This is a genomic window from Sulfobacillus sp. hq2, assembly GCF_002903155.1.
GTDB classification, from domain to species: Bacteria; Bacillota; Sulfobacillia; order Sulfobacillales; family Sulfobacillaceae; genus Sulfobacillus; species Sulfobacillus thermotolerans.
The window spans coordinates 230,687-287,175 of record NZ_NWUL01000031.1; the positions used below are offsets into that span (position 1 = coordinate 230,687).

67 protein-coding genes (2 of these 67 running past the window's edge) are annotated in these 56,489 nt (G+C 51.3%); 51 read left to right on the plus strand and 16 right to left on the minus strand.

Annotated elements, in window-relative coordinates:
- The 14 genes from gcvPB to CO251_RS08070 all read left to right on the plus strand — a co-directional run.
- On the plus strand, positions 1-422 hold the end of the coding sequence (gene gcvPB / locus CO251_RS08005; RefSeq protein ID WP_103375264.1) for an aminomethyl-transferring glycine dehydrogenase subunit GcvPB. Its footprint begins 1,060 nt before the window's first position; only the last 422 of its 1,482 coding nucleotides appear in the window; the start codon falls outside the window, past its left edge; the stop codon is at positions 420-422.
- Positions 419-1,672 carry a serine hydroxymethyltransferase gene (glyA, locus tag CO251_RS08010; RefSeq protein ID WP_103375265.1) on the plus strand — a complete coding sequence of 418 codons (1,254 nt, stop codon included), beginning with the start codon at positions 419-421 and terminating at the stop codon, positions 1,670-1,672. Before gcvPB ends, glyA begins: the two co-directional genes overlap by 4 nt.
- Positions 1,672-2,100 (plus strand): type II 3-dehydroquinate dehydratase, encoded by a 429-nt coding sequence (gene aroQ, locus CO251_RS08015; protein ID WP_103375266.1) that lies wholly within the window; start codon positions 1,672-1,674, stop codon positions 2,098-2,100. Before glyA ends, aroQ begins: the two co-directional genes overlap by 1 nt.
- 24 nt (positions 2,101-2,124) lie before the next feature.
- Entirely contained in the window at positions 2,125-3,207 is a 1,083-nt protein-coding gene (locus CO251_RS08020; protein WP_103375509.1) for a Xaa-Pro peptidase family protein, read from the plus strand.
- 35 nt (positions 3,208-3,242) lie between these two features.
- Positions 3,243-3,806 (plus strand): elongation factor P, encoded by a 564-nt coding sequence (gene efp, locus CO251_RS08025; RefSeq protein WP_103375267.1) that lies wholly within the window; start codon positions 3,243-3,245, stop codon positions 3,804-3,806.
- 118 nt (positions 3,807-3,924) lie between these two features.
- Positions 3,925-4,419 carry a CD1247 N-terminal domain-containing protein gene (locus CO251_RS17190; RefSeq protein WP_146039022.1) on the plus strand — a complete coding sequence of 165 codons (495 nt, stop codon included), beginning with the start codon at positions 3,925-3,927 and terminating at the stop codon, positions 4,417-4,419.
- A gap of 188 nt (positions 4,420-4,607) precedes the next feature.
- Positions 4,608-5,519: an ATPase, T2SS/T4P/T4SS family gene (locus CO251_RS08035; protein WP_103375269.1), complete on the plus strand. Its 912-nt coding sequence runs from the start codon at positions 4,608-4,610 to the stop codon at positions 5,517-5,519.
- A complete protein-coding gene (locus tag CO251_RS08040) occupies positions 5,480-6,016 on the plus strand; it encodes a stage III sporulation protein AB (protein ID WP_146039023.1) in 537 nt (178 codons plus the stop codon). Before CO251_RS08035 ends, CO251_RS08040 begins: the two co-directional genes overlap by 40 nt.
- Positions 6,017-6,032: 16 nt before the next feature.
- Positions 6,033-6,233, plus strand: a complete 201-nt coding sequence (spoIIIAC, locus tag CO251_RS08045; protein WP_103375271.1) for a stage III sporulation protein AC — start codon at positions 6,033-6,035, stop codon at positions 6,231-6,233.
- A 16-nt stretch (positions 6,234-6,249) separates the two neighbouring features.
- Complete coding sequence (locus CO251_RS08050) at positions 6,250-6,642, plus strand: SpoIIIAC/SpoIIIAD family protein (protein ID WP_103375272.1); 393 nt, start codon at positions 6,250-6,252, stop codon at positions 6,640-6,642.
- Positions 6,643-6,654: 12 nt separating this feature from the next.
- Positions 6,655-7,815 carry a stage III sporulation protein AE gene (gene spoIIIAE, locus CO251_RS08055; RefSeq protein WP_103375273.1) on the plus strand — a complete coding sequence of 387 codons (1,161 nt, stop codon included), beginning with the start codon at positions 6,655-6,657 and terminating at the stop codon, positions 7,813-7,815.
- Entirely contained in the window at positions 7,815-8,309 is a 495-nt protein-coding gene (locus tag CO251_RS08060) for a stage III sporulation protein AF (protein ID WP_158246237.1), read from the plus strand. The genes spoIIIAE and CO251_RS08060 overlap by 1 nt, the downstream gene beginning before the upstream one ends.
- 38 nt (positions 8,310-8,347) lie before the next feature.
- On the plus strand, positions 8,348-8,866 hold the full coding sequence (locus CO251_RS08065) for a hypothetical protein (RefSeq protein ID WP_103375275.1): 519 nt from the start codon (positions 8,348-8,350) through the stop codon (positions 8,864-8,866).
- Positions 8,867-8,892: 26 nt separating this feature from the next.
- Positions 8,893-9,393 carry a SpoIIIAH-like family protein gene (locus tag CO251_RS08070; RefSeq protein ID WP_103375276.1) on the plus strand — a complete coding sequence of 167 codons (501 nt, stop codon included), beginning with the start codon at positions 8,893-8,895 and terminating at the stop codon, positions 9,391-9,393.
- A 149-nt stretch (positions 9,394-9,542) separates the two neighbouring features.
- Here the strand turns inward: CO251_RS08070 and CO251_RS08075 are convergent, their stop codons facing one another.
- The gene (locus tag CO251_RS08075; RefSeq protein WP_173677083.1) at positions 9,543-9,899 is read right to left on the minus strand and encodes a DsrE family protein; all 357 of its coding nucleotides are present in this window, start codon (positions 9,897-9,899) and stop codon (positions 9,543-9,545) included.
- A 220-nt stretch (positions 9,900-10,119) separates the two neighbouring features.
- Here CO251_RS08075 and accC point away from each other — a divergent pair, with 220 nt between their 5' ends.
- The 24 genes from accC to CO251_RS08195 all read left to right on the plus strand — a co-directional run bounded on the left by accC (position 10,120) and on the right by CO251_RS08195 (position 30,602).
- Positions 10,120-11,466, plus strand: a complete 1,347-nt coding sequence (accC, locus tag CO251_RS08080) for an acetyl-CoA carboxylase biotin carboxylase subunit (RefSeq protein ID WP_103375277.1) — start codon at positions 10,120-10,122, stop codon at positions 11,464-11,466.
- Positions 11,467-11,478: 12 nt separating this feature from the next.
- A complete protein-coding gene (locus tag CO251_RS08085; RefSeq protein ID WP_369825238.1) occupies positions 11,479-11,901 on the plus strand; it encodes an Asp23/Gls24 family envelope stress response protein in 423 nt (140 codons plus the stop codon).
- Between the two features lie 28 nt (positions 11,902-11,929).
- Positions 11,930-12,391, plus strand: a complete 462-nt coding sequence (gene nusB / locus CO251_RS08090) for a transcription antitermination factor NusB (RefSeq protein WP_103375279.1) — start codon at positions 11,930-11,932, stop codon at positions 12,389-12,391.
- Positions 12,392-12,556: 165 nt separating this feature from the next.
- Positions 12,557-13,414: a bifunctional methylenetetrahydrofolate dehydrogenase/methenyltetrahydrofolate cyclohydrolase FolD gene (folD, locus tag CO251_RS08095; protein WP_103375511.1), complete on the plus strand. Its 858-nt coding sequence runs from the start codon at positions 12,557-12,559 to the stop codon at positions 13,412-13,414.
- Positions 13,411-14,616 carry an exodeoxyribonuclease VII large subunit gene (xseA, locus tag CO251_RS08100; RefSeq protein WP_103375280.1) on the plus strand — a complete coding sequence of 402 codons (1,206 nt, stop codon included), beginning with the start codon at positions 13,411-13,413 and terminating at the stop codon, positions 14,614-14,616. Before folD ends, xseA begins: the two co-directional genes overlap by 4 nt.
- The gene (xseB, locus tag CO251_RS08105; RefSeq protein WP_103375281.1) at positions 14,613-14,810 is read left to right on the plus strand and encodes an exodeoxyribonuclease VII small subunit; all 198 of its coding nucleotides are present in this window, start codon (positions 14,613-14,615) and stop codon (positions 14,808-14,810) included. Before xseA ends, xseB begins: the two co-directional genes overlap by 4 nt.
- A 1-nt stretch (position 14,811) precedes the next feature.
- The gene (locus tag CO251_RS08110) at positions 14,812-15,687 is read left to right on the plus strand and encodes a polyprenyl synthetase family protein (protein WP_173677084.1); all 876 of its coding nucleotides are present in this window, start codon (positions 14,812-14,814) and stop codon (positions 15,685-15,687) included.
- 65 nt (positions 15,688-15,752) lie between these two features.
- Entirely contained in the window at positions 15,753-17,645 is a 1,893-nt protein-coding gene (dxs, locus tag CO251_RS08115) for a 1-deoxy-D-xylulose-5-phosphate synthase (RefSeq protein ID WP_103375282.1), read from the plus strand.
- Complete coding sequence (locus CO251_RS08120) at positions 17,612-18,463, plus strand: TlyA family RNA methyltransferase (protein ID WP_103375283.1); 852 nt, start codon at positions 17,612-17,614, stop codon at positions 18,461-18,463. Before dxs ends, CO251_RS08120 begins: the two co-directional genes overlap by 34 nt.
- Positions 18,460-19,314, plus strand: a complete 855-nt coding sequence (locus tag CO251_RS08125) for an NAD(+)/NADH kinase (protein ID WP_103375284.1) — start codon at positions 18,460-18,462, stop codon at positions 19,312-19,314. The genes CO251_RS08120 and CO251_RS08125 overlap by 4 nt, the downstream gene beginning before the upstream one ends.
- Positions 19,315-19,319: 5 nt before the next feature.
- Positions 19,320-19,775, plus strand: coding sequence for an arginine repressor (gene argR / locus CO251_RS08130; RefSeq protein ID WP_103375285.1), 456 nt, complete (start codon positions 19,320-19,322; stop codon positions 19,773-19,775).
- A gap of 13 nt (positions 19,776-19,788) precedes the next feature.
- Positions 19,789-21,450: a DNA repair protein RecN gene (locus tag CO251_RS08135; RefSeq protein ID WP_158246238.1), complete on the plus strand. Its 1,662-nt coding sequence runs from the start codon at positions 19,789-19,791 to the stop codon at positions 21,448-21,450.
- Complete coding sequence (locus CO251_RS08140; protein WP_242968454.1) at positions 21,443-21,877, plus strand: divergent PAP2 family protein; 435 nt, start codon at positions 21,443-21,445, stop codon at positions 21,875-21,877. Before CO251_RS08135 ends, CO251_RS08140 begins: the two co-directional genes overlap by 8 nt.
- Positions 21,878-21,896: 19 nt before the next feature.
- Positions 21,897-22,955, plus strand: coding sequence for a galactosyldiacylglycerol synthase (locus CO251_RS08145; protein WP_242968463.1), 1,059 nt, complete (start codon positions 21,897-21,899; stop codon positions 22,953-22,955).
- 244 nt (positions 22,956-23,199) lie between these two features.
- Complete coding sequence (spoIVB, locus tag CO251_RS08150; protein WP_242968471.1) at positions 23,200-24,453, plus strand: SpoIVB peptidase; 1,254 nt, start codon at positions 23,200-23,202, stop codon at positions 24,451-24,453.
- 87 nt (positions 24,454-24,540) lie between these two features.
- Complete coding sequence (locus CO251_RS08155) at positions 24,541-24,774, plus strand: hypothetical protein (RefSeq protein ID WP_103375289.1); 234 nt, start codon at positions 24,541-24,543, stop codon at positions 24,772-24,774.
- Between the two features lie 48 nt (positions 24,775-24,822).
- Positions 24,823-25,608 (plus strand): sporulation transcription factor Spo0A, encoded by a 786-nt coding sequence (gene spo0A, locus CO251_RS08160; RefSeq protein ID WP_103375290.1) that lies wholly within the window; start codon positions 24,823-24,825, stop codon positions 25,606-25,608.
- Positions 25,609-25,778: 170 nt separating this feature from the next.
- A complete protein-coding gene (locus CO251_RS08165) occupies positions 25,779-26,846 on the plus strand; it encodes a Glu/Leu/Phe/Val dehydrogenase dimerization domain-containing protein (protein ID WP_103375291.1) in 1,068 nt (355 codons plus the stop codon).
- Positions 26,847-26,944: 98 nt separating this feature from the next.
- Positions 26,945-27,667 carry a hypothetical protein gene (locus tag CO251_RS08170; RefSeq protein WP_103375292.1) on the plus strand — a complete coding sequence of 241 codons (723 nt, stop codon included), beginning with the start codon at positions 26,945-26,947 and terminating at the stop codon, positions 27,665-27,667.
- Positions 27,667-28,011 (plus strand): RNA chaperone Hfq, encoded by a 345-nt coding sequence (locus tag CO251_RS08175; protein WP_103375293.1) that lies wholly within the window; start codon positions 27,667-27,669, stop codon positions 28,009-28,011. Before CO251_RS08170 ends, CO251_RS08175 begins: the two co-directional genes overlap by 1 nt.
- 150 nt (positions 28,012-28,161) lie before the next feature.
- A complete protein-coding gene (locus CO251_RS08180; protein ID WP_242968472.1) occupies positions 28,162-28,689 on the plus strand; it encodes an NUDIX hydrolase in 528 nt (175 codons plus the stop codon).
- A gap of 52 nt (positions 28,690-28,741) precedes the next feature.
- On the plus strand, positions 28,742-29,488 hold the full coding sequence (locus CO251_RS08185; RefSeq protein ID WP_158246239.1) for a helix-turn-helix transcriptional regulator: 747 nt from the start codon (positions 28,742-28,744) through the stop codon (positions 29,486-29,488).
- 34 nt (positions 29,489-29,522) lie between these two features.
- Positions 29,523-30,155 (plus strand): stage II sporulation protein M, encoded by a 633-nt coding sequence (spoIIM, locus tag CO251_RS08190; RefSeq protein ID WP_103375295.1) that lies wholly within the window; start codon positions 29,523-29,525, stop codon positions 30,153-30,155.
- Between the two features lie 171 nt (positions 30,156-30,326).
- Positions 30,327-30,602: a YciI family protein gene (locus tag CO251_RS08195; protein WP_103375515.1), complete on the plus strand. Its 276-nt coding sequence runs from the start codon at positions 30,327-30,329 to the stop codon at positions 30,600-30,602.
- A gap of 68 nt (positions 30,603-30,670) precedes the next feature.
- Here CO251_RS08195 and CO251_RS08200 read toward each other — a convergent pair whose 3' ends face one another.
- Positions 30,671-31,549: a DMT family transporter gene (locus tag CO251_RS08200; protein ID WP_158246240.1), complete on the minus strand. Its 879-nt coding sequence runs from the start codon at positions 31,547-31,549 to the stop codon at positions 30,671-30,673.
- A 185-nt stretch (positions 31,550-31,734) separates the two neighbouring features.
- Here CO251_RS08200 and CO251_RS08205 point away from each other — a divergent pair, with 185 nt between their 5' ends.
- Positions 31,735-33,699, plus strand: a complete 1,965-nt coding sequence (locus tag CO251_RS08205; RefSeq protein ID WP_103375297.1) for an acetoacetate--CoA ligase — start codon at positions 31,735-31,737, stop codon at positions 33,697-33,699.
- Between the two features lie 178 nt (positions 33,700-33,877).
- Positions 33,878-34,894, plus strand: coding sequence for a heme A synthase (locus tag CO251_RS08210; RefSeq protein WP_103375298.1), 1,017 nt, complete (start codon positions 33,878-33,880; stop codon positions 34,892-34,894).
- Here the strand turns inward: CO251_RS08210 and CO251_RS08215 are convergent.
- Positions 34,891-35,559, minus strand: a complete 669-nt coding sequence (locus CO251_RS08215) for a sigma-70 family RNA polymerase sigma factor (RefSeq protein WP_146039024.1) — start codon at positions 35,557-35,559, stop codon at positions 34,891-34,893. The two genes, CO251_RS08210 and CO251_RS08215, sit on opposite strands and share 4 nt — an antisense overlap.
- 153 nt (positions 35,560-35,712) lie before the next feature.
- On the opposite strand from CO251_RS08215, the gene CO251_RS08220 reads away from it, so the two are divergent.
- Positions 35,713-37,128, plus strand: coding sequence for an NAD-dependent malic enzyme (locus CO251_RS08220; protein WP_242968474.1), 1,416 nt, complete (start codon positions 35,713-35,715; stop codon positions 37,126-37,128).
- Here CO251_RS08220 and CO251_RS08225 read toward each other — a convergent pair.
- The 5 genes from CO251_RS08225 to CO251_RS08245 form a co-directional block, all read right to left on the minus strand.
- A complete protein-coding gene (locus CO251_RS08225) occupies positions 37,111-37,659 on the minus strand; it encodes an HD domain-containing protein (RefSeq protein ID WP_103375300.1) in 549 nt (182 codons plus the stop codon). The two genes, CO251_RS08220 and CO251_RS08225, sit on opposite strands and share 18 nt — an antisense overlap.
- A gap of 17 nt (positions 37,660-37,676) precedes the next feature.
- Positions 37,677-38,360 (minus strand): hypothetical protein, encoded by a 684-nt coding sequence (locus CO251_RS08230; RefSeq protein ID WP_103375301.1) that lies wholly within the window; start codon positions 38,358-38,360, stop codon positions 37,677-37,679.
- Positions 38,361-38,362: 2 nt separating this feature from the next.
- Complete coding sequence (locus CO251_RS08235) at positions 38,363-39,094, minus strand: thymidylate kinase (RefSeq protein ID WP_103375302.1); 732 nt, start codon at positions 39,092-39,094, stop codon at positions 38,363-38,365.
- Positions 39,095-39,389: 295 nt separating this feature from the next.
- Positions 39,390-39,569 carry a hypothetical protein gene (locus CO251_RS08240; protein ID WP_103375303.1) on the minus strand — a complete coding sequence of 60 codons (180 nt, stop codon included), beginning with the start codon at positions 39,567-39,569 and terminating at the stop codon, positions 39,390-39,392.
- A 110-nt stretch (positions 39,570-39,679) separates the two neighbouring features.
- Positions 39,680-41,119, minus strand: coding sequence for a Ppx/GppA phosphatase family protein (locus CO251_RS08245; RefSeq protein ID WP_242968497.1), 1,440 nt, complete (start codon positions 41,117-41,119; stop codon positions 39,680-39,682).
- A 288-nt stretch (positions 41,120-41,407) separates the two neighbouring features.
- Here CO251_RS08245 and CO251_RS08250 point away from each other — a divergent pair, with 288 nt between their 5' ends.
- A complete protein-coding gene (locus CO251_RS08250) occupies positions 41,408-41,695 on the plus strand; it encodes a hypothetical protein (protein ID WP_103375305.1) in 288 nt (95 codons plus the stop codon).
- On the opposite strand, the gene CO251_RS08255 is transcribed toward CO251_RS08250, so the two are convergent.
- Entirely contained in the window at positions 41,672-42,286 is a 615-nt protein-coding gene (locus tag CO251_RS08255; protein WP_146039026.1) for a hypothetical protein, read from the minus strand. The genes CO251_RS08250 and CO251_RS08255 overlap by 24 nt on opposite strands.
- Positions 42,287-42,562: 276 nt before the next feature.
- On the opposite strand from CO251_RS08255, the gene CO251_RS08260 reads away from it, so the two are divergent.
- Positions 42,563-42,829 carry a GntR family transcriptional regulator gene (locus CO251_RS08260; RefSeq protein ID WP_103375307.1) on the plus strand — a complete coding sequence of 89 codons (267 nt, stop codon included), beginning with the start codon at positions 42,563-42,565 and terminating at the stop codon, positions 42,827-42,829.
- 84 nt (positions 42,830-42,913) lie between these two features.
- Here CO251_RS08260 and CO251_RS08265 read toward each other — a convergent pair whose 3' ends face one another.
- Positions 42,914-43,507, minus strand: coding sequence for an RNA polymerase sigma factor (locus CO251_RS08265; RefSeq protein WP_158246241.1), 594 nt, complete (start codon positions 43,505-43,507; stop codon positions 42,914-42,916).
- A 235-nt stretch (positions 43,508-43,742) separates the two neighbouring features.
- Between CO251_RS08265 and wrbA the strand changes: the two genes are divergently transcribed.
- Complete coding sequence (wrbA, locus tag CO251_RS08270; protein WP_103375309.1) at positions 43,743-44,339, plus strand: NAD(P)H:quinone oxidoreductase; 597 nt, start codon at positions 43,743-43,745, stop codon at positions 44,337-44,339.
- 83 nt (positions 44,340-44,422) lie between these two features.
- Here the strand turns inward: wrbA and CO251_RS08275 are convergent, their stop codons facing one another.
- Positions 44,423-45,619, minus strand: a complete 1,197-nt coding sequence (locus tag CO251_RS08275; RefSeq protein WP_103375310.1) for an NAD(P)/FAD-dependent oxidoreductase — start codon at positions 45,617-45,619, stop codon at positions 44,423-44,425.
- Positions 45,620-45,794: 175 nt separating this feature from the next.
- Here CO251_RS08275 and CO251_RS08280 point away from each other — a divergent pair, with 175 nt between their 5' ends.
- The 4 genes from CO251_RS08280 to CO251_RS08300 all read left to right on the plus strand — a co-directional run bounded on the left by CO251_RS08280 (position 45,795) and on the right by CO251_RS08300 (position 49,966).
- Complete coding sequence (locus tag CO251_RS08280; protein ID WP_158246243.1) at positions 45,795-46,424, plus strand: sigma-70 family RNA polymerase sigma factor; 630 nt, start codon at positions 45,795-45,797, stop codon at positions 46,422-46,424.
- Positions 46,425-46,647: 223 nt separating this feature from the next.
- Positions 46,648-47,397, plus strand: coding sequence for an SDR family oxidoreductase (locus tag CO251_RS08285; protein WP_103375312.1), 750 nt, complete (start codon positions 46,648-46,650; stop codon positions 47,395-47,397).
- 707 nt (positions 47,398-48,104) lie between these two features.
- A complete protein-coding gene (gene fba, locus CO251_RS08295) occupies positions 48,105-48,959 on the plus strand; it encodes a class II fructose-1,6-bisphosphate aldolase (protein WP_103375314.1) in 855 nt (284 codons plus the stop codon).
- Positions 48,960-49,018: 59 nt separating this feature from the next.
- Positions 49,019-49,966, plus strand: coding sequence for a phosphoribulokinase (locus tag CO251_RS08300; protein WP_103375315.1), 948 nt, complete (start codon positions 49,019-49,021; stop codon positions 49,964-49,966).
- 42 nt (positions 49,967-50,008) lie between these two features.
- Here CO251_RS08300 and CO251_RS08305 read toward each other — a convergent pair whose 3' ends face one another.
- The 4 genes from CO251_RS08305 to CO251_RS08320 form a co-directional block, all read right to left on the minus strand.
- Positions 50,009-50,593, minus strand: a complete 585-nt coding sequence (locus tag CO251_RS08305) for a class I SAM-dependent methyltransferase (protein ID WP_103375316.1) — start codon at positions 50,591-50,593, stop codon at positions 50,009-50,011.
- A 46-nt stretch (positions 50,594-50,639) separates the two neighbouring features.
- Entirely contained in the window at positions 50,640-50,930 is a 291-nt protein-coding gene (locus CO251_RS08310; RefSeq protein WP_146039027.1) for an SHOCT domain-containing protein, read from the minus strand.
- A gap of 70 nt (positions 50,931-51,000) precedes the next feature.
- Complete coding sequence (locus CO251_RS08315; RefSeq protein ID WP_158246244.1) at positions 51,001-51,696, minus strand: class I SAM-dependent methyltransferase; 696 nt, start codon at positions 51,694-51,696, stop codon at positions 51,001-51,003.
- A 117-nt stretch (positions 51,697-51,813) separates the two neighbouring features.
- The gene (locus CO251_RS08320; RefSeq protein WP_103375319.1) at positions 51,814-53,436 is read right to left on the minus strand and encodes a L,D-transpeptidase family protein; all 1,623 of its coding nucleotides are present in this window, start codon (positions 53,434-53,436) and stop codon (positions 51,814-51,816) included.
- 847 nt (positions 53,437-54,283) lie between these two features.
- Here CO251_RS08320 and CO251_RS08325 point away from each other — a divergent pair.
- Genes CO251_RS08325 through CO251_RS08335 form a run of 3 tightly spaced genes read left to right on the plus strand, consistent with a single transcriptional unit; the run spans position 54,284 to position 56,081 of the window.
- Positions 54,284-54,913, plus strand: a complete 630-nt coding sequence (locus CO251_RS08325; protein WP_103375320.1) for a cytochrome b N-terminal domain-containing protein — start codon at positions 54,284-54,286, stop codon at positions 54,911-54,913.
- 3 nt (positions 54,914-54,916) lie between these two features.
- Positions 54,917-55,891, plus strand: a complete 975-nt coding sequence (locus CO251_RS08330) for a cytochrome B6 (RefSeq protein WP_103375321.1) — start codon at positions 54,917-54,919, stop codon at positions 55,889-55,891.
- The gene (locus tag CO251_RS08335) at positions 55,878-56,081 is read left to right on the plus strand and encodes a hypothetical protein (RefSeq protein ID WP_369825239.1); all 204 of its coding nucleotides are present in this window, start codon (positions 55,878-55,880) and stop codon (positions 56,079-56,081) included. Before CO251_RS08330 ends, CO251_RS08335 begins: the two co-directional genes overlap by 14 nt.
- A 66-nt stretch (positions 56,082-56,147) precedes the next feature.
- Here the strand turns inward: CO251_RS08335 and CO251_RS08340 are convergent, their stop codons facing one another.
- Positions 56,148-56,489, minus strand: partial view of a dUTP diphosphatase gene (locus CO251_RS08340; RefSeq protein ID WP_207654650.1) — the 3' portion only. It continues 102 nt past the right edge of the window; only the last 342 of its 444 coding nucleotides appear in the window; its start codon lies beyond the right edge, outside the window; its stop codon occupies positions 56,148-56,150.

Here is a 56,489-nt window from a genome sequence, read left to right on the forward strand (position 1 = left end):
TAAACGCCAATTACTTGTTGCATCTGCTCAAAGACGCCTATCAAACGCCTTACAACCGGACTGTCAAACATGAATTTGTGTTGACTTTGAAGAATCAGAAGAAACGTGGAGCGCGCGCACTCGATGTGGCCAAGAGGTTGATTGATTATGGCGTTTATCCGCCAACCGTGTATTTCCCGCTTGTGATCGAAGAAGCCATGATGGTAGAACCGACGGAAACCGAAAGCAAAGAAACACTGGATTCTTTCGCCCAGTCTATGCTGCAAATCAATCAGGAGATTGACTCAGCACCGGAACTCCTTCACGAGGCACCGCATCATACAGTGGTGGGGCGGCTGGACGAAACTCTTGCCGCGCGTCACCCCATCTTAACCTATTTTCAGGAAAATCCATCACAAAATGAGCAGGAGGCGAATCAATGAGAGAGGACTTGAAAGCATTAGCCCAGGTGGATCCCGCGGTCTACCAGGCCATCGTAGACGAAGAGCAACGTCAGGCTCACCATTTAGAACTGATTGCATCGGAGAACTGGACTTCTAAGGCTGTGCGCGAAGCCGTTGGGTCTGTGATGACGGACAAATATGCTGAAGGCTACCCCGGGCATCGGTATTATGGGGGCTGTGAATACGTGGATGTCGTGGAACGCTTGGCTCAGGAACGGGTCAAGCAGTTGTTCTCTGCCGAGTATGCCAATGTACAGCCTCATGCTGGGGCACCAGCGAACTTGGCTGTATATTTTACCGCTTTGAAACCGGGAGACCGGTTATTAGGAATGAACTTGTCTCACGGAGGCCATTTAACCCACGGGAGTGCTGTCAATGTGTCGGGGCAGCTCTACCAGGTGCAAAGCTATGGTGTGGACCCGGAATCCGAGCGTCTGAATATGGATGAGGTGCGGCGGTTGGCCAAAGAATTTCAGCCCCATATTATTGTGGCGGGGGCTTCGGCGTATCCGCGCATTCTTGATTTCGCAGCGTTCCGCGACATTGCTCAAGAGGTCGGAGCCTTGCTCATGGTGGACATGGCTCATATCGCTGGTCTGGTCGCCGCGGGCCTTCATCCCAATCCTGTAGGCTTTGCTGATTTCGTCACGTCGACGACTCACAAAACCTTACGTGGTCCCCGTGGGGGCTTTATTCTCACGACGCCTGAATGGGGCAAAAAGATTGACAAGACAATTTTTCCCGGGATGCAAGGAGGGCCTTTAATGAACCTCATTGCGGGAAAGGCCGTCGCGTTTGGCGAAGCGCTCACGCCCGCATTTCGTCAGTATCAAACGCGAGTGGTGGAAAATGCGCGCCATTTAGCGGAACAATTGATGGCGCGGGGTTTACGCTTGGTGTCTGGGGGCACGGACAACCATTTGATGTTAGTGGATACGAAACACAGTGGTATTACCGGGCTCGAAGCCCAAAATCGCTTAGCGCTAGCCGGGATTACCGTCAATAAAAATACCATCCCCTTTGAAAAGGAAAAGCCTACGGTCACGTCGGGCATTCGGATTGGTACACCTCAAGTGACAACACGGGGATTTGGACGCGAACAAATTGAGGAATTAGCAGCCATCATTGCAGAGGCTATCACGGCACCGCATGATTTTGACTTTACGGCTTTACGTGGCCGGGTCGAGACACTGGCGAATGATTTTCCGCTGCCGGGATTGGAAGACTAATGAAAATCGCGATCATCAACGGTCCTAATCTGGGGACCTTAGGCAAACGTCAGCCCCAAATTTATGGGCACCGCACGTGGGAAGAGGTGTTTGCCGATCTCCAACAGCAGTTTCCCCAGTGTGAACTGGCGGCCTTTCAATCGAATCATGAAGGAGCCGTCATTGATTTTATCGAGACATTGACCTCGAACGGAACGCAAGGGATTGTCATCAACCCGGGGGCTTGGACGCATCAGAGCTACGCGTTACGCGATGCTTTAGCAGCGGTGGACATGCCGATTATCGAAGTGCATATCAGCAATATCTATGCGCGTGAAGACTTTCGTGCTCACTCCCTGACGGCCCCGGCTGTGACCGGTCAAATTTCGGGCCTCGGGGTTGAAGGATATGAGCTGGCCGTAGCCTTTCTGTGTCGTTCGGTACGCTAAGGGGGGGGAACGTTCTTGGCGAGCATGTCAGTCTATGCACGGCGCATTGCCAAACTATGGGAGCGACCAAACGCCTTGGTCGATGCTTATCTCATTGTTTCTCCTGAAAATCGCTTTTATCTCAGCGGGTTTACAGGTTCTGCGGGATGGCTATTAATTGGCAAGCACAGCCGGGTGTTGCTCACGGATTTTCGTTATGCCGAACAAGCGGCGGCTCAAGCGCCTGATTACGAAGTGGTAGTAGTTCCGCGCCTTACGCAAGGCTTAGCCGGGCGTGTGGGGGATAGCGGGTGGAAAACAATCGGCATTGAAACGCACCGCGTGACCGTGCAGATGTTGGATCAGTGGCGCAATGCCTTACCCGGGATTGAATGGGTAGCGGCCGCAGGGCATGTGGAATCTCTTCGTCTTGTCAAAGATGCAAACGAGGTTGCTCGTATTCATAAGGCGTCTGACATTGCAGACCAAGCCCTCAAAAGTATTACGCCCCTTATCCGTCCCGGAATCTCCGAGCGAGCAATAGCCGTGGCGTTGGAGCATGCCATGCGGGAACTAGGAGCGGACGCCTTATCCTTTCCAACCATTGTTGCCTCCGGGCCTCGCGGTTCATTGCCCCATGCTGAGCCCTCTACGCGTTTGCTAGAAGCCCAAGATTTAGTGACCATCGATTTTGGCGCGGTATTTGACCACTACCATTCCGACGAAACGGTGACGTGGCCCGTATCGGATTCGCAGGCAAACGGGCGGCAACGGGAAATTTATGATATTGTGAAACAGGCGCAAACAGCGGGGCTGCAGGTTCTGAAACCGGGGATACGGGTTTCGGCGGTTGATCAGGCGACCCGGAACGTGATTGCTCAAGCGGGACTGGGCGACTATTTTGGCCATGGCACTGGTCATGGGGTTGGCTTGGAAGTGCATGAGGACCCATTTATTGGGCCTCATCCGCTGGTTGATTTTGAGTTAACGGTCGGCATGGTCATCACGGTAGAGCCCGGTGTTTACATTCCGGATGTCTTAGGCGTAAGGTTGGAAGATACCGTAGTCATTACGGCAACCGGATATGAACGACTGACTCACTGGGATAAACAGTGGGGAGCGCTATAACAAATTATACGAGGACGACGGGAGAGTGGGAGTCGGTGATTTCTTCAAACGATTTTCGTAACGGTGTGACCATTGAACTCGATGGGGTACTTTATCAGGTCATTGAGTTTCAGCATGTAAAGCCTGGGAAAGGATCCGCTTTTGTACGAACCAAACTAAAAAATCTGCAAACCGGTGGGGTTGTGGACCGCACCTTTAATGCGGGCGAGAGGGTCCCAGCAGCAAAAGTGGAAAAGCATGAAATGCAGTTTTTGTACAGCAGCGGGGACGAGTATACGTTCATGGACACCGAGAGCTTCGAGCAAATGACTCTGAGCGCTGCCGACATTGGTGATGGGGTCAAATTTCTGAAGGAAAATATGATCTGCTATGTAGTGCTGTTCAAAGGAGCCAGTATTGGGGTTGAACTTCCTAATAGCGTGACGTTAGAAATTGTGGAAACCGAACCAGGATTTAAGGGCGATACCGCAACCGGAGCTACGAAACTGGCTAAGCTCGAGACGGGCGCAACAGTCAAAGTGCCTCTCTTTGTGGAACAAGGAGAGAAAATCAATGTCGATACACGAACGGGATTGTATTTAGGACGGGCAAACTCCTAAACCTCAGAGGGTGCATTCCAGCTCAGTGGAAATCCACTGAGCTCTTTCGTTTTGCGTTTGTATGAAATCCTTTGGAGATGGAGAAGGTAGAGCTGTAACGGCTAAGGAGGTGTGGTCTATGGCAGATCTTCGACGCAGGGTTTCACATTTGGTGGGCATGGCCCAGCGGTATGACGTGGGTTCGCGTAGCCGCGAAGGCAAGATTATCGAGGAAATCATTGATGTTTTACGGGATCTGACTTTGGATGTCGAGGAAGTGACCGCCAATCAAGTAGAGATCGAGGATTTCCTTGACGAGCTTGATGAGGACTTACTCGACGTCGAACAGGAACTGTATGACGATGGTGATGACGATATTGAATTCGATGACGACGATACCTTAGATGACGAAGGGCTCGTTGGCAACGGATTTGACGAAGAACCCTCGTATATCGCGCTGGAATGCCCCGTGTGTCACCGAGAATCGTCCTATAATGGAGAACTGTTTGACCGTGACGACATTCAACTCAGTTGTCCTCACTGTGGCAACGTCATCTACGACAGCGAGGAAGACTGCATCATCATGGATGATGCGGATGAGGATGACGGTCCCGGTTATACGGCCTACCATTAAACCATTAGCCTTACAGCCTGTTATAGGCAAGACCCGCGGTCGCCAGCCGCGGGCTTTTTTATGCATAGGAGTGATGCAAACTTTTTTGGTATAACTTGTCAGCCCTGTCCATAGATATCAAGTAACTGGGATGGACATCCCGGCCGGACGTTGGAGATCAATGCAACGTCCAGGAAGGAGTGAAAAGGATGGAGCCATGGGATTTTCTTCCGCGGCGTTGGAAAGAGAAAGTGCAGCAGCTTGGGCCTAAGCACTTGGCAAACGTGGAAGAAGTGCGCTTTCGTCTGGATCGTCCTGTCCTGTGTTACGGGCCAAACTGGTCGAAGGCACTTGGTGATCCCGAACACGATGTTTTGCGTCAACAAGATCTTGATGAATTGGTGTCGATCCTAGCAGACCATTCACTATACGCCCGGGTCGAAGAATTGCGCCACGCCTATTTGACGTTGCCGGGGGGACACCGTGTGGGCATTGCGGGTCGAGCGGTATGGCGCGACGGCGTGCTTTCCACAATGACTGACATCACGGGGTTGAATTTTCGCCGTGCCCAAGATGTTTATGGGGCGGCCCAAAAGGTCCTCAATCTATTCGATACAACCCAGCCTATCCCTTCGCTCTTGATTGCGGCTCCTCCACGGTGTGGGAAAACGACTTTGTTGAGAGACTTAGCGCGCCACCTCAGTGATGGTGGGGAGCGGGTGGCCGTCGTGGATGAGCGATCGGAGTTGGCAGGATTTTATCGCGGTCACTACGGGTTTTGGCTAGGCATGCATACCGATGTCTTAGATGCTTGGCCGAAGGCTGAAGGTATCATGGCAGCAATCCGAACATTAGGCCCGGACTGGGTTGTCGTAGACGAAATCGGGGGACCGGAAGATCTGCAAGCCGTCGCCCGGGCCTTGCAAGCGGGTGTCGGCGTATTAGCGAGCATTCACGCGGGAAGTTACCAACAACTTGAAGCCATTGCCGATCCGGACCTTAAAGGGATTCGGGTATCCGCTCTCTTTCCTGCAGTAGCGGTCATTAGCCGGCGTTTTGGGCCTGGAACTGTGGAAGAACTGTGGCAAGGCCATCAACAGGTATGGCGATTGGCCTCATGAAGCTGTTTGGGGCGGTATTAACGGTTTTAAGCGCTTGGTATTTGGGCCATTTAATGGCTAAACCGTATCGGCTGCGTATTACCGCGCTCGAACAGGGTATTGGAATTCTTGGCCAACTGCGGCCGGAGATTGGATGGCACCACCGCATTTTAGCCACCGCTTTCGAACGCGCGAGCCGTCCATTTCCCGCCTGGCAGTCTATGGCCCATAGTCTTGCCGAAAGGATTGGCGAGCATGATACCGACTTTGCAAGCGCCTTTCGTCAAGCATTGCAATGCGTACCGGGATTGTGGGAACAAGACCTCGTCGTGTGGAACGAATTGGGCCATGTCTTGGGTCAATCTGCCGCAGAATTTCAGTTGAACCATCTGCAGGCCGCAGAAATGGAGCTCACTAGGCTTTTGCACGAAGCTCGCAGTCAGGGACTGAAAACGGCACGCCTTACGGAAACCCTCGTATCGCTGGCGGGATTGGCCCTCGTTATCGTTCTCATCTGACAAACGGAGTGAGGATATGGGGAATAACATTGACTTAATTGTACGTTTGGCAGGAATTGGAATACTGGTAACCGTGGCCTATAGTGTGCTGGAGCGACTCGATCGCAAGGAATGGGGGCAGTTGGTGGCGCTGGCCGGGGTGGCTATCGGGTTCTTGTTAGTGCTCCGGGAAGTGCAGCAACTCTTTAACGCGGTCCGCACCATGTTCAACCTGTAGGTGAAGGAGGCCTCCTGTGCACACCATCTTGCGCCTAGTTTCTATGGGCATCATTGGGACGCTGTTGCTCGTCGTGGTGCGTGATGAGCGAAAAGAACTCGGTGTGGTTCTGCGATTGGCCTTAGGAGCCGCCTTATTGCTGGTGCTTATTACGCCACTTGCAGAGGTGCTTTCGGGATTTCTGAAATTAGTCGACCAAGCTCGCATTCGAGGACTCTATCTCGGTCTCCTGCTGAAGGTCATCGGCATTGCCTATCTGGCAACATTTGCTGCCCATATTGCCTATGATTCGGGGGAAGCCGGCGTCGGTTGGCGCATAGAGGTGGGAGCGAAAATCGTGATTTTGGCCTTGGCACTTCCGCTGGTCAGTGCCATATTGCAGACCGTTTTGAAAATGATACCGTCCTGAGGAGCGATGGCAATGAAAAGGCTGTGGATTTGGCTTGCGGCGATGGCCATGGTGTGGGGCTTTTCTCCCGTCGTGCATGCCCAAACGGTGGATGCTCTTATCACCAAACAGGCCCAAAGTGTCAATACCGAGTCCTTAGACCATCAAGTCTCGCAACTGGTTAATCCGTATCCTCAGGTGCATATCCCAACGGTCTCGCAAATGGCCTCGGACCTCTTGCACCGCAAAAATCCTTTTTCCCTCCAGGAACTGCTCGATGCCCTGACGCAAGCGATTGCAGGGGATTTGGAGACGGAAGGACGGGTGTTAGGCGTCATCTTTTTGTTATCGGTTTTGGCGGCCATTCTCTCTCGTCTTACAGAGTCTATTGATGGGTCGGGGCGGGTGGCTGAAGTCTCCCAGATGGTGGTCGTGTCGGCGTTGATTCTGATTGCCCTCCACTCCTTTGGGTTGGCACTGTCGATGGTCAATCAACTCCTCACAGATGTGGTTCATCTCATGGAGTCCTTGATTCCCTTGTTGGTGGTGTTGATGGCCGGCAGCGGGGCGGTAGCCTCAGCTGGGATCTTTCATCCCGTTATGATGCTGACCGTGAACTTTGTCGCGATGTTGACGCGGAGTTGGGTGTTGCCCTTGGTGCTATTGGCTACCATCTTGGACTTGGTGAGTCATTGGATGCCGAATTTTTCGTTGAAAAACTTGGCGCTGCTTCTTCGGCAGACGGGGTTAACGCTGCTGGGAGGATTGATGACCTTGTTCTTAGGAGTGATGGCCGTAGAAGGGGCTGCCGGATCCGTGGCCGATGGTGTGACCTTGCGCACGGGGAAATTTCTGGCCAATACCTTTGTTCCTGTAGTGGGTAAGGCATTCTCCGACGCGATGGAAGCGGTCTTAGGCTCATCGATGCTATTGAAAAATGCGGTATCGGTGGTTGGAGCCCTCACCATCATCGTGCTGGTAGCGTTTCCCGTGCTCAAACTGTTTGTCATGATGGTGCTTTACCGATTGGGGGCTGCAGCGACTGAGCCGCTTGGGGTTAGTGGGGTACACCGGACCTTAGAAACTATGGCCACAGCCGTGGGATGGTTGTTGGCCATTACGGGCTCTGTGGCGCTGATGTTCTTCCTGATGATTACGGTTGTGGTAACCGTATCGAACGGAGTGGGATTGTAATGATAGCGCTGATTGGACACTGGGTGCGTTCCCTCATCATTATTGTGCTCTTGGGCAACTTGGCCGACTTTGTTTTGCCGAAAGGAGACCTCAAAAAATATGCGGGTCTTGTTGTCGGTTTAGTGCTCTTGTTAGCGATGGTGAGTCCCGTTTGGAGTCTGATTCACCAGGTTGGCAAGTCGCCTCAGCCTAACGCCTGGATTGGGGCAGGAACGGGACAAAATCTTTCGTCTTTAGTCCACGCCGAGCAGATTGACCAAGCGGAAGCGATGGTACTCAGCTACAAAAATGTGCAAGCATGCACCATTTCAGCAGACACCCAAGGAGGATATAGCGCCGTGGTGCGAGTCTCAGGAACGACCAACACCGCAACGCTGAGACAATACATTGAAGATGCCTTGGCGGTCACGACCGGCGAAACTCCCAAAGTTCATCTCATCGTGCAATCAGACCAACCCAAGCACTCTATCACACGGTACCGGGTAGAACCGTAGCCTCAAAGGAGTACGGCGGAAGGAGAAGGAGTGTCCATATGGCTAGTAATTTCCAAGAGTGGTGGAAGAAATTTGCTAAAGAAGACCGTACGAAATTGTATCGGCTGGCGGGAGTGGGGATTTTAGGCCTTGTATTGTTAGGATTTGGAAGTTTCGGTCCTTCCGTGCCCTCACCTCCCCATACCCAAAAAGCGGTCACGACGACACATAGTGGCCCTTTGGCTGAACAGGAACAAGAAGTATCGGCGCAATTGACACAAATTCTTGATGATATTCCGCAAGTGCACCGAGTGTCCGTGGCGGTCACCCTGACGAAAAGCATGACCTCCCAGTACGTCGATACGAACCAAAGTGGGCAAGGGTCTTCTCCCGTCGTGATAACGACGAACTCTGGGCAGGCCGTGGTCCCGTTGGATGAACTCGGTCCGTCGGTGGCTGGCGTTGTCGTCGTGGCGGCGAGCGCCCGCAATCCCCTCATTAGGGCCGAGCTTGCTCAAGCTGTAGAAACGTTGCTTCAGGTCCAACCTTACCAAGTATTGATTTTGCCTACCAATTAATGAGCATTGTGAGAGGAGAGATTGCCATGAAACGTCCCCAAATCGTCCGCTTTGCTGCCTTTGTGACTGTGCTCGCTGTCTTGTTAGGGTATGTGGTCTACCACCGTACAGCCCCTAATACCGCCTTGTCCGCCTCGGTGACCCCGCAACAACACCAGGCCAATACCGTATCGAATTTAGAAAACTATTTCGTGAATTACCGTATGCATCGTGACCGGGTGATGAGCGAAGAAATTGCGACGCTGAAAGCTTTGACCGAAAATCCATCGATTGGTCAATCGGCGAAAGATCAAGCCTCGGCCACCATGGTGCAAGATACCCAAGAACTTAAAGAGGAGACGCAGGCGGAGGGGCTGTTATCCGCTCGAGGATTTCCGCTGAGTGCCGTGACGGTCACGCAAAATAAAGCGATTGTCGTGGTCGGAGGAGCGTCCTTGACGAGCGAGCAGATTGGGCGTATCGCGGACACCATTACCGAAGTGACCTCATTGCCGCCACAAGACGTGGTGATCCTGCCCAAGTCCTGAATAAATAGAAGCTCGCACCTCCATGAAAGAAGACCCGCGGCCACTGGTCCGGGTCTTCCTCATAGGGGCTTCTTTGGATACAGTATTTTACAAAAGAGGAGCTAACCTGAATAATGGGGTCAGAGTGCGGCACCCCGTCAGATATTTGTTTAGAAGGTTAAGACGTGATAGCCTTCTCCTAGACGTTGTGCGACTTCCTGACCACCACGGACAATTTGGGCTTCAAACATTTGATCGGCTGTTAATCCCAGATTTTGCATGGACTGTTCGCAAACGCTGATGGTGATGCCAGCATCGCGCATGGCTTGTAATTGCTGACCGAATTGTGGAGAGTTCTTTTGATTCGATTTTAGAATTTCTATTCCGGGACCTAAGGCGAGGAACTCCACGGCCATATCGGGCCGAAATTTTTTCAACATCAAAGTCATTTGTAAAATCGCATTGGCTCGCACAAAAGCTTCTTTGCCTGTCGTCAACACCACTAAAGTCGGCTGATTGTTCTCCATGATCAACACCTCCAAACGTCTTCTTGGTGCCCTAGGCCATCATATCACATTGCAGAAATGGCCATACGAGATGGACTGGGTTCTAAATTTAAGGGTCCCCCAATCAGACCCAAAGTCTGTGCATGATTCTTTCTTGTGAGGCGTTGTTCATGGGTGAGGGACATCTAGACATTCTTGTCTGATTGTGGTCTAGTAGGAAGGTAGAACCGGAGGTGTCGAGGTGTTTAAGAAAATCTTGATTGCAAACCGGGGAGAAATCGCAATTCGGGTGATGCGGGCAGCGCGGGAGCTGGGCATCAAGACGGTTGCGGTCTATTCCGATGCGGACAAAGATGCATTGCATGTGAAATATGCGGATGAAGCGTTCCCCATTGGCCCTGCTCCTTCTAATCTTAGTTATCTTCATATCCCCAATATTATCAATGCGGCGATTCAAACGGGCGCAGAGGCTATTCATCCAGGGTATGGTTTTTTGTCCGAAAATCATCATTTCGCCGCCGTGTGTCAGACATGGGGGCTAAAGTTTATCGGTCCGCCGGCGGATGCCATTGAAAAAATGGGGATTAAAGCGCAAGCGCGACAAATGATGATTCAAGCCGGGGTGCCAGTTGTGCCCGGGACGGTGGGCGCTGTGGATGATATCGCCGCTGCCCAGAAAGTTGCAGAAGAAATTGGATATCCTATTATGGTGAAGGCTTCTTTTGGTGGTGGAGGTCGCGGCATCCGGGTTGTCGATTCCCCAGAAGAATTGGCCAATGCTCTAGAAAGTGCAAGTCGTGAGGCCAAATCGGCTTTCGGTCAAGGGGATGTTTATATTGAGAAATTCTTGCGTAAGCCCCGTCATATTGAAATTCAAGTGATTGCCGATAGCCAGGGCAATGTCGTGACGCTGGGAGAACGAGAATCGTCCTTACAGCGCCGGAGGCAAAAGGTGATGGAAGAAGCCCCATCATGTGCGATGACGCCAGCCCTACGCGAACAAATGAGTGAGGCGGCCCGTCGCGCAGCGCAGGCGGTCCACTATACGAGCGCTGGTACCTTAGAATTCCTTTTAGATGATGACGGTCACTTTTACTTCATGGAGATGAATACGCGAGTCCAGGTTGAACATGCCTGCACTGAGATGATTACCGGTGTGGATATTGTGAAAGAACAAATTCGGGTCGCGGCGGGTTTGCCGTTGTCGATTCGTCAAGAAGACGTCGTGCTGTCTGGTTGGAGTATTGAGTGCCGTCTGAACGCCGAGGATCCCGAACACCTATTTCGTCCGAGCCCCGGAAAAATTACCTTATGGAAAGAGGCCAGTGGTCCATGGGTACGGGTTGATTCAGGGGCAGAAACTGGCGACCAAGTTCAACCTTTTTATGACTCGCTTCTCGCTAAGGTTGTGACGTGGGGGCGGACACGAGATGAGGCCATCGAACGCATGCGGCGCGCGTTGAGTGAGTTTCAGATTGAAGGGGTCAAGACCACCTTGGAACTGCATCGTCAGCTCATGGACGACGAAGAGTTTTGTGCCGGGCGAATTCACACGACGTTTTTGGCAGAGCGCATTAAAGGAGCTTGATGAAAGGAGCGCATGATGTCAGAAGGAACGCTGCTACCAGTCAAGACGCTACCAACGGTACAGATCGCCAATGAGGTTATTGCTGTGATTGCGGGCATTGCGGCCAGCGAAGTGGATGGTGTTGCGGCGATGAGTGGCGGTTTGGCAGGCGGCTTGACCGAAATGTTGGGAAAGAAAACGGCGAGTCGCGGCGTCAAGATTGACGTGAAAGAGAATCACGTAAGTCTTGATTTATTTGTGGTTGTGCGGTATGGTGCGAAGATTCCTGAGGTCGCATCCCGAATTCAAGATCAGGTGAAAGAACAGGTCGAGCGGATGACGGGATTAACGGTATCGGATGTCAATATTCACGTTCAAGGAGTGTCATTTGCGACAGAGCCAGACCATGAATGGAATAATGAACAGCACTCCGAGAACCCAACAGATGTGACCTAAGTGACAGGAGTATGGAGGAGGTAGAACCGTGGCAAGGCATCATGCCCGGGAAGAGGCGTTAAAAATTTTGTTTGAGCATGATCTCGCGCAAACGGGGATCGAAATTTTATTGAAGGGGTTACATGAACCCGATGCCGCTGACCGGGAATTTGCACAATCCCTTGTCCAAGGAGTTGTTCAGCAACAAGCGGAGCTGGATGCGGTGATCGCGCAAGCAGCTGTGGACTGGAAAATTCAGCGCATGCCTACCATCGACCGCAATGTTCTGCGCATGGCGGTGTATGAACTCTATAATGACCATAACACGCCCATTTCTGTGATTATTTCGGAAGCGTTGGAATTGGCGGGGGAGTATAGTACCGACGACGCCAAGCGTTTTGTCAATGGGGTGCTGTCGGCTGTGGCGAAACAGATACGCCCTGAAGGGGACCTTGACCGGATCGTGTCAGAGCCTGCGGATGCTGGGACATCGGCGGAGCCTCCCGCATAGGAGTTGGGTCATGGACGATTTCGGAACGGGCGGACGTGTCTACGGCATGAACAAACATCTCCTCCACCAAACAGCGTCGAGAGCGCAAGTTCTTTGACGCTATTTTCCTGACAGTAGGTAGCATAAGGTGGATATCAAGAACGTAAGAAAGGGTGATTCGTGGTGATGTCCAAGGCCCAACTGCTAGACGGCAAGGCGACTGCTGACCAAATTCGGGCAGAACTTGCGGTCAAAGTTGGCGAACATTATGCGAGAACGGGACGGCGGCCTGGGCTTGCGGTGGTGATGGTCGGTGACGACCCGGCTTCAGCGGTTTATGTGCGCAATAAACATCGTGCGAGCACGCAGGCGGGAATGGATTCCAGACAAGTCCTTTTACCCGCGTCGGCTACGACTGGACAGGTGCTGGAAATGATTGAAATGCTCAATCAAGACCCCAGCATCCATGGCATTTTGCTGCAGTTGCCAGTGCCTCCCCATATTGATGCTCAAGTGATTATTAAACATTTGGATCCTCGCAAAGATGTCGATGGGTTGACCCCTACAAATATGGGCCGTCTGATGACAGGACAACCCGGACTGAGGCCTTGTACGCCGCTAGGTATTATGGAATTATTGTCCCGTTATCATGTGCCCATAGCGGGCAAAAAGGCCGTGATTGTGGGACGCTCTCAGTTGGTTGGGAAGCCGTTAGCGCTGCTTTTGCTCGAAAAAGATGCGACGGTTTGTGTATTGCATTCGAAAACCCCCAATCCCAGTATTATGGCTCAAGACGCCGATATTGTGGTTGCAGCCGTTGGCCGACCGCATTTGGTCCAAGCAGACTGGATTAAACCCGGCGCGGTCGTGATTGATGTTGGGATTAATCGCACGGCCCAAGGACTTGTTGGCGACGTCGATTTTCCTGCGGTACTGACCCGTGCGGGCTACATTACACCTGTCCCCGGGGGGATTGGCCCGATGACGATCGCCATGCTGCTGAGTAATACCTGGCAGGCCTTTCAAGGAGAATTGAACGCATGACGCCAGCTACCGTCACCGTTCATGAACTGGTGCAGAGCATCCGTCAACTTGTGGAAGGGGTGCCCCAATGGCAAAGGGTGTGGGTAAAAGGTGAGTTGTCAGGCGTCAAGCACCACAGCTCCGGCCATTGGTATTTCATTTTGAAGGATGACCAAGCCCAATTGCGGGGGGTCATGTTTCGGCGCGATGCTGCCTCGTTAACAGCTCCCTTGCGCGATGGTTTGTCGGTTTTGGCTTTTGGACGCGTGGGGGTCTTCGAGCGGGACGGACAAACGCAGTTCTATGTCGCGATAGTCCAAGAAGCAGGCGATGGAGACCAATTTCAGAAACTTGAGGCCTTAAAAAAGAAGCTAGCCATGGAAGGCCTCTTTTCGTCGCCCAAACGTGCCTTGCCCCGATTGCCGCGTGCGGTTGGGGTGATTACATCAGGAACTGGAGCGGCGCGCTTCGATATTGAAACGGTGATTCGCCGACGATTTCCGTCGATGCCAGTGCGCTTATTTCCGGTATTAGTGCAAGGCCCGGAAGCGCCTAGGGCCATTGTGCGTGCTTTGCAAGAGGCGTATCAAGATCGCATTGATGTGTTGATTGTTGGTCGAGGTGGCGGATCAAAAGAGGACTTAATGGCTTTTAATGATGAGGCGGTAGTACGCATGGTAGCGGCCTCGCCTGTTCCTGTCATTTCCGCTGTGGGACATGAAATTGATACGACGCTGGTGGACCTAGTCGCCGACATGCGGGCTCCGACCCCGTCAGCGGCGGCAGAACTTGCTGTACCGGAGCGTGCGAGTTTGATCCAAGGCTTAAATTTACTAAGCCAACGCATTCACGGCGCGATGCGCCACCGCATCGAGTGGGAACGTTCCCGGTTGGCAGGGTGGACGGCACACGGAATCTTAACAGACTCTGGTCGTATCGTGGGGCGTCGCCGCGATGTGCTTGATCGGCTGGAAGAGCGGCGGGACCGTGCGATGGAACGCCGGGTACAAATCAGCCGAGCCCGTCTGGATCGTCTGACGGCGGGGCTTGATGCCTTAAATCCCTCGGCGGTCTTGGCGCGTGGTTACACCTATCTCACCGACACACAGGGGAAGGCTCGGGACCTGGCCGATATTCGGCCAGGTGAACACTATGAGATACACTGGTATAATGGGAGCTATTGGATGATATCCGAAAAGCCGGGGAAAGAGGACGAGGCATGACGCAAGATAATGACTTGGAGCGATTCGAGGATCTAATTATCCGGCTTGAGGAGATTGTGCGTCAGCTGGAGAGTGGGAATTTGTCGCTTAAAGAGAGCTTGACGATTTTTCAAGAAGCTCGTCAACTGAGTGAAAAGGCAAATCTGTTGCTCAATCAAGCGGAAGACTTGTTAAATGCGGAAAATGAGGCCTAATGTGGACATTCAACAATGGCTCCAAGAGACTCGTGAAATAATTGAGCAATGGATTAACGAGGACAGCGTGTGCCGCGTTGCCCAACCGGGCGCGGTAGAAGAAGCGATGCGCTATTCTTTGCTTGCGGGGGGTAAGCGTCTTCGTCCGCAATTAGTGATGGCCAGCACTTTGTATTTGGGGTTGCCGGCCGATACTTTTCGAGACGCAGCATTAGCGGTGGAGTACATTCATACCTACTCGCTCATTCATGATGATTTGCCTGCTATGGATAATGACGATTTACGCAGAGGCCGTCCCACCGCGCACAAAATGTTTCCCGAAGCGATGGCCATCTTATCCGGCGATGCGTTGCTTACAGAAGCCTTTGTCAAAATGGGGACTATCCAAACGGCGAAAGCTGAAGATGTTTTGCGAGCGACGGTATACTTAGCCCGTGCCGCGGGCCGTGAAGGGTTGATTCGAGGGCAAGTGCTCGATTTAGCGGCCGAGCGCCAGGATGTTGAGCTAGGAGAGCTGCAAAATATTCACCGCCATAAAACGGGGGCCTTGTTTAAAGCGGCTTTGGTCATCCCGGCTATCTTGTCGGGCAACGAACGGGAACAACAGGCACTATTAGATTTTGGCGAACATTTTGGCTTAGCCTTTCAAATTGTTGATGATATTTTGAATGTCGTAGGCGATCCGGCGGCCATGGGTAAAAACATCGGGACGGATAGCGCGTTGGGCAAGGCGACGTATCCAAGTTTGGTGGGGTTAGATCAGGCTAGGCGTTTGGCGGACGACCACCGCATACGCGCAAAAATTGCCATTGGGTCGGGGCCACAATCAGACATCTTGCGACGTTTGGTGGATTTTGCTGTGGACCGTCAGTGGTAAACATGACCCCACCTATGCCAAGTTGTCGTACGTGTTGTTGTAAAGTTTAGGGGGCAGAAGAAGCGATGGAAGAGAATATCCTGGAACTGGTTCGCTCGCCTGAGGATATCCGCGGATGGTCGGTGTTGCAGCTGGAAAAGTTGGCGGCAGCATTGCGTCAAGTGATTATTGAAACAACGGCGCAAACAGGAGGCCATATTGGGGCAAGTTTAGGCACAGTGGAATTGGCCATTGCGCTGCATTATGCGTATAACACCCCAACTGATCAGCTCATTTGGGATATCGGTCATCAAGCCTATGCGCACAAGCTTCTAACAGGACGTTATCATGCGTTTGGTACCTTACGGCAACTCAATGGGCTGTCGGGATTTCTTAAGCGGCGTGAAAGCGAATATGACGTCTGGGAAGCAGGTCATGCCTCGACGGCATTGTCGGCGGCGATGGGCATGGCCATGGCGCGGGATTTACGTAAACAGCGCTATCAGGTCGTAGCCGTTATTGGTGATGGGGCCTTGACGGCGGGGATGGCGTGGGAGGCGATGAACCAGATTGGCCAGTCCAAAACGAATTTGGTGATGGTGGTCAACGACAACTCCATGTCCATTGCTCCTAACGTGGGCGCGTTTTCGCATTATCTCACCGAATTGCGTTCTGCGCCGGCCTATACGCGCATGAAGCAGGAAGTGGAGCAGCTCTTAGATTCTGTGCCAGTCTTCGGAGGGTCAATTCGCAAGACGTTGGAGAAGACCAAAGATGTCTTGCATCATGCGGTGTTGCCGCGCAATGTTTTTGAAGAATTGGGCTTTAAATATTACGGTCCCATTGACGGACATAACTTAAGCGATTTGATTTCTGTGTTACGCAATGCCCAGAGCGTCGAGGGTCCTGTAGTGGTGCACGTGATTACCCAAAAAGGTCACGGATATCTTCCTGCTGAACAACGGCCCGGGGAATTTCATGGGCCGGGACCTTTTGAAATCCAATCGGGACAGTTTATTAAAAAACGGCAACCCCCTTCTTACAGCGAGGTATTTAGTCAAACCTTGATTGATATGGCTCGCGTGCATCCTGAGATTGTGGCGATTACGGCGGCTATGCCTGACGGGACGAAGTTGGACATGTTCCAAAAAGTGTTTCCGGACCGATTTTTTGACGTAGGGATTGCTGAACAGCACGCGGTGACATTTGCAGCGGGATTAGCGGTAGGCGGTATGCGGCCTGTCTTTGCGGTCTATAGCACGTTTTTACAAAGGGGCTATGACCAGGTGATACATGATGTCTGCCATCAAGATTTGCCCGTGATTTTTGGTATAGACCGGGCCGGGCTAGTGGGTGCCGATGGTGCGACGCATCAAGGGGTGTATGACATCAGCTTTCTGCGCACGGTTCCTCATATCGAGATCGCAATGGGGAAAGATGAGGTCGAATTACAGCAACTGTTACAAGGGGCATGGGATAGACCGCATCCCGTGGCCTTACGTTATCCTCGAGGAGCGACACGAGGGCTCGATCTCAAACAGCCCTCCTCGCCTTTGGTGTGGGGGACGGGGGAATGGCTCGCTCATGGACGCGATGTCACCATTATTGCTTTAGGGCCACTAGTGTATCAGGCTTTGGCTGCCCGTGAGATGTTGCAAGGTGAGGGGTATGACGTTGGCGTTGTCAACGCGCGCTTTGTGAAGCCATTGGATACAGCTCTTATGACGGCGGTGATGGCAGAAACCCAGGCGGTTTTGACCTTAGAGGAACATGCCATAGCTGGCGGCTTCGGGTCTGCCATTAATGAGTGGGCTAATCAGGCGCAGGTGACCGTACCGATTTTTAATGCCGGATTGCCAGATGAATTTATTGATCATGGCTCCGTCGACTACTATTTAAACCTTTACGAATTGAACGCTGATGGCGTGGCGCGGAGGGTGAGAGAGTGGCTTCCTCTAAAGAAGACCGCCGAAAAGTAGGCCACGGGGATTCGCGTCTTGACCGCGTTTTGGTCGAGAGAGGATTGGCACCCACGCGAACGCAAGCTCAGGCTTTGGTTATGGCGGGGCAGGTGCGTGTGAACGGTTCGGTTATGACGAAGGCGGGTCATCTGGTCAAGGCGGACGATCAGCTGGCAGTTGATGGGATGGCGCATCCCTATGTCAGTCGGGGTGGTCTAAAGTTGGAAGAAGCCCTAAAAGTTTTTGACATTCAGCCAGACGGGTGGGACGTCGTGGACGTTGGCGCCTCGACCGGCGGATTTACGGATTGTTGGCTGAAGCATGGGGCACGTCATGTGTGGGCGGTTGATGTGGGTTATGGCCAGCTTGACTGGCGTTTGCGAACAGACCCACGGGTGACAGTGCTGGAGCGGACGAATGCGCGCTGGTTAACAGCAGATATGCTGCCTGGCGTTGACCGGGTGGATGCTGCCTCCATCGATGCCTCTTTTATTGGGATAGCCCTCTTGTTAAAACCTCTGTTATCGATCGTGAAGCCATCGGGCCGGGTTGTCGGGCTAGTGAAACCCCAATTCGAAGCAGGGCGGGAACACGTAGGCAAAAATGGCGTTGTGCGAGATCGCCGTGTTCACGAAGCGGTATTGTCGCGTTTTGTGGAACAAGCCAAGGAGCAAGGCTGGACGGTTTTGGGGCTGGCCCCTTCGCCCATTCGCGGCCCAGAAGGCAATATTGAATTTTTGAGCCTATTGGCTGGTCAGGCACCTGGCGATGCCGTGTACGTTCCACCGATCAGTCACATTGTGGATCAGGCCTGGGAAGGGGATGAACAGCGGTGAAACATCTGATGATTTGGCCCAATCCCGACAAGGACCAAGTGCGCGGCCTTACGGGCAAAATCCGTCATTGGGCGACTCAACGTGAGATAACCGTAACGATCCCTCAGTCGCTAGCCGAAGAGACGGGGTTCCCAGAACTAGGAAGGGCTTTGGAGACCTTGGAAGCGGGGATGATCGATGGTGTCGTGGTGTTAGGGGGGGACGGCACACTGCTTCATGCCGCCAAGGCTTTGTCTCGGCTTAACTGTCCGATACTTGGCGTGAATCTTGGACATTTGGGATTTTTAACCGAAGTTGAGGTGCCCGACTTATTGCCTGCGTTGACTGCAATGGTCAATAATCAATATGAGATCGATCAACGTCGGTTGTTGTCCGCGAAGGTTATGCGGGGCTCAAAAGAACTAGCGCGATTTGAGGCAATGAATGATGTGGTCGTCACGAAAGGCCCATTTGCGCGCTTGATTAACTTGGAAACCTTTGTCGATGACGGCTATGTGACAACGTATCCTGCGGACGGCTTGATTGTTGCGTCGCCAACAGGGTCAACGGCCTACTCACTCTCAGCAGGCGGGCCGATTTTAAGTCCGGCCTTGAGTGTGATGGTCGTGACACCGATTTGTCCTCACTCGTTTTTTGATCGATCAATTGTGATAAACGGCGGCCAGCAAGTCAAAATACGCGTGCGAGCCATGCACCGGGATACGCTGGTGACCGTGGACGGGCAAGAAACACATCCTTTGGAGGATGGTGATGAGGTGCTTGTTGAAACCAGTTCGACGACGATTCGGCTTCTTCGTCGCCCTGGTTGGAGCTTTTTTCAAGTTCTGCGGGGGTGGCGAAAGGGGCATTAAGAGTTATGCGGCACGATAAGCGTTCGCGTCAGTCATTAATCCAGGAGATTATTACCCAACAGGCGGTTCAGACTCAAGAAGAATTGTCCGAAATTTTGGCAGCCAAAGGGATGCCGGCCACTCAAGCGACGATTTCTCGAGATATTAAGGAATTGGGACTGATTAAAGTCCCTTATCAGGATACGCATCGCTATGCATTGCCTGATGACCATGTGTTGGGGGCTACACGGGACCGATTGCGTCGGTTGTTGCGCGAAGTGTTAACGGGTTACACCGTCAGCGAGAATCTGGTGGTGGTCAAAACGCTTACGGCGGGGGCAGAAGTCGTATCGGAGGCCATTGACAAAATGGATTGGCCTGAGGTGGTTGGAACGTTGGCGGGTGAAAACACCGTGTTAGTTGTTGCACGCTCCAAAGACGATGCACCGCGGTTGGCATCTCGTTTGGATGAACTGCGATGAATGGGGTGCGGTTATGCTAAGCGCTCTAAGGGTGGAGAACTTTGGCATTATCCAACAGGCAGAAATTTCCTTGGCCGCGGGGTTTACCGCGGTTACTGGTGAATCTGGGGCAGGAAAGTCGTTGTTATTGACCGCCGTCCCCGCTGTGCTGGGATTGGCGGGAACTGCAGACCACGTCGGGCCCTTTGCCGGAAGTTTTCGCCTTCGTGCGGCTTTCTCGGTAGCCTCTAGCCATCCCTTGTGGACTGCATTGAGACAGTGGGGCATTGAAGAAGATGACGTGTTAATCGTGCAGCGCGATATGTCCCGTGAAGGGCGGTCTATTTATCGTATCCAAGGCCAAATTGTGCCCCGTCAAGCCGTGCGGGATTTGGCCACGGAGCTTATTGACTATAGCGGTCAGCATCATGCGCTGCGACTATTCGAGCCGACGACCTTGTTAACATGGCTCGATCACTATGCACAGCTTAACGATCTTCGTGATGCCGTTGAGGCAGCCTATCAACAATGGCGGACGGCGAAAACCGCTTGGCAGGAATTGTTGCAAGGGTCGGCTAAGGCCGAGGTTATGGCGGAGAAGGCCCAGGAATACGCCAGTTTGAAAGCTTTAGGTCTTTCCGTGGATGAAGAGAGCCAACTGACTAAAGACTTAGGGCGTCTGCGGTCGCGGCAACAGTTACTGGAAGGATCCCAAGCTTTAAGCCAAATTGTTGATGGTGCTGAGGGAACTAGCATCATAGCGCAACTTGACCAAGCACGACGGCAAGTGGAGGGGTTAGTACGGCTAGATCCGTCGGCCGTTACGATGGAAGGACTCATTCAACAAGCCCAAGATGTGATTGACGAGTTGCGTTTGGCCTTGAGTGAGTGGGCCAGTGGTTTGGAGCAAGGACCGGATCGCCTTGAGGAGCTCGAAGCCCGCGCCAATGATTTGGCGCGGGTGAAACGTCGGTATGGCATGACCATTCCCGAAGTGTTGCAGTATATGCAAGCCTTGCATAGAGATCTGCAAGGATGGGAAAATTTGGAGTGGGATTTACGTGTGGCCGAACGGCAAGCAATGGAGGCGGAGGAGGCATACCGGAAGGTGGCCGAAGAACTCTCGCGTATCAGGAAGGAAGCGGCCCTCTCAGTAAGCCGCCGTGTGAGCGATTTGGTGCACGAGATGGAAATGCCTCATGCCGTGGTGACGTTGCGGCTAGAAGCATCCGAACCCAGTGCGACGGGGCTCGACCGGGCAAGTGTTGTATTTGCATCGTCGGCTCAACAAGAATTGCGTTTAGCCACTAAGGTCGCATCGGGCGGGGAGTTGGCGCGCATTGCACTCGCTATGGCGGTGCTTAGTGGAGGCCGCACCGATGTTACCCTTATTTTTGATGAACTCGATGCCGGCCTTGGCGGGGAGAGTGCGGCACAAGTTGGGAGCTTATTGCAGCAATTAGGTAAAGACCACCAAGTTGTAGCGATTAGTCATCAGCCGTCCGTCGCGGCTCGTGCCGCTGATCAGTGGGTAGTGGCACGCACCGCTGAGGATGCGATCGTGCGCGCGCTTGTCAAACGGGTCCAAGGTGTCGAGAGGGAACGAGAGATCGCGCGTATGCTCAGCGGCCAGGTAGATTCCGTGGCCATGGGCCATGCACGCCATCTTTTGGGCGAGGGGGAAGAGGTTGACTAGTTGGTTGGCTCATGGTAACCGCATCCTCATAAGTGCTCTGACAGCAGCGTTAAGCGCGCAGCTGCTCAAATTTGTGTTGTATGCGATAGGACGACGCAAGGCGCAATATGAAAGGCTTTTTGGGGCTGGAGGCATGCCATCGTCACACTCGGCAATGGTTGCGGCACTTGTGTTTTCCATTGCGTTCCGTTATGGTTGGAAATCACCAGATTTCGCGATTAGCAGTGTCTTTGGATTAATCGTCTTATATGATGCGCTCAGTGTTCGCCGTACTGTTGGTTTGCAATCGCGGTATCTTAATCGGTTGGCGCGCTCCGATGATTATCCCGACGGGGATAAATCGTTGCCAGAGTTTGTGGGTCATACCCCAATGGAAGTTATTGCGGGGACGTTATGGGGCTTACTGATTAGCCGCCTTTTTTATTAAATGACTAGGCAAGGAGCGTATGATGAGGGTACTCATTGCAAGCCTACCCATTGGCACAGGCCACGATATTGCCGCGCGTGCGTTAGCTGAGGCGTGTTTGCAACGCGGCATGGCCGTAGAATTTTCTGAGCACTTGGTGGGACGGGCTCGGATTGAAACGGGATTGTATTTTTGGGCCTTAAAATACCTTCCTAAGCAATATGGTGGGGTGTTTCGTTGGGAAGATCGTACGGGTTACCATTGGGAAGGTCATCGCCGCCATTGGATGCAGACGGGAAAGGAAGTCCTGTCGCACGTATATGATATTTATCATCCGGATGTTATTTTGGCCACCCATCCCTTTGCGCTCAATGCCTGGGCCGGGGTCAAAAGCAAAAAGCGACCATTTAAACTGGTGGGCGTTCTTACCGATTTGTCCGTGCACCGTTTCTGGTACGAGCCTATGGCCGATGCCTATACAGTCTGGTTCCCCGAACAAGTCGCAGACTTAACACGATTTGGCGTGGATGCCAACAGAGTTTGGCAGACGGGAATTCCCATTCGCTCGTCGTTTCGGGATCCGGCTTGGGAACTGCCACTTTACGCCAAAGATCCCATTGTGTTGTTAGGGGGAGGCTTAGGCATGGGACCTTATTACCGGATTTTAAGAAAATTATCGGAAATTGATTATCCCGTTGTGGCCGTCTGCGGTCATAATGAGAAGCTCCATTGGCACTTAGATCAAAAAACGTGGCCCGACACCGTCAGCATTGTGGGCTATGTGGAAAAAATGCCCCTATTGTTAAGGCATTCCCGATTGGTCGTGGGAAAACCGGGCGGTGTTACAGCTGCTGAAGTCGCTCAATCACGCGTACCTTGGATTTTAACGCATTGGATTGCGGGCCAGGAAGAGGCCAACCGCGACCGCCTCGTCGGTCACAATATGGCCGTACGTGGTGATAAAGGTCAACTCGCTGCACGAGTCAAAGAACTTCTACCAGAAGACTCTCCTAAACGGCAAGAAATTATTCATGCTCAAGGAAAATGGGCCCGGCCGCATGCGGCGCAAGCCATCGCGTTACGTCTGCAAGAACTCTAAATCGGCCGGGCATTGTCTCGTTGTCCCTTTCCAAATGGCACACGTCGTCTTCACGTTTTCTGGAAAATGGTCCTAAACAATGTAATGTCCTCTAACAATGTCGCTGACTGCGGGTTTTTCTTAAGAAACCGCGGTCAAGTCGTTTTGCGTTGGATGCAAAGACAGGCCTTGGGCATATTACCGGGCATGAAGTGACCGCATTTCCGGGACCTTATAAACGCAAAAGGAACGGGAGGTGAAAGACGTGCGGCAACATTTTTGGACGAAAAGGCGAATTGTGGGATTAATCGCGGCCGGGATTACCGTGGGGATTGGATTATCCAGGCCTGTGCAAAACATGGCGGCGTTACCCGATGCGGTGATGGTTCCTCAAGGTCAAAAAGTTGTCTTGCCTTGGAGCTCATGGCTGTCGTTGTCTTCGGCGTCCGTGGGCCCGGTGAATATCTCGGGTAATGTTGCCCAAGTCAGGGGGATGACGCCGGGCCGATTTCTCTTGCAAACGAAATTGTTTGGATGGCTTCCATGGAGGCAAGTGCCCGTGGAGGTCACGAAGCCAATCTATGAGGTGCCTGGGGGAGAGTCTATGGGGGTATTGGTTAATACCGAAGGGTTGGTGGTGACCCAATATGCCCCTGTGTGGAGTCATGGACGGTTTGAGGATCCGGCCGAACAGGCAGGAATTGATAAGGGGGATGTGATTGTTCAGGTTAATCATCGCCCCGTTTATTCAGATCGAGCCTTAGCGCAAGCCGTGCAACAAGCGGGGCGGCGTCATCAAGCGGTGATGCTAGGAGTTCAAGGCAGTCGGAGTTTTCACCTTCGTTCCGTTCGTGCGCTGTGGTCTTCTCAGCATCATCGGTGGCAAATTGGGATTCTCGTACAAGACGGCGCGAGTGGTGTCGGGACCTTAACGTTTTATAATCCGCATTCTTTGCAATATGCAGCACTGGGACACAGTATTACGGATGGCTTAACGCGTTCCCCTGTCGAAGTGCATAGTGGTCGTGTAACGGGCGCTGATATTGTCGGGATTATCGCTGGGACTGCCAATGCTCCGGGACAAAAAATTGGTGTTCTGACAGGGGGGCAAGATATTCAAGGGAATGTTCGCCATAACGGAATATTTGGGATTACGGGGACGTTATGGCACCGACCTTACGGCCCGGCTAAGCCTTTGCCTGTAGCGTTGCCCGATCAAGTCACACCGGGTCCAGCACATATTATCACGGTATTGCATGGACAACGCACCCATGCCTATGCGGTGCGCATTTTGAAAACGTATCCCCAATGGGCACCCCATACCAAGGGGTTGTTGTTTGAGGTGGATGATCCGCGGTTGTTAAGTCAAACGGGGGGAGTTATTCAGGGAATGAGTGGCAGCCCTATTATTCAAAACGGTCGCATTGTAGGAGCAGTCACTCATGTGTTAGTGAGCCGTCCTAGCTTGGGTTATGGGTGTTATGCGTATTGGATGGTCAAACAAAAATCTTTGACATAACCGATCTTTAGCAGGAAATATGGCGGGCGATCACGAATTCGTTCGTCATATTTCCCTAAACGGAAGCGCTGAGAGGTGGTGGGATCCATGGTTGATCATCCGCGAGCAGCCCTTTTTTTATGGCTTTTTTTTAGCGTTATCTTAGGCATTTTATGGATTATGAGTCAGTATGCACGGTCTTTGTGGCTGAAAACCAAAACCACGTATCTCCGTTTGGCGTGGATGCAAGAACAGGGATTGGTGTCGAAAAACAGAGAAATATGGAAGAATGAGAATGAAAAAGAGACTTCGCAAGACGGCAAAGATCAGGCAAAATCATAGAAGAACGGTCTGTGGCAAATATCGAGTGCAAATGCGGGAGGATGGGAAATGGCAATAAAGGTTTTGATTGCAGATGACAATCGTGATTTTTGCGAATTGCTCCAGAACGCTATTGACAAACAAGATGGGCTGGAAGTCGTTGGAGTGGCGAATCATGGGGTGGAAGTGCTTGACATATTGAGTCAACGCCCGGTAGACGTGATTGTTCTAGATATTATTATGCCTCATTTGGACGGAATAGGTGTGATGGAGCGGCTATCCGAAATGAATATGCCCAATCCGCCCCGCGTGATTATCCTCACGGCTTTTGGTCAAGAGACGATGACCCAACGAGCCTTAGAGTTAGGCGCAGATTATTACATCTTAAAACCTTTCAACCTCAAAGTACTTGCGGAGCGGGTTAAGCAGCTTGGCGGGGCCTCGACAGCAGAACGTAAGGCGCCGGCGGCAAGTAGTGGCAAGGTGACGGTAGCACCTGTAAAGAATTTGGATGTCGAAGTTACGAATGTTATCCACGAAATTGGAATTCCCGCCCATATTAAAGGCTATTTATACCTCCGTGAAGCGATTGTCATGGTGATTGATCGCGTTGATTTACTGTCCGGAGTGACGAAGGAGTTGTATCCAGCCATTGCGCAGACGTATAAGACGACACCTTCCCGGGTGGAGCGCGCTATTCGTCATGCCATTGAGGTGGCGTGGTCTCGGGGTAATGTCGATGTCATCAACGGGATTTTCGGCCACACTGTGAATCGTGATCGCGGGAAACCCACCAATTCGGAATTTATTGCGATGGTTGCTGACAAATTGAGAATGCAGATTAAAGCCAGCTAGGCCCCCATTTTTGGGGGCTTTTTTCTTGTCACACGGCTAGCCGGTTCCGAGTATATTTTCGGTATCCGGGTAGTTTACCATTGAGAAGGTTTGTGACATGATGAGGAACGGAGTGCGAACAGACCTCCATAGGACAGAAAGGAAGTGACTCCCGCGCTGGCGGGTTAACGATGAACATATTTGAGGCGATGGAGCAGTACGGACATGAAGAGCTTGTGTTTTGGTATGATCAAGCGGCGGGGCTGAAGGCCATTGTGGCTATCCATGATACGACTTTGGGTCCTGCACTGGGCGGCTTGCGCATGTGGCCATACGACTCCGAAGATGACGCGATTACCGACGTCATGCGATTATCTCGCGGCATGACCTACAAGAATGCGGCGATGGGATTGGACCTCGGTGGAGGTAAGTCTGTTATATGGGCTGACTCGCGGCACGATAAAACCGAAGCACGATTGCGTTCATTTGGCCGGCTGATTCAAAGTCTTGGAGGCCGCTATATTACGGCGGAAGATGTTGGTGTCAACGCGGACGACATGGCGGTTGTGGCACGGGAAACCGAGTTTGTCGGCGGATTAAAGGAAACAAGTGGGGATCCCTCCCCAGCAACAGCTTTGGGTGTGCTAGAAGGCATGAAAGCGGCCATGATGTTGGCGTTTGGCAGTGCAGACTTTCATGGTCGTCGGATTGCGATTCAAGGGCTCGGTCACGTCGGGACGTTGTTGGGCGAAATGTTGAAGAATGAGGGTGCTACGCTCATTGTCACAGACATTCATGAAGACGAGGGCCGGGTTGTGGCGGACCGATTAGGCGCGCAATGGGTGGCTCCGGATGCTATCTATGGGGTTGACGCGGATGTCTTTGCTCCTTGTGCGTTGGGTGCTATCATCAACGATCGCACGATTGATCAGTTTAAATGCCGAGTTATTGCTGGATCGGCCAACAATCAGCTCCAAGAACCGCGCCATGGCTTAGAGTTGATGAAACGTGGGATCGTGTATGTTCCGGATTATGTTATTAACGGGGGTGGAGTGGTGAATGTTGCCGACGAATTCCACCGTGATGGTTATAATCAAGAGCGAGCCTATGCGCGGGTTCGCGGGATAGGCAAGCAGGTCCAAGAAATCTTGCAACATGCCCAACAAGCCCAAATCCCTACCCAGGAAGCCGCCGACCAAGTGGCGGAAGCTCGGATTCATATTTTGGGGAGGGTAGATTCGACTTATATTCCGGAATAACAAAAATAGAGGAATTTGCAAAGAGGATATCGAATGTTATGATGTCCTCTTTTTCATAATGCAAAAAATACCAGTCTAATAAAGGAGTTTCCGCCCGAATGAGTCAAGAATTTGACCATGTACCTGTCGCTGAGCTTGAGGCCTTGATTAAACGTCTGCCTACCGTTTTGCGTTCGCATGTTGCCGTTAACGAATGGGGAGCCATTGAAGAAATTCACGTGTTAACGACGTTGGATCGTTCGCCCAAGCAGATCGTACGTGATGTGGAAAGTGCCTTGTTGGCTCAGTGGGGCCTACGCGTAGACCATAAAAAAGTTTCTGTCGCGCAGATTATGGATGACCGGGCGACGCGGCCCTTAGCCCGGCTTACGGTAGTAGAATTTCGGATTGATTTGGATACGGTGCATCAAAATGCCCAGGGATATGTGCGGTTGCAGCCAGCGGATGATACGACGACGGATTTTGAGGGTCGTTGGCACGGACGCTATGTACCTAGTCAGTATCACAATATTATGGCCTGGGCGACAGTTGACGCTGTGAATCAAATTCCCGAACTGGCGCAGCCAGTGGTATTAACAGAATTGCGAACGTTTCAGATGGCAGGGCGCACCATTGTAGCCGTTGCGCTCAGTTATGTGACGAATAAACGCAAAGAAGAAGTCTTAATTGGCGCAGCTCCGGAACGTGGCGACGGGCAGGGAGCGGCAGTTCGGGCTGTTCTCGACGCGGTCAATCGCCGGTTAGGTCAAATCGAGAGACCTGTGCCGAAAAAAGTATTAGGAAGCTCGGAAGAGTTGGATGAGCGAAAGGATGAAGAGTAGTGTCAGGAGATAAATGGATTGAAATCCCCCACACCCAGCGTAGCGCGCGAGCCCGGGTGTCTAAGCCTCAGGTGCCTTCGAAACCCGAGCCTAGCAAAGCTGCGAGTACTCCGGGAAGCCGTACCAGCTATGTGCAAGACGCTTTTTATCAGCATCTCATTACAGGACGGATTCCGGTTGAAGTCACATTTTTAGACGGCACGACACTGGTTGGGACGATAGATGGGTTTGATACCTATGCCATCCTCGTGGTGTCTGGTGATGAAGAGGTGCTATTATTTAAATCGGCGATTCGTGCGATTCGTCGCTACGTGGGAGCTTTTGACGGTGATCCAACGCTGTAAGATAGTTGGTGACGGGTAACGCGGGTAGCCATAATTGGCGCCAATCCTTGAATTCTTGTATTGTTCCGTAAAACAGAAGTTTCTGGACTTTATACATTATCTATACCTCCTCTTGCTAAAAGGATAGTCTAATATAAGGAGGTTTATACCTTGGAAGAACGGTCAGGAATGCCACGGTGGATCTATCGAGGCCGTACGTTGTCTGTGAGGGTGGATCCCGTCAGGGTCGGCCGCTTAGATACCACGCGTGAAGTGGTCGTCCGCGTTCCTGCCGTGGCGGTCATTGCTGAAACTCAAGAGGGCGCGGTGGTTGTCATTAAACAATATCGTTGGGCGGTACAGGATTTTCTTTGGGAGTTGCCCGCTGGTAAAGTTGACCCCGGAGAAAGCGCTTTGGAGGCCGCTCAACGGGAGCTCCGGGAAGAAACGGGGTACCGTGCAAAGTCATGGGAGTTTGTCGCAGACATTTATCCGTCTCCTGGGTATACCGATGAAAAACTTTCTCTCTATTTTGCAACGGATCTGAGCCTTGGGGCGCCTGCTTTAGAGGCTGATGAAGAGATTAGCACGGAACTTTGGACCCGACGCCAAGTCATCGAGTTTTTTAACCGCTCCACACCGCTGAATGGCATTGCCTATGCAGGGTTGCAGTGGTGGGTAAATCGTTCGGGCCATTAACGGGTCGTCTTAGGGTGTGAAGGCCGTGCTGACCAAAAGGGGGCATTCGGCAGTGGAGTCCTTGCCACACATCAAACAAATTCATCAAAGTTTGTTGGACGCCAAGCACCATGATGGAGGTCTTCTCAAGCGTTTCGGCGCGTGGCTGCGCCAAGAACGCGAGCAGCACGGTCTGACCGCAACGGAATTGGCTCGGCGCATTGGTGTATCGCAAGTCCTCATTACTCGGGTTGAGCATGCGAATGCGGTGCTTAGTGAGGATAAACTGTCCAAAGTTTTTGAAGTGTTGCAGTTAGGGGCCAACGCTTGGCATCAGTTTATGGAAAGTGGTCAAGAACCCACGTTGCAAGAATTGGCTCAGTTTCTTCATGCCCAACTACAGGCGGCGCGTGTCGGTTGTCCTAGTCTGATTGGTGAATTTGGGCAACATGTTCGCTATCATCGCTGCGAAAGACATTGGACCGAAGGAGAGTTGGCGTTGCGTGTGGGTGTCACCAAACAAACCATTTGTGGCGTAGAGCAAGGTAGAATGGTCCCCAGTGCAGCGCTGATTGGACATTTAGCAGAAGAGTTAGACTTGTCATTACGACAATGGCATATGCCGTCGGACAGCTCAACGAGCACGGATTTAATTGCACAAGCGTTAAATCGCCTATGGGGCGGGTTATCGGATGGTGACAAAATGCTGTTATTAGGCATGACGGAACGTTTAAGCGGCACACGGCCACTGTGGGAACCGAAGCGAGATAGTTGGGATGTTCCGTCGCCGCTTCCCGATCTTATGGGTCTCGATTCCTAAGTGAATGCATAGGCTGTATGAGGAGGGACAGCCTATGCATTCTGAGGCACCAACCAGCATCCTAGAAGATTATTTGGCGCAGTATCTTACGCCCGTATATATTGCTGTTGCCACGATGGCGGTCGGGATATTATTTGGTGTTTTGGCCGTGGGTACGTTAACTCCAGCGGACAAATTATCACTGGTTGGTTATCTTCGGCATTTTATCGATATTCAGACGTCGACGCCTACGTATCATGGGGTCTTTCGCCAAGCGTTGACGGCGAATCTCAAATTGTTGGGTTTGTTGTACCTGTTAGGGGTATCCGTCGCAGGCATGCCTTTGGTCATGGTGGCTCTTTTTTTTCGAGGCTTCGTGCTGGGGTTTTCTGCCGCTTTTGTTTTGATGTCTTTTCACTGGCAAGGTGCCGGATTGGCTGCTATCACCATGGGCTTGCAAAATGTTTTTATTGTTCCCGCCATCGTTATCGTAGGAGGAGTCGCCTTAGGATTTTCGTGGCAGTTGATTTCCACAAAAGGACGAGCGGCTCGCAGCACATTGTCTCAACGGTTTGCGGCATTTACGACGTTAGTGGTGGCCATGAGCTTTGTCGTGTTGGTGGGAACAGCGCTAGAGGCCTATGCGGCTCCTTTCTTAATGCATCTATTGAGTGGATGGGGCATTTAGACAAGGATGTTAATGGAGAAACAATGCTGGCCTGAAAAGGCTGGTTTTTTGTTGGTCACTGACTTTGAATCGAAACACTTCTCAGGCTTGTGCGCGTATGCTATTGTGCGGGGAGACCCAGTGAGTGCGCTGCGGTTGGATAAAAATACAATCGCCTTAGGAGAGGTAAATATGACGAATTTATATGTCGCATGGTTGACCATTGTCGACGAGGCTTTGAATCAAAAGAATCGTCCAGCGCATTTAGCGTACCTAGGTAATCTCTTCCGAGAGGGTCGTGTTGCTTGGGGCGGGCCCTTTGGTGATCGTTCAGGGGGGATGGTCGTGTACCGGGCAAGTTCATTGGAGGATGCCGTAACCATGGCAGAAGCCGACCCCGCTGTCTCATCTGGTGCGCGTACGGTTGTTGTAAAGCAATGGGAATTGTTAGACTTAGAGAAGTTTTAACCATCAGCGTTGGTGGGAGGCTGGCCATAAGAGATGTGGCTGTCTCCCTATGCTTTCTACTCTTTCTATTAAAGGGGCGACGTATGCTTCAGGCGTTTGAGTGGCACGCTGCCTATGAGGATCCCTGCTAAAATGATAGCAACCCCTATCCAACGCCAAATGCTTACCGTTTCGTTCAACCACACCGCGGACAGTATGACCGCCACGGGTAGCTCCGACGATGCTAACATCCCGGTCAGGGCAGGAGGCAATTGGGGCGCGCTAATATACGTAAACAGAAGGGGAATGGCTTGACTAAACAGGCCCATCAAGCTTCCCCAGACCCATGTCGAGGGGTCTATGGCCCACTGGAGATTGTGCCAGGGCTGATAGGCAATGGAGATAAGAAGGAGTCCAGACGCGAGGGATATTTCAGATCGGTACCAGGGAGAAATTGCGGCGTTTATACGCCCTGAGAGAAGCAAAGTGAGCGCATACAGCAAGGCGGAAGCCAATCCTAACGCAAAGCCTTCTAAGGGTAGGCTTCCGCGGACTATCCCGCCCGCCAAGAATGTGCCAGCGAGAACGGCTGCAATTCCGTAACGTTGGCACCGAGTGGGCCAGTGATGATGCAAAAGCCCTGATAGCAGTGGGAGCATCCAGGTAAATTGAAAAAGCAGTACAATACCGATGGATCCCGGAAGAAATGTCAAACTGCGGTAGTAAGTTAACGATACGCCAGCCCCTAATGCGCCAATCGCAATCATCGTGAGATGGTCTTGCCACCGCGGGATGACCTTGGATGACGTCATGGTCTTTCCAAAATGAAAAATAATAAGGCTGACAGGGTATTGGGCGAGGGTAAGCCATGCGACAGGAACGTCATGGACAATCCCTAGTTTAGCTAGGGGCGTGACGAGCCCGTAAGAGATTCCGGCCATCAGCATTAAAATAATATACAAGGGCATTCCGAACGGGTCTCCTTGGCAGTGTGCGTAACGGGTTTTCGAGAACCCTAACATTCAGTGCAATCATCTTTGCTGTATTGTATCAGGCTTGTCAACGGGGATGAAGCTTTGACCCCTTTTAACGTGCTGTGGCTCTCCGATTCCTTGTTATAATGGAAGGGAATACGAAAGGACGGGAGCGGACAATGGACGGATTAGAACGGGGGCGAGTCCTGTGGACCCCCTCACCTAACCAAATAGAAAAAGCAAAAGTCACGCAATTCGAAGAATGGTTGAGGGTGCACAAAAATCTCACCTTTTCTCAATACCAAGATTTATGGCAATGGTCCGTCGACCATTTGGAGGAGTTTTGGGCAGCGGTCTGGGAGTATTTCGGCGTGTTATCCAAGACCCCTTTTTCAAAAATTCTGAAGGGCACGCAAATGCCCGATATCCAGTGGTTTCCCGGTGCTTACTTGAATTACGCCGAACATAGTTTAAGGCGCCAAGGCGAAGAGCCAGCGATTTTCTATGAAGCGGAAAATGGTGACCAGCTGACGTGGTCGTGGGATCAATTGCGCACTGAGGTCAGCCGCATTCGCGGTGCCCTAAAGGCTATGGATGTGAGGGTAGGCGACCGCGTTGCCGGTTACTTGCCGAACATTCCCCAGACGGTGGCCGCTTTTCTGGCATGCGCGAGTTTAGGAGCGATCTGGTCGAGCTGTTCGCCGGATTTTGGTTCCCAAGCTGTTTTAGATCGCTTTCAGCAAATTGAGCCGAAAATCCTTTTTGCCGTGGATGGATATCGCTATAACGGAAAGGTCCATGACCGGCGTGCGGTGGTGCGCGCCTTGCAGACGGGATTGCCTACGGTTACCCATACGATTATGGTGCGGCAGACTTTTCGCGACCAATCCTTAGACCATGGTTTGGAGGATTATGATCTGCTGGAGTCGTCCGAACCATTGGATTTTGAAGCCGTTGAGGCCAGCCATCCGCTGTGGATTCTTTACTCTTCGGGGACGACAGGATTGCCAAAGCCCATCGTGCAAGGCCATGGAGGGATCTTACTCACGCATTTGGCGGCATTGACCTTTCATCTAGACCTTGGACCCGAAGATCGATTTATGTGGTTTACCACGACAGGATGGATGATGTGGAATATTGTGGTTTCCGGGTTGTTAGTCGGGGCTAGCATTGTTCTGTATGATGGGAATCCGGCGTATCCCCAGGTTGGAAGATTATGGCAGATAGCTTCCGAGAAACGCATAACGTTTTTAGGTACGAGCGCCGCCTATATTGGTTTGTGCCAAAAACAAGAGGTCGATGTTCGGTCCTTAGACTTATCCATGCTGAGAGCCGTTGGTTCAACCGGGTCTCCTCTGACGCCTGAGATGTTTGAATGGGTTTATCAAAAAGTCTCGACAGACCTGTGGTTAACCTCGCTCAGTGGAGGAACCGACATCTGCAGTGCGGTGGTGGGTGGGGTGCCGACATTGCCAGTGCGCAGTGGGGAAATCCAGTGTCGCTATTTAGGGGCCCAAGTCGAAGCGTTTGATGAAGAGGGGCATGCGGTTTATAACGCGGTTGGCGAACTGGTGATAACCCAGCCGCTGCCGTCCATGCCCTTGTTCCTTTGGGGCGATGATGCCGCAAAAACGCGTTACCGTGCCAGTTATTTTGACATGTTTGCAGGTGTTTGGCGCCATGGTGATTGGATATTGGTGCATGACGATGGTAGCGTGGTTATTTACGGTCGTTCTGACGCGACGATAAATCGGGGCGGTATCCGCATGGGCACCAGTGAGTTTTATCGCGTGGTAGAGGATGATGACAGGATCTTAGATAGCCTGGTCGTGGACTTGTCAGCCATGGGGATCGCGAAGGGCTTGATATTAATGGTTGTCGTGCGCCCTGGCGAGCAAGCCAACGAGTCGTTAGCTGGTGAGATCACGCGACGTTTGCGCGATGCGTTGTCTCCGCGCCATGTGCCGGACCGAATCTTCTTTGTGCCTGCCATTCCTAAAACGCTTAATGGCAAGAAAATGGAGATTCCTGTTAAGAAGCTGTTGTTGGGCGCTGAGCCCCAAGTAGCATTTAATCCAGGGGCCATGGAGAATCCGTCGATCATCACGTACCTGGTCGAACAAGTCCGGCCGCAGATTGGATAATTTAAGAATTGCCGGGAATGGCTGCATAGAGTGATAGACAAATGGCAAAGATACCCTGCGATAACAAGAGGTCCTAAGTGGCACAAGATTTGACGCCAATTTTCGAGCCGTTTTGTGATAGACTGGCGGAAGTGAAGTGCTGCGTCTACTGGCTTATCGTAAGGAGTGATTGGCACAAATGTCAGCGAAGCAATATCAATTCATCCCCCCTTCACGGTCGATAAAGTGGTTGGGTGTCATTGCGACTATTGGGATGTATATCGTGAACATGGTCGGATTTTTGGACACGCAGACCGGATCGGCATTGGGATGTGGGCCAGATTGGCCACTATGTAATGGACAAGTCATCCCGAATCTACGTAACATTCATGTGCTGATCGAGTTTGGCCACCGCGTACTCGTAGGGGGATTTGCTCTGATCGCGACAATTTTTATGATCTGGGCGCTGGTGCGGTATGGAAAGTGGATCGAGGTTAAAGTTTTTGCGTTAGTGGGAATTGGATTCATCGTCGTTCAATCGGCACTCGGGGCGCTTGCAGTGGTGTTTGTGAATCCACCACCTGTGCTGGCTTTACATCTTGGTTTCGGGTTGTTGGCCATGGTGGGAGTTGGGTTGCTGACGGTATTTCTCTTTCAATTGGATGCCCAAATAAAAGGGCGCAAGGCGGGTATTGCTTTTCGGCACCACACATCGTCAGCGACAAAGAAATGGGTTTGGGGTACGTGGATTTATACCTATTTGGCGATCTATTGGGGTTCATATGTGGCATTTCGTGGAGCGGGAGAAGCCTGCCCGTCATGGCCGTTGTGTAATGGAAAAGTTTTCCCAGGATTTTCTGGATTGGTGGGACTGGATTTTATTCACCGGTTAGCAGCGGTAGGCTTGGCGATATTAAGTGCTGGGTTACTGTGGCATTTGCGACAGTATAAAACGTCGCGCCCAGATCTTTATCGTGGTGCGTTTTGGCTGTTTTGGGCGGTTATAGCTCAAATTGTGACGGGAGCAAACTTAGCGCTAAGTCATGTAGCGACGGGACCGTATCTTTTGCATATCGCAACGCTCATGTTGTTGTTTGCCGATATTAGTTATTTGGTCCTACAAGTGGTTCCCGCGGAGCCGTTAGACGAACCGGCCAAAAAGCAGAGTTCTGACGTGCCGTGGCCACAAGCCCAGGCGCATAACCCGCAAGCCTAAACATGGCTGCGGGTTATTTTTAATTTGCGGCGGATGCGCTGCAGCGCATTGTCGATAGTTTTGCGTGGTCGCCGCACGGATTGGCTGATCTCTTCATAACTTTTGCCTTGCCGTCTCGCATTAAAGACAGCGTTTTCGAGGGGCGAAAGCTTCTTACCCAGTTCATCCACCAATTGTTGGGATGCCTCACGGTCGATGACGTCGGCTTCAGGTGATGGATGGGGATGGGCTGCCAACACATCCCACCACGTGTTGTCGTGCAGGGGTTGGTCTAACGACCATGCGCCATTAAGGATTTGATGTTTGGCCCGCGTGGCTCCTACGACTGCCGACACGATTTGTCGACTAACACACAGCTTTGCAAATCCGGCAAAATAGCCATGACGCTCATCGTCGAAGTGCTGGATAGCGCGCCAAAAGCCGATCCACCCCTCTTGGATAACGTCCTCAGGCTCGGCTCCGGGTAGGAAATAACGACTGGCTGTAGCTTTTATTAATGAGGCGTAGCGACTCATGAGCTGGGCGATAGCTTCTTCTTGGCCATCTTTAGCGCGGGCGATTAACCAAAACTCATCATGATGTTCGTCTTTATGCTGAACCGAAATCCGGATCTCCTCCCTAATCGTGCTGTGCGAAGATCTCCTTTGGTGATTATACCGTCCAATGGATGGCGCTTAAACTGTGGTTTTTCGGGTTCTGGGAGAAATGCGGCGCGCATTCAAGCTGATCGTCGGATTTTCGAGCATCTTCTCGTTTTACGACGTGCTATGATAGACGGAGTAAACAACGAAAGCCTTGAGGCGCAGGGGGATAGGAATGTGGTTCAAAATGGTGTGCAGTATATCATTCGCTTAATCATGCAACGAGATGGTTTGCCATTTCGGCACGTGGTCGAACTTGTCGACGATTTAGGTGGAGACATCATCGCATGGGACTTAGTTCGAGCGGAAGACCAAAAAACGATCCGTGATTTGACTGTGTTGATGCCGACAGCGGCACAGCTAAAAGGTCTCACTGAACAGTTATCCCAGCTAGAGGGTGTCGCGGTAGAGAATGTCTCAGACCGTACATTTTTAATGCATTTGGGTGGAAAAATTGAGATCAAGCCACGTGTGCAAATCAAGACGCGCGCTGATTTGTCACATGTCTATACGCCCGGTGTGGCGCGTGTGGTTGAAGCCATCGCCGAAGATCCCAGTAAAGCGTTTCAGTTGACAATGAAGCGCAACACGGTGGCCATTGTGACAGACGGTTCGGCCATTTTGGGCCTGGGTAATTTGGGCCCGAAAGCCGCTTTGCCCGTCATGGAAGGAAAATCGGTGCTCTTTAAGTGGCTGGGGAACGTCGATGCCGTGCCCATTTGCTTGGACACGACCGATACGGATGCCATTGTGGAGACAGTTGTGCGCATTGCTCCCGCCTTTGGGGGGATCAACCTTGAAGACATCTCTGCTCCGCGGTGTTTTGAAATTGAACGGCGATTGCAGGAACGCTTGGACATTCCGGTCTTTCATGACGACCAGCACGGAACGGCTACGGTTATTTTAGCGGGTTTGATCAATGCTGCGAAGGTTGTTAATAAACCTTTGACGTCGATGCGGGTTGTGATTGCGGGGATTGGCGCGGCGGGTACAGCGACCACGGAATTGCTGTTACATATGGGGGTGAAGGATATTGTAGGGTACGACAAGGAAGGCGCAATTGTTGCCGGCCAGTCGTATCCCAATCATCCTCAATGGCAAGAATATGCGCGCAAAACCAATCCCCATAAACGCACGGGGACCTTGCGGGAACTCTTGCGGGGTGCCGATGTGTTTATTGGGGTGTCGGCGGGAAATTTGCTGACTCCGGATGATATTAAAGAAATGGCGCGCGATGCTATTTTATTTGTGATGGCTAATCCCACGCCAGAGATTCAACCCGAGGTGGCCCAAGCGTATGCTCGGGTGGTCGCTACGGGACGCTCAGATTACCCCAATCAGATTAATAATGTGCTATGTTTTCCTGGCCTGTTTCGGGGTGTTTTAGATTCTCGGGCGCGAACTGTGACCATGGGAATGAAGGTTGCGGCGGCCGAAGCGTTAGCCGCGGTGGTAAAACCGGAAGAACTGGGACCCGAATATATTATTCCCAGCGTGTTCAACCGCAACGTGGTGGACAAAATTGCCGAAGCAGTCAGTTTAGCAGCTGAAAAGGATAATGTGGCGCGGCGTTCGTCAGGAGCTCGCATCTAAGCGCTTGATTTTTAGAGAACGGTGAAAAGCGTGCCGGAAACCGTCAGCCTTTTTCTCCATGAGATGGCTGTAATCAGCATCTTCTAAATGCCGGACTGTAATCACGACATTTTTATCAGAGCACGTGACCTGTTCAATGGTCACCAATTGTTGGTGGGCGCGGTCAAGGCCGTCGGCGATTCGGAGAATTGATACAAGGGGTCCAAGGCCTGGAATGCTTGCCAGGTATTGGGCCTTTTTGTTCGTTAAGGGTTTGCGGTGAAAATACGCGAGGTCGCTCACCCACTGGCGGCTTATAGGCCGCCACGATTGGGTCTCATACGTATAGGTTAGGATCCACCGGCTATGTCGATGGTGCTTGGGTTTGGCAATGAAATACCCGATATCGTGCAAAAGCGCTGCCGTTTCAAGATAGTCTCGCCATGGTTCCGTAGGCGGCAAGTCTAGGCATGTTTGTAGATGGTCAAATAGCGTCAACGACAATTGGGCGACGTGTATCGCGTGCGGCACGCCAACTGCATAACGTTTCATCAGGGCTTCCGTATGCTCTAAGATGGCAATCCCTCACTTTCGGCTTCAATGCGGTGGATGATGCGAGCCATCTGATCCAAATTTTTAATGTCCTCGACCACATGCCAGGGCAGTTGTTGCCGCAACGGGGCTAAGAGGGTTTGGATCTGTTCTTGAAACGCGATAAATCCGGAGAGTTGACTTCGACCTCCTACAGATTCCAATGGGTCTAACGCTTCGGCCCCCGCGAGCTTTCGCCGCGCAGCGGTTAACGGGGTAGCAGCAGGTTCTATGACCAGATCGGGTTGTAAAGCAAACCCGAGGCTGGTCGTCACCCAATTTTTATCGAGACCTTGAGCGGTAGCTCGGGCGTAAAGACTAATCCAAGACCTGTCAGAAATGACGATATATCCCGCCCGCAGATGCGGCAAAATGACTTCATGCATCACGATGGCAAGAAAACTGGCATAGAGCAAATGGCGGCTAGTGTCCCCAACGCGTCGATCATGTTTATTCAGGGTATTTTGAGTCTGTGACTTTTTACTGGGAAAAGGTCCTGTTACCACAGAGGGGTAGCCATGGGACTGCAATTGGCGATGGAGTTCATTAGCCAAGGTGGTACGTCCCGAACCGTCTAAACCATCCACCCCAACATATAAGCCCGGGTAATATGTGTCAACATATGGCCATTGAGGTGCTACAGTGCGTACCGGTCTACCCATGTTTAAAAATCTCCTTTTTTAATTGAGGTGATAGACGACGTGGTGTCATCGGCTGGGGCTTGAAAGAAATCAGACTGTTGCCAATAGGATTCGAGAATAGGCCGCAACCACTGTCGTAACACTTTCTGTTGATCGGTAATCGATAAGGTGGCATCAAACAATTGAAGAATACCTTGGTCCGCCAAGGCGAGATATGCTTGCCGCATTTTTTCTTGGAACCACAAAAAGCTGGCCCATCTATCATGCAACCCGCTAATATCTTGGCCGCTCTCGTAATATTTCAATTCGCGGGCGGCGTGTTTGATGCGTGAAATGGCCACATCAGGAGGGGCCGAAAAATAAATCGCCAAGTCGGGCTCGCGAACACCTTGGTACAGGGATTGGACCCAAGGCAAGTCAAGCCCTCGAACGGTATCACGGACCCATGCCGTATAGACCCAGCGGTCCGCTAGGACCACATAGCCGGCCTCAAGACGGGGAAGGATGAGGCGATGATATCGGTCATAAAAGTCGCTCGCGTGGAGGAGACTGAACGCTGCAGGACTTAACCACTCTTTCTTTTTGACATGGCGCATGATGGGTTTGATAAAGGATGAACTATTCCAAGCGGTACGGTAAACGGGGATGCCTTGAGCAGTCAGCCAACTATCTAGGAGGCTCATTGCTGTGCTTTTTCCTGACCCATCGGTACCTTCCGCGACAATTAAGTGGCCGCGAAAGGCATTGTGATCCATTGTCAACGTGCTGTCACTCCTACCTCAATGTTTTGTCTTGTTTTCTTACCGTCGTGCCGTATTTCAAGGTCTTTCACTTCGGTTCCCTCTTAAGCGGTCTTCCTTTGCCGTTATCACGTGAGCAAACCCTATCATGTCTCTCAGGGTCTAGGTCCGGCCAATCCTTCGTTCCGCTTGACGTGCGGTATGGAAGACGTGGGAGCCGGAATTAATTACAGGGTCATTCACTGAGTGAAAGCCCAAGAGGAGTGACACGACTTCCCACGCCTGAGACAGAACCGAAGCCGATCCATCTTTACGTGGCGGCCGACACCATGCCGATGCGCACGGCCTTGCATTCCGCTCGAGTGTTGGCAAACTGAAAGGGTTTGCCCGCGGGCCGCTCGTTTGTGTCCAGCCATTGCACATAATGCTCGTCTTTCGCCGCGTCGATGCCACCCACCCCCAGTAGTTGATGTCCCCGCTTAGCCATCATCTGTGCCGCCCTGAATGTGGTTGTTGTCTCTTCACTCCAACCCTATCAGAGAAGCCTTTCTTTATTCAAACCCTAAATCGCTCCGGACACTTTATTACAGGATCTTAACTTTAGGAAATTAATCCGGGAACGACCAATTTTAATTGCCAACTTTTTTTTACATCCTTGGCAACGTCAGCAAGATCCTTTGAGGGATTAGAGATTCCCGTACCAGACACCGTAATGGTGAGTTGTTTATTGGATTGTTGGACATTAAGGCGTTCTACTCCGGTCATTAAGGGTGGAGAAAACAGTTCAGCTAAACGGACCAAAACCCCAAGTTGCCGCACGGTGACCAATTCGGGTCGGCTTAAAATGCTGGAGTAGGGATTCCAATATTTTTGCAAACGCTTCACGGAACGATATGAGGCAATTAAGGCGACCTCTACCCACTCCTTATGACTGAGGCCCACAAGGGGAGCCGATAAGGCATAGTAGAATGTGTGTTGGTCCCAATGATACATGTTAATATTACGGCCCGTATAGCGGAGCAAAGCCGCTGTCCGGGCCAATTCCACGGCGCGGGGAGTCCATCCTAATATCGATTGCACAGCCTGTCCCAATTCGGCCACCCGTTCTTGAAGATGCATGGCCAAATGCAAGGGCCATTCATTGCGCAATGCTACGGTCAAGGCGCTATTCAAGGCGATTGATGAAAAAACGGGCGCCGGCTCGGATCCCAAATAATCTAAGAGTAGACCATTGCGGAGTCCAAATCCACTGATGGTTAACTGATCCGTTTGAGTGATTTGGAGCAAGGCCAAAATAATAGCGATTCCTGGAACAATAATATCAACGCGGTCTTTGGGGATATGCGCCACTTTTCTTCTTTGATCGGGAGTCATGGTGGCAATGTTATTTAACCATGTTTCAATCACTACCGTCGGCACCGAGAAGTGATGCACTTGCCTCAGAGGATAATCCATCTCTTCTTGGAGTGCTCGGGCTAGAACCCGGGCACTTCCCCCTAAAGCGATGCCCTGTAAGGGCATTCGGGGCAACCATTTGGCAGATGCGAATTGCTGGTGAATCCAGCCTTGGAGATCTTTATACACCGGAAAACGAGAGGCGAGGGACACGGCGCCAAATGGAAACGATTCTTGATGGACCAGTCTCCCCTCATTGAACGTTACAACTTCGGTGCTTCCACCTCCGACATCCACGGTCCAGCCTTGTGTTAAGCAAATGCTAGACTGAACCGCTCGGAAACCAATTTGGGCTTCATCTTCTCCCGATAGCACGACGACTTCTAAGCCTGTTTGACGTTGAATCTCTTGGATCACTTGTTGTTGATTTGCCAGATTACGCAACGAGGCGGTAGCTCGCACGATGATGGGGTCGGCGTGATAGGATTGGGCAATGTCCCGGAAATACTGTAAGGATTGCACGAGGCGCGAAAAACCATCCAGCGTGAGGAAGCCATCTGCATCTTTAGCTAAAGCCAGCCGTGGCGTGGCTTTTTGCTCATCAATAATTGCGGCCAGGTTTGGCCCAAAGCGCCGAACAACCATAAGACGCACAGAATTTGAACCAATGTCGATAATGGCGAGTAAAGATTCGTCGATGGCTAAAGCCCCCCATCATGGATAGCATACTGACCTATATTATAAGCGAAAGAGGCGCAGGACTTGCACATATGAGCCGTTACCCCCTTAAATTTTGGAGACGGCTGGATAACGCAGGGCGGTGACATGGTTATCCAAAAGGGTAGCCCAATGCCTGATATCGACCCTTAGGCTCTTCCCGTGAGCAATGGGATATAATAAGCAAGCAACGGTAGGAAAGGCAGGAGACGATACATGAATCATAGGCAGCAACAGTATATCGACATGCTCAAAGAAGCAGCCCCTTATTCGAAAAAGACCATATGGTGGTTTCGGGCGGCGGGCCTTATTACTCTGGTGGTATTGGGTGGCGGATATTGGGCATTGTTTATGACCATTGGGGGGCGTCTGTCTTTGTGGATGGTGATGGTAGCGGAACTGGTGGGGGTTGCAGTGATGGTGGCGGCTCTTGCAGCCTCTTTACGTAGTCGCCGACAGGATATCGAGCGTTACCGGGCATCACAAATGCAAGGAGGGGAATGAGACCCCTAGGGTGTCCCTACCGTGGACAATAAAAAATCCTAGGGCAGCAATGATGCCCACCCACAGCACTAACCCTACTAGTTCATGGGTCCAGTGATGATGAGAGGCGGGGCGACGGCTTGGAATAACAGAATCACGAGACTCTTCGGGCATCGACATATGGGAGGGAACATGGCGACGGTTTCGCTTGTACCGCAATCCGGTAACGAGAAAACTTCCTGTGACGATCCCACTTAGATACCACGCCCATTGAGGAACGAAGACCGACCAGATGAGAGGGGAGTTCCAGTGGCCCGTTTGCCATTCATGCAATACGCCTAAAGCCTCGGCTTGTTTATGGAGTTGAGCTTTTTCCTGAGCCACTTGTTGTAGCTGTTGGTGTAAACTTGAGAGCAGGGTATGCGCATGAGAGACGGTCGTTAGCATTCCAGCAAAATACGATGCCGCCATTAATGCGACTACAGCTAAAGATAGTAATACCCACCATGGCCAATACCATTGGGGCCATGAGATTCTCAGCCCCTTCGGTGTCGCCTCTTTTTGCGGTGCTTCGGTCAACGCGCGGCTGCCGGGTTCTATTTCAGACATCATCCTAACCTCCTCGTGGCCCACTGTTCATTTGACCGGTAACATCATACACTGTTCAACCCCATTCGTGGTGATTCGCCTTGTGTTAATTATATCCATTTGTCGTGGGCGGGAAACCATGGCTGCTTCTTTGTTATCTACTGGGCTTGACGCAAACGTCGGACTATTGCATATTTAATGGAACCCACGGCGCTTGGACTCGAACTCATTATGATGTCATATGGGAAGATTGATAATCGATGATGGATATCTTTTTAACTAACGAAAGGACGAATTCCTATGAGCCTTGTTGATAACCCAAGTACTGTGGCGTCTCGGTATCGGGACGCCATTATCACCAAACGTCTGCCGGTTGGGGCCACCATCGTGTTAGATCGAGAAGCGAAAGAATTAGGTATTTCGCTTAAGGTTTTAAAGCAAGCCATGCGGATACTAACGACAATGGGATTGGTATCCTGGCCGACTTCCGACACGGTTCAAGTGAGGGCTTTAACGACGCAGACGTTACAGGACTTGGAATATAGTCTGACCCGTCGGCGTTTGTAACGGTGTGTAATTGCGACAATTAGGACGACTGCCCGACGAGAAGGTTGCCTAACGTGTACCAAGGCAGCCTTCTCGTCGGGCGATTTATTGCAAGAATCCCTGGTATGTCAATCGTGCGGTGCCAACGGCTTCTTGACCGGGAATGCGTTGATCTTGGGAAGCAATGCGTTTAAAAGCCTGACGGGCGCGGCGTAGGCGCGACTTGACGGCGCTTAGGGGAATATCTAATGCCGAGGCCATTTCCTTTAGAGGCATGTTTTCGAGATCGCGCATAATAATGAGCATCCGTTGTGTCGGAGAAAGTTGGCCCAAAGCATGATGTACCAGCGCGCTTTGAAACCTCTTCTCACAATGGAGGTCGGGGTCTTCGGAGCTAGGGATTCGCATCTCGGAGTTGATGTAAAGCAGGGAGTCGCGAACCCGTTTTCGGGACGTGTCAATAAGGTAATTGATGGCCAGCCGGTAGAGCCATGTACTAAATTGTGCATCGTGTCGATATTGCGGTATGTGCTTCATGACACGCATCCAAATTTCTGATACGGCATCCTCTGCCTCATCGGCATTGCCCAGCATCCGCTGGGCCAGCCGGTACAGTTGCCCTTGGTGTCGGTCAAAGAGCTCTCCCAGGGCATTGGTAGTGCCCTGGCGATATTGTTGAATGAGTTCCCAATCGGTCATGTAAGGGGCCTCCATCATCAGTGCCTGAAACTTTACGTTACTATACATTCTATAATATCCAGCGGCAACAGTACAATCTTCGCATATTCTTCATTTCACGAGCTTGAGGATTAAAAAGAAACTTTTTAGCACAAGATGAGAGGGTATCTTTTTACGGGCAAATTCGTCTAACGTATGTAGACGTTATTCAGGCGTCTTAATAACTCTCATCACGATACGAAAGGATTGTGACCACTTGAAAATTAGCGTGATTTATTACTCAATGACAGGGTCTGTGTATCACTTGGCGCAAGCCGTGGCCGAAGGCGCGCGGCAAGCAGGGGCCGAGGTGCGCTTGCGGCGCGTTCCTGATCTTCTGCCTCTGGAAGTCATTGAATCCAACGAGAACATTAAACAAGCGTTAGAGGCCCAAAAAGATGTTCCGGTTGCAGTATTAGAGGATTTGACTTGGGCAGACGGAATTGCCTTTGGATCTCCAACACGTTATGGGAACATGGCGGCGCAGCTGAAAAACTTTTTAGATCAAACCGGCCCGTTGTGGGCTCAAGGGCAATTAGCGGGGAAAGCGGCAGGGTTTTTCACCGGAGCTGCAACCATGCATGGAGGCCATGAAAGCACAATTCTCACGATGTCAACTTTTGCGTACCATCACGGGATGGTGATTGTGCCGACGGGATACCTTAGCCCAGCGGTCCATGGCACCCAGACAGGCGGGAGTCCTTATGGTCCCACGGAACTAGGCAACAAACCAGAACTGTCCGACGATGAGCGCTCTGTCGGTTTGCTTTTGGGTGAACGGCTCGCTATGGTGGCGGGAAAACTGATCAGCTAACATCATGGAAAGTTAGCAAAAAACTCCTCGAGATTACTGAGGAGTTTTTTGCTAATCCGTCGAGCAACATGGGTGACACGACATCAAGGTGTGTTGCGAAGAATGCCCCGTAATTGGGAGGGTGTTGCATAGAGCGCTTGGGATGTGATGATCTCACGCGCTTGGGGTATTTGATTCCAGACGTTCCAATTGAGTATGCCAACGACACGGTGGTCGTGCAGGTAATACAAAACACCTTCTTCGCCAAACGTAACCCAGTCGGCAAAGATTTCTAACGTTGAGTCGAGACGGCCAATGGCTTCATATCCCATATGGAACATATCTGAGTAGAAAAAGGGGAGGTGCGTATAGGGTTTTTCAGCTCCAGCCATATTCAACCCCGCGGCCTTACCCTGAGATAGAGCGTTATCCTCGTGTTCGACGCGGCGCTTTTGGTGGGGATAAGGATAAGGAAATTCGCAAACGTCCCCTGCAGCGTAAATGTTAGGGTCCGATGTTTGGAGAAATTCATTCACAACAATACCGTCCTGAACAGTGAGACCTGCCTTTTCAGCCAACGCGGTGTTGGGACTAAACCCGACTCCTGCGACAACCGCATCCACAAGGCACGAACGCCCGCTAGTATCTGTGACCAGGATTCCCTGCGCATTTCGGGTAAGGCTTGCAATATGGCTTTGACTCCAAAGCGAAATATGATGTTGGCGGTATTGCGTGTCGATATAGTTTTTAAGGTCTTCGGGAAATAGTCGGTCGACCAAGTGCGATTCAGGGAATATCATCGTGACCGTTTTGTCGAGGAGAGATAAAGCGGCTGCGATTTCGGTGCCGATAAAGCCGCCCCCAATGACTAAAAAGCGATTAGCAGAGCGTGTGAGGCGATAAAGCTGAAAGTAGTCGTCTAGCGTATGAAAATAGAGAATAGGGACATCGGGGAATGGTAAGGTCTTAGGTGTTCCGCCTACAGCCAAAAGCAATTTGCCATAATGATACGTATGCCCGTATTGATCGTGAATGGTTTGTTTGTCGCGATCCACGGTCTCAATAACGGTGGCGAGATGTTCATCAGCGTGTAGTGCTTGCGCGTCAGGCCGCATCCAAATATTCTCAATCCGTTCGTCTGTCCAAAGCCTTTTGGATAGAGGTGGGCGGCTATACATAGGATAGCGTTCTGCAGAAAAAATTCCGACTGTGCCTCTCTTATCACGTCGTCGAATGCCCGCCGCAGCCGCTGCTGAAGCCATGCCGCCTCCGACAATTATGTAGTCATAGTGTTTCACCATAAGGCCTACCTTTCTATTTCTTCATCGGGGCACTTCATTGGCCAAACGATAGTAAGGTCTTACATAAAGTCTCCCTTCTAAAGAGTATAGATCGTTAGCAGATGCTTACCGTATAATGAATCAACATCAATGGGTTTTTTATAGTGATATGAATAAAAGGGAGGTATGGCTAGACATGGTAATCCCGTCAGTAAATCGTGAGGTGACGGACGATACGTTACTGGCTTTAGAACGGGAAGGGGATTCCTATGCGCTGGACCAACTTATCCTGCGCTATCAGTCATTGGTTACGGCGAAAGCGCGGACATACTATGTGGTCGGTTTGGAACATGAGGACCTGCAGCAGGAAGGGTTATTGGGATTATTTTATGCCATTCGGCATTTTCGTCCGGAACAAGGGGTTCCATTTCAAGCCTTCGCTGATTTATGCGTTAGCCGACGGATTGTAAGTGCGGTGATTCGTGCAACACGTAAAAAACAGCAACCCTTGAATACAGCGTTTTCTCTCTATCAATCGAGTTCAGACGAACAAGATGGTCAGCCTTTTATTGGGCGCCTTGTCGATCATGGGGCGATAAATCCTGAAAATTGGGTGATGGAACAGGAATCCACCGAAAAATGGACGGCACTTTTAAATCGAAGGCTGACCGCGCTGGAACGCGATGTGCTAGCTCTCTATCTTTCTGGGTTCACCTATCATCAAATTGCCGCTCAACTTGGGCGTAGTGCCAAATCGATCGATAACGCACTGCAACGGGTAAGGGCTAAGGCGAGTAACGAATTGGACCTTCGCATGTTGTCGTAAAAAATTAATTGTGCATTCCCAAAAGCAAAGCCAATGGCACAGAAATCGCGGCAACGGACAAAAAGAACCCAATAATGAGGATAGCTGCCAGATATTAATTCAGGTTGCAACGACCACTCGGCCTGCATCTATTCCCCATGGTTTGGCTGAGGCCGACGATGGGCTGAGCGACCGCCTAGGTATCTAACCAGGCGATGTGGAGAAAGGTAGGGAGTATGGTGTCATGGATTTGCAACTGACCAACAAAAACATCGTGGTGGTAGGAGGTTCTCGTGGACTGGGCAGGGCTGTCGCTGAAGTCTTGGCCACTGAAGGCGCAAATGTCATTATCGCTTCCCGCCATCAATCGGAGAACATAGGGAATCCCGCCGTGGAGTGGCGTTTCCTCGACATGCAAGATATGACGAGTCTAGAAGAGTTTGCGGAACATCTTCCTTGGGGCACTGTCGATGGGATTTTTTTAAATACCGGCGGGCCCAAGCCGGGGCAATTTTTCGACGTAAGCGACGAAGATTGGCAAGCAGCGTTTCTTAGCTTAGTCAGGTCCCCAGTGTTTTTGATTCGCGTTCTATCACAAAAATTCACGCCCGGGTCTAGTATTTTATTCAACACCTCTTCGTCTCTGAAAGTTCCAATTGATGGGCTTATTCTATCTAATGTGTTGCGTCCAGCTGTCGCGGCATTGGCGAAGTCCCTGTCTTTAGAGATGGCAGAGCGTCAAATACGGGTCAATGTCATTGCCCCTGGGCGTATTGATACCGAACGCGTTCGGGAGTTGGATGCCTATCGAGCCAGTATGACGGGAATGGATATTGGTGCGATTTACCAGAATGCCGCATCTCGAATTCCTCTGGGGAGATATGGCCAACCGCGAGAATTTGCACAGGCGGCAGCTTTTTTGTTATCACCTGCGAGTCAATATATTACGGGAAGCACGTTATTTGTGGATGGAGGGCAAACTCGTGCCTTGTAAGTAGGCGTGGGCTATTTAACCGTGTCTTGAAATGTCACCAGGTTATTTCTTTGTGTATATTATATTACTATCTGCAAACGACGCAGGATTCGATCCGAACGATGTCACCGCTTTAGCTATTGTCGCTAAATTACCATCCCTATGACATCATCAACAAGACAGGTTCGAATAAAAAGAGTTCAGCATACGGATTTCAGATGCCTGGGCTAGGGTTCTTTGCGTTGTTGCGTTTCCTAGATGGCTCCGCTGTCCAGAGCGTGCTCTGGGGTGTTCAAATGCGGTTATGGTTTTTGATGAGTTCAGGAGATAAGAGCCAGCGCGGGCGTATCATGATGCATGGCGGGAATCCCCCAAGGCGCGCGGTTTTGGGTCGGGGGCAACGGTGCGAAGAAAATTTTGAGGTCAAAACCGTGGTCTGAGTTCGGGGTCCAACGGAGGACTAATCATTTCTGTGCTACTCACCGCAATGTTAAAGCATTTCACATTTATTATCTGATTATTCGTCTAAAAAACTTGTGATGTGGTTCACAAAACAGTTATAATAACTCTCGATGAGCCACACCATTTATCGGTATCGGCCCTCATCTCTTTTATAGGGTGAAATTGCTGAAAATTTGTAATACCTGAAATCATGAAGCCGATTGCGAAATTCCATTCCGTGGGTTCGCAAAAATGGCCATAGCAGGGACAAAAAAGGAGGGTCACGCGTGGGATTTGGATCATTTAATAGCTGGCTGCACGACGGACTAAATAAGGGATATGCCGTAGCGCAAATCAATATCAACAATCTGGAATTTGTCCAGGCAATTATTGAAGCGGCGGAGGAGGAGAAAGCCCCCGTTATTTTAGGAGCTAGTGAAGGCGCCCTTAAATACATGGGGATCGACTACGCGGTGGCCATCTGCCGTACGGCGGCTGAGCGCGCGACAGTGCCTGTTATGTTGCATTTGGATCATGGACCTAATTTGGAATGGGTGCTCAAGGCGATTCGCTATGGATTTTCTTCTGTAATGATTGATGCGTCGCATCTGCCTTTGGAGGACAATATTGCATTAACCAAGAAAGTGGTCGATTTGTGCCATCCCCTTGGAATTGAAGTGGAGGCCGAGCTCGGACGGATTACCGGAACGGATGACGACTTAACTGTGGACGAACGACTCGCCACATTATGCCGGCCCGACGATGCTATGCGTTTTGTGGAGGAAACCCATGTCGACGCATTAGCTGCCGCTATTGGATCCGCGCATGGTCATTATCACGGCACGCCGCAACTTGATTTCGAGCGACTGGCGGCCATTCGGGAAGCGACACAAATTCCGTTGGTGCTCCACGGTGGTTCAGGAATTCCTGACGAGGATGTGAAAAAGGCTATTAGTCTTGGCATTGCAAAAATGAACATTAATACCGACAACCAAGAAGTTTTCACCAAAAAGGTGCGTCAAATTTTGGCAAGCAACGAAACCCTTTATGATCCCAGAAAATATTTGGGCCCAGGCCGGGATGCTATCAAGGAAATGGTGAAGAGTAAATTGCGACTGACCGGCTCTGTCAATCGCGTCTGATAGCGACGAATTAGGAGGAGAGCATAGACGGGTTGTCTGGACAGATAGGAGGGACTAAAATGGTACCAAAACGTCACCGCATTACAATGATTGGCATCGCGGGAGACAGCGGTGCAGGCAAGTCAACTTATGCCACGGCTCTACAAGAATTGCTAGGGCCAGACCGCGTAACGGTTTTGACACTAGATGACTATCATTCATTGGACCGTGATGAGCGTAATGCCATCGGCATTACGGCGTTGAACCCATGGAAGGCGAATAACCTTGGCCTTCTAGTGGATCATGTTTGGGCCTTGAGGCATGGTCGTCCCATTGTCAAACCGACATATGATCACGCGACCGGACGATTTGGCCCCATGGAAGAAATAGTTCCGAAGGATATTATCATTTTGGAAGGTTTGCATACCCTCTACCTGGAGCGTCTCCGCGAAGCCTTGGACCTGCGCATGTATTTTGACACAGACAATGAGTTGCGTGTTCGTTGGAAAGTGCGCCGTGATTCTGGGGCCCGTGGTTATACTCCCCAGGAAGTTTTGGCGGAAATTGAACGGCGACGTCCTGACGTCATGCGCTACATTGAACCGCAGAAAGCGTTTGCAGATCTGGTGATTCACTACATGCCTGACGATTCGCAAGAACCCAGTCCCGAATACCCAGAGCCGGTGCGTGTGGTATTTGCTGAGAGACTACGGCGTAACAAGCGCATTTTGGTTAAATGGTTGGCCTTAGGAGCTCGCCTGGGGTTGGTGCATGCCGAACATGTACATGACATTGTGGAAGGCGAAGAAATGGAAGTAGCGGCACTTTGGGGAACGACTCAGCAAACCGCGTTGCAGTCTTTAGTGGAAATGGTGTCTGACAGTCAGTTGTTTCATGAACACATAACCCGATTGGGGAAGACATTGGATTATGATCCGATTGGTGTTTCGCGGATTTTAGTGGCTAGTATGATTTTGTTGTTGGACCGTAATTTTCGGCACGATGAACAAAGTCTGCGCCAAATGTAAGGCGAAGACCATAGGAACGGTACTACAAAGAAACCCGAAGAGTTACTCTTCGGGTTTCTTTGCGGACATTTGGTACCATGGGCTGGGAGCCGGGATAAACTGGACCTCGCGGAAGTGGTGGGACAGCAGCAAGTGCTCAAGTTCATTCGGTGCAAAACGAATATCAATAGGCGGCCCAAATGCGGTATCCACTTTGTCCCATTCCACTAAAAAGTAGGTACCTCCGGGTTTAAGAATGCGAAGGACTTCATTGAGAATCGCAGGATAATCAGGGAGATCGTGAAGCACGTTGGCCATAAGGACCACATCGACTGAAGCGTCGGCTATAGGAATATCGTGGGCCATGGCTTGAATCGGGGACAAATTTGTTAGCTTGGCTTCTGTCGCGCGCTTAGCAGTCCATTCCAACATATCTTGCTGTCTGTCGATCGCAAATACACGGCCTTGAGGCAATCGCTTGGCCGCAGGGATTGCATAAAAACCCGGTCCACACCCAATATCTGCCATAATTAGGTCGGGCCGGGTCAAAAAGTGATCTAACGTTTCCTCAGGCGGAAAAACTTGCTGGCGGCTAGCCTCCATTTGCGCTAATCGTTCGGGATCGAAATGATGACCATCGTGCGGCAACAAAAAACCTCCCTTAGACTGAATTAGTGAACGCCTAGACCCGGTGTTACCATTTTTGCCAGGTCTGTCGCGATTGATTCAAGCGGCCAATAATCTGATCAAATTCTTCGTGCCCTAGTTCACCCCGGGCATAGCGTTCTTGAGCGATTTCTAGGGGAGTTTGGGTAGGAAGTGATGGTGTCTGGTCCTGAAATATGGACCTTGGGTGCGAATCCCAATAAGACGATTCATCTTGAGGAGCAGACATCCGTCGATAAAATGCTGCACTTGCAGCCAAAACACTCATAGCGATGATAAACGGCGGGAAAACAAAGAATAGCACTGGCATCTTCGTCATCTCCTTGTTATCTCCTCTTATTGTAGCAAAGATCCGCGGAGACAAGATAGAGAATTTTCGCAAGCACTCTTTATAAGAGAAAAGGATTGCTAGGACCGACGTTTTCCAACAGTAGACCTTCGACGAATCCTCCAAGCCATTGCTGCGATGTGAGGAGGGCAAATTGCGGCGATAAAACTTGGACAATCTCGGCGATTGTTGGATGGGACACACAGCATGGTCGCGTGGGCAATCCCGTAAATCGCCGGTAGGTTTCGGACCAATACCAAATACGATGGGCGATACGTGCTAAGAAGGTGTCCCGAGGGCCGTGGGTGAGCAAAATAATACGGCCGCCTGGGCGCGTCAAGCGGGATAGTTCAGATAGCACCACGGGCCATTGCGTGGTTGTTGTTAAGACAAAATCGGTGATGATACGATCAAAACTTTGATCAGGATAGAAAATATGATCCCAATTACCCATAAGCCATTGAATGCGACGTTCTGTGCGGTTGCGCGTTAAGGCTTCGGCTTGGTGTAGCAGTTCGAAGGAATTGTCAACACCGACCAATTCGGTATGCACTGAAATGGTCGAGGCGATTTTCCGTGTTAACGCGCCTCGTCCACATCCTAAGTGCAAGATATTCTCCGCGCTGTCCGCCTCGAGATGAGACAGAGCCCATTGCTGCCATGGGAAAACAGGCGGCGGCTCAGTTTTGCCTGTCTTATGGATGCTATGATAAGCTTGTTCCTTGGCAATGCCTGGCATCTTCATCACCTGCTCCATTCCCACTTCTCTCATTCCTATTTACACAAAAATTGTGTAACCAAACCACGACCAGATGGGGTAAAAAGGATGGTCCATCTGGTCGTGAATGAACGGAATAGTTATGGGAATTAGCGATTAGGATGCAGATTTCGTGGGGGGAGCAACCGTAACGAGGGTACCGTAGTGCATATAAGGCCACACACGTGCGGCGACCGGAATAGGCAGTTCCACGCAACCTAGACTTTGAGGAAATCCATAGGAGGCACGGGGAAATCCGTGAACAGCGTCGCCGCCTTTAAAATAATTGATGTAAGGCACCCCGGGGTCATAATATTTAACGCCAAACGGGTTAACGCCCTGCATGGTTTGGGAACGATACCGCAGATAGACGGGGTAGGTTCCAAGGTACGTGGGCGACTGTGGAATTCCGGTGTTAGCGAGGGTCTTGAGAATAATTTGTCCATTGTGCCATAGTGTGAGAGTTTCGGGAAGATTTTCGGACACGTAGGCATAGGTGTATCCATCAGGATTCGTTTGGTCCGCAAGATCGGCATTGATTAGAGCCTTCCATACGGCAGGTCCTGCTACACCATCTGTGGGCATGCCTTCTACGCGTTCAAAATTCATCACAGCTCCTTTAACCATGACGTTATATTGGCCAGGAACCCATAGGCTTTGGAGCGCGGCTGGAGTTTGGGCATACTCCCATTGAAATTGACCCGAAGGCGCCGTTTCCATCGCGGCAATTTGCGCGGGTAGGGTTGGAGCCACGGGGGTAGAAGGAATCCACTTCAAAGGAAGATATCCGAGTTTGGCTAGAAGTTCTTGAAGACGCAAAGTCGAGCCAGGGGCGGTAGCCCAGTTGACGGATAACGTCTTTGGGAAATAGGCGCCGTCCGTGGCAATATAGCCGTTCTTGCCGCCGGGCAACGTCACATTAATGACGGCATTAGGACCGTATCCCCAAGTTGATGAATTCGGAATGAATTCTTCCGTTTGGTTGTTTTTCCAAATCCAATGGCCCGGAATGGACGGACTAAGCCGTGGCGTGATGCGTGGATTCGCAATGGGCTGAGAAAATGAGAGGAGTAACGGAGTGTACAAGCCAATCGGATGATACACCGACGGGGATGTTGTGACTTTGAGCCACCCCGGCGTACGCCAGCTAAGAGTTTTGGGCATGGAAACACTTTCCCAAGCGCGGGCTTGGGTTTCTACAGTCAGGGTGCCTTGTTGTCCTGGCACAGTGCCCAAACTATTAATGGAATAGACCTGTTGTGGAACCGGTGCGGTGACCTCGCTTATCCGGCCGCTTGCCATAATGCGGATGGACGATGCCGGGGCCGAAAGAGATAACGACAAGGGTTTGCCCGGGGATACAATTAAGTGATTGGATGCGAGAATGGGATCTGTTGGAGTCGTGACCGTATGAGTAACGGTTACGGGACCAAATGGCCACCAACTAGGACCTTGCACCGCAATTCGCACGTCATAGACCGAGCCGGCGTGCAAGGAGCGTGAGGGCCACAATTGGCCATTTTTAATAACCAGAGGAATGGCCTGCCCGTGCGCGTTGACAGCGTCGGCCATTAGGACATGTCCTGTAACGGTAATGCGAGCTAAAGCGCGAGAACTCGCGCCAAAGGAGACTCGGGGCCAGATGGCATAGGCTGCGAGTCCGGCCGCAAGAAATGGCAACGGCCAGAGATATGTTCCCCAGCGGTGCGGTCTATGTTTACCACTACGCGTTTCCAACAAAGGAAATCACCTACCATTCATATACAATCCCATCCATACAATCTTCTACTTAGAGTAACGCAAGGCATCCTTCAATGGTTACAATCCTGCTAGCAAATTTACCGCATTTTGGCCGACTGGAATACACAAAAGACGATAAGGTTCGACAAGTGGCGGTCTAGAAGCAAAAGCGAGATGGGGCGGAGAGCTATTGGGTTTCTTTTCACATAAAGGTTCCTATTCTTTAGTGACTCTTCCTGTGAAAAGTGCAAACGTTGTAGTGCATTGCCGCAGGACTTCCCGGCCGATTGCCACGGTGCTTCGTAGTTCTTTTGGGATGGACCTCTAGTGGGAGTCTGTAAACCTGCGAGCCTGCAAGGTCCTTAACCATCCTAGGGACCTACAGATCAGGTGAAGAGCCACCGCCAGACGGAAAAAAACCCGGAACGTTCGCACGGTGCAGAGCGGGGAGGTGAAAAAACACCGAGGGAAAATGCTAGACTCGGTAGTACGAAAGGTCCAAAGACTAGGGCCAAATGGCCCCGAAGACTGTGATCCGGTAGTCCCTGGAAATGGGACCCCCTGCCTCTCTTGCACGAGGCCATAACCCGCTACACTAAAGATGCACAGCAAGGGGTTTTTAGAAGAACGGCCAGAAATACCCGTTCTTGTGAATTCAAAACAATAGAGCGGGGTACCCTACGCTGGAGATAAAGGAAGGTGAGAACATGACCACTCAGACAGGCAACTATATTGTGGAAATACTGTTTCTCGTGACGTTTGTCGTCGGGCTCTTATGGCCCAGTAAGCACCACTAAGCAGCAACAAACGGTGCGCACGTAGTAGCGACACAGGGAGGGAATGAATTATGGCGAACTGGACAACGGCGTCTCGTAAAGCGCTGGCGGAAGTGATGTCAGTCGATACATGGCTGCCAGAAACGATGCCCGAGTACGCGCAGGGTTTTATGTATATGTTAGGGTCTCTCACGGCCTCCAGTTTTGTGGCACTCATTATTTCGGGGGTGGTGCTGGCAGCCAATGGTCCGGCCAGCTGGTCTTATAACGGGGCCGACCGCTTTGCAGCAGCGGTGCATTTTTGGTCCGTGCAAGCATTTTTCTTCTTTATGATGTTGCATTTGTGGCGAGTGTTCTTTACCGGAGCGTGGCGGGGTGGACGCAAGGAAACATGGTTGCTCGGGGCGTTAGCTCTTCTTATCGCTATTCCTACCGCATTTACGGGATTTTTGATTAACGGAGACTTTTATTCTCAGTGGAATGCCGTGCAAGCTAAAGATGGTTTGAACGCTTTAGGGTTAGCGTGGGTCAATTTGCCCAATGCTGGGCAAATGTTTGGTATGCATGTGGTGGTTTTGCCATTAACCTTGAGCGTTATTATCTTTGGACACATCGTGAGAGTGCGGATCAAGGGTGTTGTACCGCCGTATCCCATCAAACACGAGGCGTCTGTTTCAGCGGTCTCAAAGGAGGGGCAATAAGTCATGGCGACACGAGCGCAAGATGATATGGTGACGAATTACCGCTACGTCCCAGAAGACTTTATGAAGCATTTAATGGGGACTCTAGCCATTGTCTCAGTCCTTGTCTTGGTATTGGCGGGCTTGTTTGGGGTGCCGGAGAAACCACCTCTGACCATTCAGAAGGATGCGATTCAAAATCCTGTGGCGTTTGAAGCGATGACCACGCGCGACCTTAATGGGCAAGGTCGTATGGCCAGTTATGGACCGCCTTACAACAATGGAACCGGGAACTTGGAGTTTGTTTTTCAGAAGTGGGTAGGAATTCTTCACCCGCTTAATGCGGAAAACGACTTTATTCTAAAGCCGCTGCGCATGGCGGCCACCGTCAATCCCTCTATCACGCCTGCTTTGAATCAGTTTGAAAGCGCGTCACGGGCACAGCAGATTCTTTGGGCCAACAATTATGAAAATGCCTTGGCTAAAGGCACCGTTAAGAATGGTGTGGTTGTGGTTCCGCCGGGCAATTACGGACCAGTGCAAGCGTTGATGAATGACACCTTGAAGCTGGGTGAGAGTGGTCTAATGTCTGGGGCCTTAATCCGGAATCCCAACGTCGTCACACGTTTTGATAATCAAAATTACGAGTTGTTTCTTGAGGGGCAACCCCTTCACAGCGCGGCGGCCCCATTGAACCTCAAAGGCACGCAGTGGGGTATTGAACACTCCGCGGTGCCCGGATATCCAGCCGCTTGGTGGATGACCATTCCGACATGGATTTACCAGTGGCCGTTCGTCGCCAATTCGCCTGCTAACGATGCAATTGCATTAAGCATTGGCTTCCTGTTCTGGTTGGCATTGGCTTTGACCCCTTGGATTCCAGGCTGGAACAAGGTTCCTCGTTACCTTGGGGTCTATAAGCTGGTTTGGAAAGACTTCTACTATCGTCAAACACACACGTCTCCCAGCAAAGGAGATGAGACGCGTGGAGTCTCTTAAAAAGAGCGTGAGTTTCCTTCGCATGGCTGGCGGGAGCGTGTTAGGAATCGCTGGATTCGGCACCATTAGTACGGGGATTTTACCCTTCCGCGGCGAGCACGTGTTATTAGGCCTTGGCGAGGTGGCTGTTGGTACCGTCCTAGCGCTTGGGGTTCTTACCCCGCTGCGGACTGGACACCATCCTTCATAAAGGATTGGACATAGAATTCCCAAGAAGCCCCTGACTATTCTGTCAGGGGCTTCTCTTGTTTGAACGTTAGTAAGTAGTGCTGCCGAAGCCTCCTGTGCGGGTTGCTTGGGCCGCGTCATCATCTGTTACACCAAACCTTACAAATATGCCTTGAGCAATGCGGTCACCGCGTTCAATTATGACCGGCTCTTGACCGTTGTTGGTGAGAGGAATGAAAATATGGCCCTCGTTGTCGGGGTTGTCCACATAATCTCGGTCAATGACGCCCACTTGATTGGTGAGAACGCAATGTTTTTTGATAGCCCATGAACTTCGAATGACGATAAGAAGCACTTCGCCGGGAGGCATGTATGCCTTAAGCCCCGTGGGCACTAGAGCTGTTTGGCCGGGCGTTAACTCGATTCGCGC

Coding starts and splice junctions, on each gene's coding strand:
- CO251_RS08170 (WP_103375292.1), top strand. CDS start 26,945: ATGAGTCAAGAATTTGACCATGTACCTGTCGCTGAGCTTGAGGCCTTG.
- CO251_RS08135 (WP_158246238.1), top strand. CDS start 19,789: ATGCTAAGCGCTCTAAGGGTGGAGAACTTTGGCATTATCCAACAGGCA.
- CO251_RS08205 (WP_103375297.1), top strand. CDS start 31,735: ATGGACGGATTAGAACGGGGGCGAGTCCTGTGGACCCCCTCACCTAAC.
- CO251_RS17190 (WP_146039022.1), top strand. CDS start 3,925: ATGGCAGATCTTCGACGCAGGGTTTCACATTTGGTGGGCATGGCCCAG.
- CO251_RS08020 (WP_103375509.1), top strand. CDS start 2,125: ATGTCAGTCTATGCACGGCGCATTGCCAAACTATGGGAGCGACCAAAC.
- CO251_RS08065 (WP_103375275.1), top strand. CDS start 8,348: ATGGCTAGTAATTTCCAAGAGTGGTGGAAGAAATTTGCTAAAGAAGAC.
- CO251_RS08235 (WP_103375302.1), bottom strand. CDS start 39,094: ATGGATCACAATGCCTTTCGCGGCCACTTAATTGTCGCGGAAGGTACC.
- xseA (WP_103375280.1), top strand. CDS start 13,411: ATGACGCCAGCTACCGTCACCGTTCATGAACTGGTGCAGAGCATCCGT.
- CO251_RS08285 (WP_103375312.1), top strand. CDS start 46,648: ATGGATTTGCAACTGACCAACAAAAACATCGTGGTGGTAGGAGGTTCT.
- CO251_RS08240 (WP_103375303.1), bottom strand. CDS start 39,569: ATGATGGCTAAGCGGGGACATCAACTACTGGGGGTGGGTGGCATCGAC.
- CO251_RS08315 (WP_158246244.1), bottom strand. CDS start 51,696: ATGGAGCAGGTGATGAAGATGCCAGGCATTGCCAAGGAACAAGCTTAT.
- folD (WP_103375511.1), top strand. CDS start 12,557: ATGTCCAAGGCCCAACTGCTAGACGGCAAGGCGACTGCTGACCAAATT.
- glyA (WP_103375265.1), top strand. CDS start 419: ATGAGAGAGGACTTGAAAGCATTAGCCCAGGTGGATCCCGCGGTCTAC.
- CO251_RS08060 (WP_158246237.1), top strand. CDS start 7,815: ATGATAGCGCTGATTGGACACTGGGTGCGTTCCCTCATCATTATTGTG.
- CO251_RS08310 (WP_146039027.1), bottom strand. CDS start 50,930: ATGACGAAGATGCCAGTGCTATTCTTTGTTTTCCCGCCGTTTATCATC.
- spoIIIAE (WP_103375273.1), top strand. CDS start 6,655: ATGAAAAGGCTGTGGATTTGGCTTGCGGCGATGGCCATGGTGTGGGGC.
- CO251_RS08250 (WP_103375305.1), top strand. CDS start 41,408: ATGAATCATAGGCAGCAACAGTATATCGACATGCTCAAAGAAGCAGCC.
- CO251_RS08330 (WP_103375321.1), top strand. CDS start 54,917: ATGGCGACACGAGCGCAAGATGATATGGTGACGAATTACCGCTACGTC.
- CO251_RS08245 (WP_242968497.1), bottom strand. CDS start 41,119: ATGGTTGTTCGGCGCTTTGGGCCAAACCTGGCCGCAATTATTGATGAG.
- CO251_RS08035 (WP_103375269.1), top strand. CDS start 4,608: ATGGAGCCATGGGATTTTCTTCCGCGGCGTTGGAAAGAGAAAGTGCAG.
- CO251_RS08165 (WP_103375291.1), top strand. CDS start 25,779: ATGAACATATTTGAGGCGATGGAGCAGTACGGACATGAAGAGCTTGTG.
- spoIIM (WP_103375295.1), top strand. CDS start 29,523: ATGCATTCTGAGGCACCAACCAGCATCCTAGAAGATTATTTGGCGCAG.
- CO251_RS08275 (WP_103375310.1), bottom strand. CDS start 45,619: ATGGTGAAACACTATGACTACATAATTGTCGGAGGCGGCATGGCTTCA.
- spoIIIAC (WP_103375271.1), top strand. CDS start 6,033: ATGGGGAATAACATTGACTTAATTGTACGTTTGGCAGGAATTGGAATA.
- spo0A (WP_103375290.1), top strand. CDS start 24,823: ATGGCAATAAAGGTTTTGATTGCAGATGACAATCGTGATTTTTGCGAA.
- CO251_RS08265 (WP_158246241.1), bottom strand. CDS start 43,507: ATGACCGATTGGGAACTCATTCAACAATATCGCCAGGGCACTACCAAT.
- CO251_RS08260 (WP_103375307.1), top strand. CDS start 42,563: ATGAGCCTTGTTGATAACCCAAGTACTGTGGCGTCTCGGTATCGGGAC.
- CO251_RS08230 (WP_103375301.1), bottom strand. CDS start 38,360: ATGGGTAGACCGGTACGCACTGTAGCACCTCAATGGCCATATGTTGAC.
- CO251_RS08085 (WP_369825238.1), top strand. CDS start 11,479: ATGATGTCAGAAGGAACGCTGCTACCAGTCAAGACGCTACCAACGGTA.
- CO251_RS08070 (WP_103375276.1), top strand. CDS start 8,893: ATGAAACGTCCCCAAATCGTCCGCTTTGCTGCCTTTGTGACTGTGCTC.
- CO251_RS08145 (WP_242968463.1), top strand. CDS start 21,897: ATGATGAGGGTACTCATTGCAAGCCTACCCATTGGCACAGGCCACGAT.
- CO251_RS08255 (WP_146039026.1), bottom strand. CDS start 42,286: ATGATGTCTGAAATAGAACCCGGCAGCCGCGCGTTGACCGAAGCACCG.
- CO251_RS08225 (WP_103375300.1), bottom strand. CDS start 37,659: ATGAAACGTTATGCAGTTGGCGTGCCGCACGCGATACACGTCGCCCAA.
- CO251_RS08195 (WP_103375515.1), top strand. CDS start 30,327: ATGACGAATTTATATGTCGCATGGTTGACCATTGTCGACGAGGCTTTG.
- CO251_RS08280 (WP_158246243.1), top strand. CDS start 45,795: ATGGTAATCCCGTCAGTAAATCGTGAGGTGACGGACGATACGTTACTG.
- CO251_RS08325 (WP_103375320.1), top strand. CDS start 54,284: ATGGCGAACTGGACAACGGCGTCTCGTAAAGCGCTGGCGGAAGTGATG.
- xseB (WP_103375281.1), top strand. CDS start 14,613: ATGACGCAAGATAATGACTTGGAGCGATTCGAGGATCTAATTATCCGG.
- CO251_RS08300 (WP_103375315.1), top strand. CDS start 49,019: ATGGTACCAAAACGTCACCGCATTACAATGATTGGCATCGCGGGAGAC.
- argR (WP_103375285.1), top strand. CDS start 19,320: ATGCGGCACGATAAGCGTTCGCGTCAGTCATTAATCCAGGAGATTATT.
- aroQ (WP_103375266.1), top strand. CDS start 1,672: ATGAAAATCGCGATCATCAACGGTCCTAATCTGGGGACCTTAGGCAAA.
- dxs (WP_103375282.1), top strand. CDS start 15,753: ATGGAAGAGAATATCCTGGAACTGGTTCGCTCGCCTGAGGATATCCGC.
- CO251_RS08200 (WP_158246240.1), bottom strand. CDS start 31,549: ATGCCCTTGTATATTATTTTAATGCTGATGGCCGGAATCTCTTACGGG.
- CO251_RS08075 (WP_173677083.1), bottom strand. CDS start 9,899: ATGGAGAACAATCAGCCGACTTTAGTGGTGTTGACGACAGGCAAAGAA.
- CO251_RS08155 (WP_103375289.1), top strand. CDS start 24,541: ATGGTTGATCATCCGCGAGCAGCCCTTTTTTTATGGCTTTTTTTTAGC.
- CO251_RS08210 (WP_103375298.1), top strand. CDS start 33,878: ATGTCAGCGAAGCAATATCAATTCATCCCCCCTTCACGGTCGATAAAG.